Here is a 57,671-nt window from a genome sequence, read left to right on the forward strand (position 1 = left end):
GCATGATGGCCTTTTTTAATGCTCGGATTACAGAATGTCTTTCGAGGGATCTACTTAAATCCCAGCCAACAATACTTCTTGAAAATAGATCTATAAAAACGGTCAAATAATACCAATGACGGCCAACTTTTAAATAAGTGATATCGCTCACCCATACGGTGTTTGGTATTTTAACATCAAATTTTCTATTGAGTAGGTTCGGTGCCACAGGTTCATTGTGTTTGGAATCAGTAGTGACAACCCACTTTTTTAATGTTTTGCATTTCAGACCCATTTTCCGCATCAAACGAGCAACTCTGTTTTCACTGACATTACAAAAATCTGGATCGTCATGGAGATCAGCAGTGATCATCGGACTACCGGCCATGCCGTTATGCTCTGAGAACAATTTAAAAATACATTGCTTTAACCGATCATTCTGACGAGACCTTGCTGATGGTATTCTGTTCCGCCACTGGTAAAAACCGCTCATTGAAATTTGTAATATCTGGCACATCTTCGTCATCGTAAACTCAGAGCGGTGATCTCTAATGAATTGATACTTCATTTCGATGTCCTGCTGAAGATGGCCATTGCTTTTTTTAATATGTCGCGCTCCATTTCAGTATCTCGGAGTTTCTTCTTTAATTCTCGAATTTGTTTCTGATCTGGGGTTAACGCCTCAACTCCATTACCGGGAAATACATATTGTCCATTTGCACTGTGATATTCGCGACGCCAACGATATAGGAGATCTTTACCAATACCTAAATTTTCGGCAACTTCAACAACTGATCGTCCAGGTTCAGCGCATAATAAAACAGCATTCCTTTTGAATTCTTGATCAAATTTTCTTCTGGGATTTGAGTTCATGTTTTGTCCTCCTTAATTTGCATTATAGAGGCTTAACTCAGTGTACACAATATCGGGGGAGGATCACTTTGGAATTAATCGAACTTATTCACAAATAAATCACTGAATTTAAGTTTAACTTTCCTTTCGAGAAGTCCCCTTCCAAATCTTTGATTCAGAAGGGGGCCATTCCCCCAATCCAACACCCCAAAAAATAAAAAGGCCCGAGTCAAGGGCATCGCAAGTGCCGGAACCAAAAAAACGGATGACCCCGCCCCCCAAAAAAACTCTCTCGGAATTTCTTTTGGACGGATCTATCTAAAAACAGGCGGTGGATTCAGGGATAGAAAAGCCCTTGACAATCAGTCTGAATTTAGTATCATATTCAGACTGGAGGTGATAAAATGAATATTACAAATGATATAAAACCGGTTACATACTTAAAATCAAAAGCTGCAGATTTATTAAATCAAATAAATGAAACTCATCGTCCTGTTATCATTACCCAAAACGGTGAGCCGCGCGCTGTTCTTCAAGATCCGGAAAGCTACGAGAATATGCGTAATGCAATCGGAATCCTTAAGGCTCTCTCCCAGGGTGAATCAGATATTAAAAATGAAAAAATCAAATCTCAAAAGGAGGTCTTCAGCGAAATAGAAAGCTCACTGAAAGGTAAGCTTAAATGAATCAAATTTATGATATTGAATGGGCGCATATTGCTGAGAACGATTTAAAAGAAATAATTGATCATATCGCCATTGACAGCCCGGCAAATGCGTTAAAAGTTTTAGAAAAGATAAAAGACAGAACATCAAGTCTTTATACTATGCCGGAAAGATGCCGAATAGTTCCAGAGCTTAAGGAACAAGGTATTACGCAGTACAGAGAATTAATTGCTTCCCCATGGAGAATTATGTTTAGAATAGCAAAAATGAAAGTTTACGTTTTATCTGTTTTAGATTCCAGACGAAACATTGAAGATATTTTACTAAAAAGACTTATTAATATGAATCTGAACAGGGATATCATTTAACACCTCTAAACTGTTTTGGGATTGACGGCAGCAATGAAACACAAAATCACCTGTAGAAAAAAAGACCCGTTGGGTGCCATGATGCTGGACTACTTAAATGGCAGTCGGCAGGCATGTGTTGAAGTCGAATCCACAACACTTGACATGTGGAAGATGAGCGGAGAGGTCATGTTCAGAACGTTTAAAAACATGAATCGAATTGAACGCAAAGCCTTAAGCCTGTGCCGGGGCAAAACACTGGACATTGGTGCGGGAAGCGGGTGTCACAGTCTTTATCTGCAAAAAAAAGGCCGGACGGTTGATGCCCTTGACATGTCCCCGGGCTGTATTGAAGTCATGAAAAAAAGGAACCTGCCCAATGTCATCCACGGCAATCTTTTTTCAGTGAAAAACAAACAATATGATACCCTGCTGATGCTGATGAACGGCCTTGGGATTTGCGGATCACTTGATGGATTGAACCTGTTCCTGCAATTTATCAAACCCATTCTTGCCCAAAACGGCCAGGTCATTGCCGATTCCACGGATCTTGCATCACTTTATGAGCCTGAAACCCTGTCCCTGCCGGATGAGGCCTATTATGGAGAAACCGAATTTATCATGACCTATAAAGATATTGTAGGAGATCCCTTTGAATGGCTTTATGTTGATTTTAACACCCTGCAATATTATGCGGATTTTCATGGGTTTGCCTGTGAAAAAATTTTGTCGGATAAAACCGGCAGATACCTGGCCAGGATATTTTGGCAGACAAGACAATAACCTGCTTGACCGCCAGGGGGATAATAGTTTGTTTACCCTTCAAGGGAGATCAATTTTGAATGTTGAATAAAAAAAGCATCAAACCCTTTTTCCAATCATTGTTCTACTCTATTCCCTATCAAGTTAAAACCCTGTTTTCTAAAATCGGTTCCAAGCTGATCATTCTCATTTTAGCCGTGTTTATCCTGTCCATGGGCGTACTTGTTTTTCTGGCAACAAATCTTGTTACCGAATTCGGGGAATATGCCGCCTCTGTCAATGAAAAGAACATCAACGAAAAAACCACTTTGCTGTTATCCAGGATAATGGATGAACAGGCCATGAGACATGAGAACACTTTTAACAAAGTGGCGCTGTCATCTGCTGTCATTGCACAGCAGGCAGGTATTCTGTTTGATCAAAAACAAGGATTTGCCAATCAAAAAAACATCCGGCATCATCTGTCTTTTTATCCTGAAAAAAATTTCTTTTCAAATTCAGCCGCTGAAACCATTGAAATCCTTTATTGGGGAGACACAACCATATCCCGGGAGATTGCGAAAGAACTGGATGTGCTGTCAAACATTGGTCCGCTTCTGGTCAAGGTCAAGGAAAATAGTCCTGAATCCGTGGCCATCTATATGGTTGCTGAATCCAGCTTTACCTTTTATTATCCGAATTTTCACTTTATTAAAAAATTAAAACCGGCACAGGAATATGAACTCAAAAACGCCATCTGGTATCAAATGGCAAAGCCGGAAAACAACCCGGACCGTAAAACCATATGGACACAGATATACCAGGACGAGGCAGGCCAGGGGTTTATGACAACAGCTGTCACGCCGATCTATTCCAAAAATGGAGATTTCCTGGGTGTTGCCGGTATAGATATTACCCTGGATACGATTATCAAGGAAATCCTTGAAAAAAATACCCTGGCCCAAGAACAGGGCAAGATGAGCACGATGTTTTCATTTATTGTTGATACCCAGGGCAGTATTGTGGCCTTTCCCACAGATCATCTTGAACTATTCGGACTCAGCCGGAAAGAAAAAAGCGTGGCGTACGGAGATGTTCTTGAACAAAACCTCATGAATTCAAAATATGATCAGGTAAGGGCCATTAAAGATCTCATTACATCGACAAATAAACAGACCAGCAGGATTGATCTCAACAATACTCCCATCCTGATCTCGTCCCAGATCATGCCCTCAACCGGATGGCACCTTTGCATTGTAATACCGGAATCTTTTATACTTTCATCTGTAAACCAAACCCGCAATGCCATTGATTCAGTTGTCAAAAAAATGAATTACCGATTTAAATGGGTGACCCTTGCCTTTCTGGTGATCTGTGTGATCATTATTGTTCTTTTTTTAAGCCGACAGCTGATCATTCCTCTGAACAGACTTGTTTTTGGTGCCATACGGGTAAAAGGGGGCGATTTAACGGTTCATCTGGAACTGACAAGAAAAGATGAGATGGGACTTTTAACCCAGACCTTCAATACCATGGTTGCAGAACTTCACAAGTCAAGTCTTAGGGAAAAAGAGCATACCAAAACCCTTGAACAGAAAGTAAAAGAAAGAACCTGGGAGATCTTCCAAAAAAGCAAAGAACAGTCCCATACCCTTGCATTGCTTGAAAAAGAATCCCGGGACCGAAATAAAATTCAAAAAGACCTTTTGGAATCCCAGGCAAAATACCGTGATATTTTTGAAAACTCGGTGGAAGGAATATTTCAGTCCACACCTGACAATAAACTGTTAAGCGCCAATCCGGCCATGGCCAGAATTCATGGGTATGACTCTCCCCGGGAAATGCTTTCGCTGGTGGATAATATTGAGCTGCTTTATGTCTATCCTGAAGAACGCAGAAAATTTGTCCGGATGCTTGAAAAAAACAGAACCGTATCCGGATTTGAGGTACAAATTTTCAAAAAAGGCACCAGCATCATCTGGACCTCCCTGAGTGGCCGGGCGGTCATGGACCCAAACGGCAAGCTTCTTTACATCCTGGGTTCATGTGAAGATATAACCAAACGAAAACAGGCGGAAGATACCGTTAAAAAAGCATCTGAAATCGCAGAACAGGCCAACCGTGCCAAAAGCCGGTTTCTTGCAACCATGAGCCATGAAATCCGAACCCCCATGAATGCGGTGATCGGCATGACGGAAATGGTATTAAAAACGACCTTGAACAAAGAGCAGAAAAAATATCTTGAAGTGGTGTATCAATCATCAGAACATTTACTTGCGCTGATTGATGATATTCTGGATATCTCTGCCATTGAGGCAAAAAAAATTGATCTTGAAAACCGTCCTTTTGATCTTGATAAGCTGATCAAGGATGTGGTGAGCATGTTTTCAAACAAAGCAGACCAGCAGAATATAAAACTATCATACAGCATCCAGGAGGTGCCGGTTTATTTAAACGGTGATGCTGCAAGGCTGCGTCAGATCCTGGTTAACCTGATCAATAATGCCGTTAAATTCACCCCAAAAGGAACCATACAAATCAAGGCCGCCTATGACCGGGATGCTGAAAACACCTCTTCTGATCCTTTGAATCCGGAAAAAATAAAGCTCCTTTTTTCCATAAAAGATACGGGTATTGGAATTCCGGAAGACAAGTTTGACCATATTTTTAAAGATTTCATCCAATTGGAAAGCTCCCTGTCCAGAACGTATGGCGGTACAGGACTGGGACTTGCCATCTGCAAAAAACTGGTGATCCTGATGGGCGGAGATATCTGGGTGGAAAGTGAATTGTCCAAAGGAACCACCTTCTTTTTTACCATCAGGCTGAACCTTGCAACACCGGAGGAGATAAAAGCGCTTGAATATCCGGCATCAAGCGATTCCGTACCCCAGGCAAATCAGATAAATCAGGCAAACCGGATCAGCCATAACTCCCTTAAAAAATGTCATATCCTTCTTGCCGAAGATTTTGAGATCAACCAGGAAGTGATTACGCCGATTCTTGAAAAACACGGGTTCCTTGTGACCATTGTTATCAATGGAGAACAAGCGCTTCAGGCGGTTCAGGAAAAATCCTTTGACCTTATTCTCATGGATGTTCAAATGCCGGTAATGGATGGTCTTGAGGCCACATTAAAGATTCGAAACCTTAAAGACCCGTTAAAGGCATCCATCCCCATTATAGCACTGACGGCCCATGCTTTAAAAGGAGACAGGGAACGGTTTCTCAAGGCCGGTATGGATGAATATCTTTCAAAGCCTGTCCACAGCAATGAATTGATACGAGTCATTTCAAAACTGCTGGATCAGCAGGAAAAAGCCGTTGTCAAACACCCGGCCGCCCCTGAAAAACGAATAGACCTGGACTATGCGTTGACACTGGTAGGCAATGACACCGATCTTTTGTTAACCAGTTGCAAAGCCATTGTAAAATACCTGCCCCTGAAAATGACGGAACTGAATCAAGCGGTTTCAAAAAAAGAGTATCAAAGGATCACACGCCTGGCCCATTCCATTAAAAGCGCTGCCAAAAGCGTTGGGAACCGGAAATTAACAAGAATAGCCTTTGCCATGGAACAGTCCGGCAATGAAAACAAGGCGCAACGGGCTGTAAAAATAATGCCTTTTTTTAATCTTCATGTGCAAAAAATGCTGAATGAACTGGAAGACTATATTCTCAGTGCTGATCCTGATATTCCCCTGTCATAAAAAAAATACCTGTCAGAATTTCATAAGGGTTTCAATTTTTTCTGGTGTTTTTCCAGCAAATGATACAACCCGGATCTTGACACCCCGGAAAGATGACAAGCCCTTTCAATATTGCCTTTGGACAGTTTGATCAGAGAATCAAGGTATTGAGACTCATTGAGGTGCCGGAACTCTTTCAGACAGGGAAACTTGACATCCTCCATCTCAAGATTTTCCTGCCCCCCCCGGCCCAGGCTCTTGTTTGCGGCCATTTTTTTTTGACGACAATAAATTCTCACTTCCACCGGCAGATGATGGGGATTAAGCTTATGTTCATTCATGGCATTGGCAATGGACGAATGCAGAACACTGATCAATTCACGGATGTTTCCTTTCCAGTCGTACAGGATAAGGGTCTCTACAAAATCCCTGGAAACATCCTTGGTATGGATTCCGAACTGATCACAGATTTTTGCAATATAATGCCGGGTCAATAATTTGATGTCATCCAGCCGCTCCCGTAAAGGAGGCAGATGGATATGGTAGGTCACAAGCCGGTAATAAAGGTCTTTTCTGAAACGCCCCTCTTCCACCATTTTTCTTAAATCCCGGTTGGTGGCGGATATCAACCGGAAATCACACTCCACTTCGGTTTTCAATCCAAGGGGACGATATTTTTTATTCTGCAATACCCTTAAAATTGATTTCTGGGCAGGTCCGGAAAGATCGCCAACCTCATCCAGAAAAAGGGTTCCTTTGTCCGCCTGCTTTACCAAGCCGTCACTGTGGGTGACCGCCCCTGTAAACGCGCCTTTTAAATGGCCGAACAAAAGACTTTCAACCAGATTGTCCGGAAGGTTTGTGCAATCCACCGTAACAAAATTTGCCGCTGCCCGTTTACTGTTCTCATGCACGGCTTTTGCAATCAGGTCCTTGCCGGTACCGGTTTCCCCTGTAATAAAAAGATTGCCTTCGGTTTTTATGACCTTTGCAACAACATCCATGCATTTTTTTAATTTTACATTCTCACCAATGATAAAATCCGTGTTCAGGCGATCCTGAGCATCAAAGACAATTTTATTTTTCCTGAACTGCAGGGCCCGTTTGAGGGTTAACTTGATGTCATCATATGAAGGCGGTTTTTCCAGATAATCCCAGGCACCGTTATTCAGGGCCATTTCAGCGCCTGAAATCTCGGATTTCCCTGTTATAATGATGATTTCAGGAGATGAGGGCGCATCAATAAAATTGTTAATCCCCTCAAGTCCGTTGGCATCCGGTAAAATAACATCCAGAAAAACAACATCCACATAAAATTCCTGTGCAAGGCCAAGCCCGTCGGAAAAATTTTGCGCCACCCGGCATTGGTGACCCAATTTTTTCATGTAACTGACAAAAGGGGCACAAAAAATCGGATCATCGTCAACGATTAAAACACTGGCCATATTGAACCCTTTCTTTGAAAAAATATTTTTCTTCGGAACCGGCCCTATTTATACACAGAATCTTCTATTTATCAAGCATGTTGGCTGAGTCCATTTTTTTGGACGCCCCTCTCAGTTAAACGAGATTGGAATTAACGAACTCCCAATTGACAAGATTGTTAAAAAAGACATCAAGATAGCCGCCTCGGTCGTTTTGATAGTCAAGGTAGTATGCATGCTCCCATACATCCACCGTCAACAGGGGCTTAAAACCATGAGCTATGGGGGTGTCGGCATTTGAAGTTTTCATAATCTCCAACGTGTTGTCTTTCATAACCAGCCATGCCCAGCCGCTGCCGAACTGCGTCAGTCCGGCATTCTTCAACTGTTCGATAAAATTTTCATATCCTCCGAAATCGGCATTGATCTTCGCTGCGATGTCGCCTGTGGGTAATCCCCCGCAATTCGGTTTCATTGATTTCCAGTAAAATGTATGGTTCCAAACCTGAGCCGCGTTGTTGAATATTCCGATTGTGTCAGCATTATTTACGGTCTTTTTGATAATATCCGCCAACGTCTCTTTTTTCAGATCGGTTTCCTCGATCAGCTTATTCAGGTTGCTAACATAAGCGTTATGGTGTTTCCCATAATGAAAGCTCAAGGTCTTCGCGCTGATATGGGGTTCCAAAGCATATTTTTCGTAAGGAAGATCAGGTAGGATAATAGTCATTTTTTTCTCCTTTTTTTAAAAATTTGGTTTATTTGCACCGGTTTAATCAACGGCGCGACTTTTTGCTTCCTCTAAATTAGCATTGTCAGGCAAGTTTCCATGATCGACAAATATCAATTTGTTCGTTTCAAATCCCGATGCTGCTGCTTTTTCAATGAGCTTATTTTTTAAATCTGAATTTATTTCCGGCCCTCTGGCCAGAATCCATAAATAAGATTTATCAGGGCCGCATACGATTGAATATTGGTAATTCTCATGATCAAGGCCAAAAACGATATAAGAACCATAAAAGGGACCAAAAAAAGAAACTTTCAGGTGACCCTGATCAGATCCTTTTACAAAATAAGCTTTCCCTTCAACCTCTTTCCAGGCGTTTTCTTTAACCGAGTAACCGCGATTTAATACCCTGACACCACCATCATTGCGCAAACTGTAATCTGCTGTTATTCGTGTCAATCCCCGTTCAAATGAATGATCCAGCCGCGCAATTTCGTACCACTTGCCCAGATATTTTTCCAACTCGAAATTATCAACGGGTTTAATATTTTCAGGTATTCCAACACACCCCATCAGAAATAACGCCAATATTATTGATAGTTTTTTCATCTCTGTTTTTCCCCGCAAAACCTAACCCATAAAACATCCGACTTACTCTTTTTTAGTGACCATCATTGTTGTTTGATATTCTATCACCTGCTGATCACGCTGATTATAAGCCCTGTTTTGGTAAACAAACAAGAACCTTTCCGGATTTTTGGTCGGACGAAGCTCAATGACCTCTGCTTCAGCTCTCAAGGTGTCCCCAAACATCACAGGAGACGTGATCTTCATATTGTCCACACCAATATAAGCATAAATTTCATATCCGTCCCCGGCCAGAAGCCCGGCAATATTATCTGCATTATGAATCAGGCCGTCAGCCACGGTAAAGATGATGGGGCCAGCCAGTGAGCGTTCCTTGAACCAGGTTCCCCCGGCATATTCCGAATTGCTGTGAACCGACATATTAAACCAGTTGAGCTGATGCAGGATGGAAAAATCCCCCTTATCAAGCGTCCTGTTTACGCGACACGAAATTTTAGTGCCTGCTACTATCTTACCCATAAGCCACTCCTCTTTTTTTATATATTTTTTTTTATTCCTCGACATTTTTATCATGCGTTTACGTCGATCACAATATGGCCTGTAATATTACCCGCCAGGATTTCTTTGGCATACCGGGGTACATCTTCAAGGGGAATTACCTTATTGATACTTGCCAGGGCTGCATCGGAGATATCGGTTACCAACCTCTCCCAGGCGGCTATTCTCCTCGGAGTCGGGCACCACACCGAATCCACCCCTCGCAGACTCACCCCCCTCAAGATAAAGGGCATTACGGTAGCCGGCAGATCAGACCCGCCTGCCAGCCCGCAGGCGGCCACACACCCGCCGTATTTCATTTCAGACAATAACCTGGCGAGTACCTTGCTGCCGACATTGTCAACGGCACCGGCCCATTTCTGGGTTTCAAGCGGTGATGGCATCATGGTCCATTCTTCACCCCCGGCTATTTCTTTAGCCCCGATCTGTCTTAAGTAATCGTGTATGGATGCCTGCCTTGATCTTGTGAGCGCAGTAACTTCATACCCCAGTTTGGCAAGAATGGCCACTGCGTTGCTGCCCACGCCGCCGGTAGCACCGGTAACAATTACCGGACCGCTGCCCGGTGTCACCCCGGCTTCTTCCAAGGTCATGACCATGAGCATGGCTGTGTAACCGGCAGTCCCTATGGACATGGCCTTCCTGGTGTCCATGCCTTGGGGAAGGGGAATCAAAAAATCGGATTTGATTCTGGCCATCTGAGCGTAACCGCCCCAGTATCTTTCCCCCACGCTCCAGCCATTCAGGATTACCTGGTCGCCAGGGTTGAAATCAGGAGAGTTTGATTCAACCACTGTTCCTGCCAGGTCAACGCCCGGCACCATTGGGAAAAAACGAAATATTTTGTTGCGGTTTGCAAATCCCAGCCCCTCTTTATAATTTAGGGTGGAATAATCTACCTGAATCAGCACATCTTCTTCAGGCAAATCAGCAACATTCAGCTGCTTCACCGTGGCAACCAGTTCACTTGGTTCACTTTCCGCCTTGTCTACAACAAGAGCCTTAAAGGTATCTTTATTTACCATTCTGAATACTCCTTATTCTACGATTTTATTCATAGCATTTTTTTGCTGTTTGCTTTTATCATCTTTTAAAGGTATTTTCGAACCGTAAATCCGCCAGCCTAAGTATGACTGAGAATACAATCATAGATTCATTTCAAATAATTTTATGACCAAAACGAGTCTGTGGAAACACATTCCTGGCGATCAAATTTATTATTTCAAAATAATTTCCTTGGGTAGCTCACTATCTCTAAGTTTGGCCCACCCAATTTAGATATCGGGGTTACCATTTTAAGCCGGAACACCCCATAAAATAAGGCTTTTCTGGAAGGCCCTGTTTCTGAGGCTTACGCGATGGAAGACTCTCATCAATCGGTTCAAACTGTCCCGCTTTATGTCGGTAGCCGATATCGGTTTTAATCACCACTCTCAGTTAAACGAGATTGGAATTGACGAACTCCCAATTGACAAGATTGTTAAAAAAGACATCAAGGTAGCCGGCTCGGTCGTTTTGATAGTCAAGGTAGTATGCATGTTCCCATACATCCACCGTCAACAGGGGCTTAAAACCGTGAGCTATGGGGGTGTCGGCATTTGAAGTTTTCATAATCTCCAACGTGTTGTTTTTCATAACCAGCCATGCCCAGCCGCTGCCGAACTGAGTCAATCCGGCATTCTTCAACTGTTCGATGAAATTGTCATATCCTCCGAAATCGGCATTGATCTTGTCTGCAATGTCGCCTGGAGCATGAACTATGATGTTATCTCAAAGAAATTTTAGATCGGCGCGCCTACATTTGAAAGACGGCTCAACGCAGCCGTAAAGGTTCAAGAGGCTGGATATCCGATACGAATCAGGCTTGACCCAATTGTTCCGATTGATGACTGGGAAAAAGCATATGCAAAAACCATTAAATCGATCTTTGACAAAGTTTCGCCTGAACGTATGACTCTTGGAACCCTTCGATTTGAAAGAGGGTTTTACAATATGCGGAATAGTATTTTCACCTCTGGTCCAACCCTGCCTGAAATATTGGATCAAATGGAACAGATGTTTGAACCCAAATTATTTGAAGGATCGAAAAGGCCTCTCACGTATGGCATCTGCAAAAGCCCAAAAGACTAAAGGGAATACCGACAAGACGTCTGCCAAAGCACCTGATATTAAGAAAGAGTACCAATGCCATAAAATCTGACGGTATTCTTTTTTTACCCTCTATAAAATATAACGTCCTCGGATTCTGAGTCACATTGGAAATTGGAAACCGGCTGCATTTCATGGTGGAGTCGGTGAAAGCCCGGTTTGAAGACCAGCACCAGTCAGTTTTGACGTAAAGCCGTATCCGCGCCGGTTTCAATACAGCAGGTTGGGCAGAAACAAAATGATCTGTGGAAACAGGATCAGAATGATGATGCCCACAATCAATGCGGCCATAAAAGGAATCACGCCCATGAAGATTGTCTGCAGCGGAATGGTTTGCCGGAACACGGTCTGTGCCACGCCATAAACCACGTACACGTTGATGCCGATAGGCGGGGTGATTACCCCCATCTGGGTGATCATGACAATCATCACCCCGAACCAGACGGGATCATACCCCAACTGCTGGACCACGGGATAGAAAATGGGCACGGTCAGGGTGACTAATGCCAGGGCATCGATAAAACAGCCGCCGATGAGATAGATGATCAGAATCACGCTCATGACCAGCACAGAGGGAATGTCCAGACCGGCCACCCATCCGGCGATTTCAAAGGGGATTCGTGTCACGGCCAGAAATTTGCTCAGGATCACGGCCCCCACGATCAGCATCATGACCATGCAGGAGGTGCGAAGGGCCTCCAGAACGGAATTTACAAATCCCTGCCAGGTGAGCTGCCGTCTGACCAAAGCGATCAGCAGAACACCGAAGGCACCTATGGCTGCGGCTTCCGTGGGTGTGAACAAGCCTATGAAAATTCCCACAATCACCAAGGCAAAGACCGCCAGAGTTTCACCTAAACCCATAAGGGCTTTCAGCTTTTCCGTCCATGAAAAGGATTCACCCGGGGGGCCCTGTTCCGGGGAAATGGTGCATCGGATATAAATGCACAAAATGAACAGCAGCGTGATCAGCAAGGCCGGAAAAATGCCGGCCACAAACAGCGCCCCGATGGACTGCTGGGTTAAAATGCCGTATATGATCAGCACCACGGACGGGGGCATGATCATGCCGATGCTGCCTCCAGAGGCCACGGAACCGGTGGCCAGTTCATCGTCATAATTGTACCGCTTCATTTCCGGCAGCCCGATGGTGGCCATGGTGGCGGCAGTGGCCGGGCTGGATCCGCACACGGCTCCGAATGCGGTACACGCGGCCACCGTGGCCATGGCCAGGCCACCTCTGATATTGCCTAGAAATTTATATCCGGCGTCATACAGCCGTTTGCTGATACCTGAATTGAATCCCAGCTGGCCCATGAAAATGAACAAAGGAATGGTGGACAGGTCATAGGAAGCCAGGGTTTCATACACTTCTAGAGACAGCAGGGCCAGGCCGGCTTCGATATTGATGACATAGGAGAATCCCACATATCCCACCAGGGCCATGACAAATGCCACGGGCATTTGTGTCAGAAACAGTGCCAGCATGAAAACAATGCCGATAATACCGATGAGTGTCGGGCTCATTTTGAATCTCCTTTTCGCAGTTCCACAATATCAAGACAAATGGTTTCCAGAATGGTGATGGAAAAAAGCAGTAACCCGAAACCCAGGATATAAGCGATATAATAGGTGGGGAATTTCAAGCTCATGGATACTTCCCCCATCTGTCTGAGTTCCGCCGCATGCAGAAACATCTGCCATGTGATCAGTCCGAACAGAAACAGTGTTAAAGTCCGTGTGATCAGCCTGACCCAGATTTGGGTTTTTCGGGAAAAGGTCTGCATCAGAATTTCAACGCCCACATGGCCGCCTATTTTGTATGTATAGGGCAGGACCCCTGCCACGATGATGGTTGCCAGAAACCCGACGATTTCAACCGATCCGAATATCGGGTGTTTGAAAAACCGTCCGATGACATCCACCACAGTCAACAGCATCATGCCGACCAAGGCGATGCCGCCGATAAGTTTCATGGCGTTGGATAGTTTGTTCAGTGCCAGAGCAATCTGTCTCATTAAAACTCCTGTATATTGTAAGATACGGGTTATGGCTGCTGCAGACGGGCTTGGATGAAATCCACAACCACTTTGCCGTCAATGCCTCTTTTTGCCACGGATTGAATATAATTTTCTAACAGGACCGATGATTTTTCAGCCCAGCGTTTTGATTCCTCATTGGTCTGGGAAATCACGGTGCCGCCTTTGGACAGAAAAAACGCCATGCCTTTCTTGTCCGCCTCATCCCAGACCTGTCCGTGTTTCAGTGCGTATTTTTTGTTGATGCGTGTGAAAATTTCCTGCTGTTTCGGGGTCAATTGATGCCATCTTTTCTGGTTCATGAACACGGCAAAGGTGGTGGTATATCCGCTGGAAAAGTTCTGGACCATATATTTGGCCACTTCTCCCAGTTTCCAGCCGTTGTTGGCTTCGACGGGATGGGCTGACCCGTCCACCACGCCTCGTTGGAGCATCTGATAGGTTTCCGCCATGGACTGGCCCACAGGCGTCCCGCCCAGGGCGGCGATGACTTCCCCGCTGGTGCCGGTTCCCCGGATTTTCAGGCCTTTGAGATCCGCAAGGCTATGGATGGGTTTGTTCCGGGTATGAATAACACCGGGTCCGTGGGCATGCAGATACATTACTTCGGTATTGTGCAGCTCTTCCGGATCGAACCGTTCCAGCACCTGGTTGGCCACGGCCGTAGCCTGGACCCCGGAGGTGTATCCCATGGGCAGGTCAATGGCTTCCAGCACCGGAAACCGGCCCCGGGAATAGGCGATGGCCGTCATGCCGATGTCCGCCACCCCTTTTGCCACGGCAATATAAGTCTGCTGGGGCCGGGTCAGGGTAGAGGCCGGAAAATAGTTGAATACAATCTCGCCGTGGGTCTGTTCTTCAATTTCTTTGCACCAGCGTTCCGCCAGTTTACTGTGAACATGGGTGGGCGGAAAAAAGTTGGAATAGGTCAGCCGCATCTGAGCCCCGGCCGGTTGGATCAGAAAAAAAGTGGCACAGAAAACCAGAAACAATGGAACCGATCGTAAGCGCATTCAAAAAACCTCCTCAAGTCAGGCGGCCGTCTGAACCAGGGTCATTTTCATATGGCCGACTCCTGCTGTTTACATGCCGTCATTTTAGTATCACAATGCAACTATATTGTAGCATTGATTGGGGATTTATAACGAATGAACCTGCCGTTTGTCAAGAAAAATTCTGATTTTTTTCGCAAAATTTTCTAACGGTTTCGTTGACAAATCAACATTTATTTGATTGGGGCATTATATGGGATCGCTCATTCGAAACCTTTGCACGAGTCATCTATTCTTCCTCATATTCCCAATTTGGATATTGTTCATGACCCACATTCCACACCCATAACAGGCAAAATAGGCCAAATTATTTTTCAAGGCAATCGTTTGATTGGTGATTTATTTTCTGAATGCAATTTGACCTAGATTTTTCTAGTTTATTGCGTTATGCTCACCTCAATGAAAATTCATTCGAGGTGAGCATGAAACAGCAGATTCACGGATTCACGGTTCAGCATTTACCGATCATTACAGCATATGCAAAGAAAATTGGCGTAAGGGATGTCATCAATTCCTTTGGACGCCCTATGGAGATCTTCATGGGCTACAGATGGGTTAACCATTTGGCAAATGCACCGTTGTTTGTTTAAATCGAATTTTTTATTGTTTCAAGATATCTGTCACATTTCAAAATCTAATTTGACGCGATGGATATAAAAACCTATAATTTTTTAATATCCAACATAAAACACGGATGAGGATGATGATTAATAAAAAACACATTATAACCCTGTTAAAAGAATATAAAAAGAAACAAGCCAAAAAATTCGGGGTTACTAAAATGGGCATTTTTGGATCATACTTTGAATCCTGTTTTAGTATTTGAAAACCAAAATATATGATATTTATTAGTATTGCAATACGACTGTTTGCCCACCATTTTTTTATTATTTGCTTTTATCATCTTTCAATAGTTTTTTCATTTCACGGTCAAAATCAGAGATATATTTTTTATCCTTTGCTTTTCTGTATTTCTCATATTCAACTTTTGCTTTTTCAACAGCCTTTTCATGGCTGACTTTTCCGGCATTGGTTAGAAGCTCTTTTTCACTGATTCGCAAAAAATCATCCAGTTTTTGAATCCAGTCGTGCATTTTCATTAATCTGCCGGTTGTTGCCTGGAGTTCAGCAAAATCAAGGTACATGGAGACGATGAGATTGAGCTGCTTCAGTTCATCTTCTGAAAGATAATTTTTCGCGATTGTAATATCTCTTGTGGTTATATATTTGCCTTGAAAATTGGTAAGCCCTAAAAATGGTTTGTCTGCATCTACTCTTTGGCTTATCATCTCTGCGGCTGTTTGGCCGTGGATGGCATAGTGCATTTTATTTTGGACGGTTGCAAAGAATTCCCTGGTTATAGCGGCATCATTTTTATAATCAATGCTGGTTGCATAAATATCGGTTACTTTCTGGTAAAAATTTCTTTCACTGCTCCTGATGTCCCGGATTCTTTGAAGAAGTTCTTCAAAATATCTTGATCTTGCCCCTTCCTGTTTCAAGCGGTCATCATCCATTGTAAAACCTTTTACAATGTATTCATGAATCCGTTTAGTCGCCCACTGTCGAAATTTTGTACCTTGAGGAGATTTTACACGATAACCAACTGAAATTATAACATCCAGATTGTAATATTTGACCCGTTTGCTTTGCGTTTTACCCTCAATTGCACCGTGTTTTGTGGTATGTCGGAAAAGCCGACACACCTCTTTTTCGTTTAGCTCCCCCTCTTTAAAAACATTCCCGATATGTTCGGTTATAGTTGTTCTTCCTTTTCCAAACAGCATTGCCATTTGCTCTTGACTCAGCCAAACGGTTTCATCTTCCAATTGCACTTGAAGTTTAGTTGTACCATCCGAATCGGTATAAATGATTATTTCTGAGTTATGTTCCATTTTATTCCCCCTCCAAAATCGGCTTTAATATTTCAGGGAATTTTTCAAAAAAACGGTTCATTCGTTTGACTGTTTCACTATCCGGATCATTCCAACGGTTATGGAGTTCTGTTATTACCTGTTCTTTTTGATTGCCGAGGTCTGCTTTTAATGATTCCAATATTGAATTTTCTTCGTCACCTGCGATATCTTCGACAATCTTTTCAACACGATCTGTCAGGAGATACATTAAAGGTATTTTCGACCCGTAACTTATACCTGTGCCGAAAAGCCGATTTTGACTGCTTTGCAAGCTTAAAAACTGTTTTAACTTTTCCAGTTGATTATTAAATTTTTCCATAAATATCTCTTTTTAGATTGCCAGCGTTCGGTTAATCAGTTCAGGAATTGGAATATCAGTATTTTCAAATTTTTCGCTTTAACGCGGTGCTGATCGGTGTGCGGTGACCGGTCCAGCTCTTAGTTCCGGCGTAAGGCGCCGGGGATAGGGGGCTGGATGAAGTCAGCACTGCGTTCCTGGCGAAGCAGCCGCCAGGAACAAACAAAATCACCGGTTCGACCGGTGTATTTTTGTTGTTGGAGTTCGGTAAGGTGTCCCCCGAATTCCACATCCCGTAGAACTAATCAACCGAATTCTTCCCGAAGTTCATCAATTAATAACTCACAACCTTCTCCCGCTCTTTTCAAGTACCCGGCGTGAAGTATGCCTGAGTCCAAATGTCCTATTTCGCAGGCTTTGGATTCAGCCATCTCCATAAGTTTGTTTTCAAGATTTTCGAACTGGGCTCTTTTCAATTGTTTAATAGTTGTTCGAACAATGTGTGTTAATTTTTTTCTCCATCGATCTTCTAATCCAATGAGTTCATTGAAATTTTGAAGTCGTGTTTTTTCGGTGGGATCATCTGAATCAAGAAAAGGAAATATCTTTTGTCCACGATTTTCAAATCGAACTGTGTACCCTTTTGCAGATCGATAATAGGGGTGATACCAATTCAAAAACTGCTCTACTTGAGCAAAATCCAGTGGTGCTTTTTCACCTTTTCTTGCCCTTGAGTTGCAGGTTTTACAGATAGGCACTAAATTCCCAATATGTAGCGAAAGATCTGGGAATTCCTTTTTTGAATAAAAATGATCCACATCTGGATCACCCAAACTCCCATCACATAAAACGCAAACTCCAATTTCATTATCTTCAAAAAATGCATCTACAAAATATTTTCTATTAAACACAATTTCTTGGTTAACCGGATATCCATTATAAAATACAGGATCATAAAAAATTGAAAAAAAACCCCGATAAGATTTCTGAATAGTTTCATTCTTAACTTCATCAATTTTTCTAAGCAAATGAACAGCGTCAGCAGTCAAGTCATCAAAACTTTTTTCAATTGCTTGATTGTTGATGAAAATTTCAAAAATCAATTTTTTTTCATCAATTGTTGCATCGGCAATAATTTGTAAATGCTGGAGAAATGTTTTTTTGGGATTGTTAATTTTATCCTTTCGATTGCATAAACTTCGGAACCATTTTTCATTCGGTTCTGTCAATTGATTTGCCAAATATTCTATTGAGACTTGATTCTTTGAAACCTCTTCTGCACAGACCTTAGAAAGCAAATCATTTTGAAGTTGTCTTACCCAATTAAAATAATTTGAGCAGACCTGTTCAATTTTATAGAGCATTTAGTTTTCTCCAAATGGTTCTGAGTTCAGAGCGATGCAATCCAGGGCCTATTCGTTTGATAATCTTTTCTAATTCTTCCTTTTGGTCTGGAGTCCATTCTTTTTTTAATTGTTCATTTAGCCACTCCAAAGATCGCTTACCAATGCTATCGTCGGCATCAAAAATATTAATCATGATTTCGCTTGGATCTGCACCAAAGGTCGTTGATGTTATATTGCTGACATATGCGTTGCCATCCTCTTTTTTCAACAATTTTATTTCATCGTCAAAAACATCGGTCAAAGCAATACTTGAATGGGTGGAGATAATCACCTCATTTGTCTGATTCCCAAGGACTTCGTCAATAATAGATACAATCTCGCGTTTCCAAACATCATTAAAGTGACTTTCGGGTTCATCTAACAATAGGAGTGCATCATCTCTACCCTGCATCAGATAAAAGAGGGCCATTCGTCCTAAATAGACTTGTTCCCCATCTGAAAGTTCATCAAACAAAAGAATATCATCAGTGTGAGTGCTTTTAAGTGCAATCTGAACATCCTCAATAATGCCTTGCTGGTATAGACTCAAAAGCTGCTTAAAATGATCATAGGGTTGTCCTTTTTTCCCTCCCAGGAATTGTAAAAGCCCATCACCCACATACTCAAACGCATCCGTAGAGCCAAAATGAAGTTTCATGGCCTCATCATTGAGAGAACGTGCAAAATCGGCTGTATTTTTTGATTTCAAATCAAAAAATATTCGCCTTTTGGAACTGGGTTCTGGCTCTTTAATTGCGTCACTGGCAAAACCCAACATGGCTTGAAACAGGGAACTTTTAAAACTCCTTTCCATTTCAGACCAATCATCTGGGTTAAAATCTGCAGTGAATGAAATACAAACCGGCCACAGCCAACCAACCTGATGAAACAATCTTGGCAGACCCGGTTCTTTTTCTCGATCTGTTATCAACGTATTGTGACGAAGAATTTTATCTACAAAATTTTCATATTTGCGTAGTTCTTCCATGGATAAAGGCAATGAGACAGCAATGAGTGCGAATTTCAAAAGCAGCGGTGTAATAAATAAGCAGATTTCCTGATCGCTTTCCCTGCTGCTGAATTCTTCTTGGATTTTTTTTATTTCATGGATAGCATCCTGTTTTTCCTGTATTCCAGTTTGTCCTAAAAAATCAATTTCTTTTTGAAGCGTCCAACCAAAAGGGCGTTCTTGGCTTGTATCATAATCAGCAGCTTGGGACACAATATCCATACGGGAGTTGGAAGCTGAAGGTTCCAAGTAAAAGATGGACTCCCAAGGTGCTGTATGTCCAGAAGTATAGGCTAAAATCGTTCTTGGAAGCCCAACCCTTTTTCCGGGCCAATTACCATCTTTAATCAGTGGTTCCCAGTGCCCGTCGTCATGTATAGCTTTAGTGACTTCTGCCTGCCAATCACCAGTCCTGAATTCCGGAGGAAAAAGAATCCGGCTTGAGTTAGATTGCCACCATCCAGGACTACCCTGATCTCCGGGATTATCAAATAGTAGTGTTCTGGCCTGCTTCCCTTTGCCCAGCTCATAAATAAGGGTCACGGGAAAATTGGGTTTTTGCTGTCTTGCAAGACACAGGAATGTTTCTAATATGGCCTGCAAAAGATGCGTTTTACCGGAGCCATTGACACCCACAACAAACCGTATCGCACACTCACGGTGTAGCGGGGACTCAGCACTGAAAGAAATATCAATATCATTTAATGGTGGATAATTTTTAAGTGATAGATACCGTAATCGCATACCATCAACCTTTCGCCAAGTAATGTCTGTCTGCTACCTGACACAACTCTTCTTCACGAAACCCTCTAAATCCGGTGACATACTCGCCTTCGTGATTGTTTAGGCTAATTTTGGCAATAAGACCAAGACCTGCCAGTTGATTCAATGCCCGAAGAATTTTATCATCTGCATCTTCTAAATGTTCTATCGGGAAGGATTGCTCACGAAAAGATTCAAGGTCTTCCGAAGGGATCAAAGTGCCCTTCCATTCCCTTAAAGCTTTATATACAAAGCCTTGAAAGTCGCTTAATTGATCCATTAGCCAATGGCGCTTTTTCCGGGATAACCAGGGTCGTTCTTCAGGAATAGACAATTCTTTTGTAATTATCTTTTTTGAAATACCAAGCGCCTCATCTCTTTGTTCAGCAGCAGATCTTAATTCAGCTTGATTGTTTGAACGCCAATTACGTGTTAGCTCTCCTGAAAAAGCATGATGCAGCATTGTCTTTTTCAACAAATCAAATATGCTTATATTTTTTAAGGTTTTTGCTCTAATCTTTCTTATCTCATCAATTGCATTTGCAAATCGAATTTGCAATTTCATATCTGGTTTTGGCAACGCTAAACTTCCCAATTCAGTAGCATTAATATTTGCCATATTACCGGCCTGTTTAGCCATGTTGAATAATTTTTTCTTTCCATATTCACTATTTAATAGAGCCCAAACATATTCGGGAAGTAACCCCTCTTTTAAGCGCACCCGAATCAGATAAGACGCAAAAGAAAAATTTTTATAGTCTTTTTCTAAAAGACATGTTTTCCCAACCAATTCTTTTGAGTTTGTACGATTAAATAGAAGATCTCCTTTTTTTAAATTGTAGGGTTTGTTTTCATCTTCAGGTTTGTCGAAATATTTTAATTTTTCAATGTCTATCCATCCGTCCAAGGTTATATTACTCATACGAAATACAGGAATATCCCCATATTCAGCCACACTATCTGAACTCCCATATTGTGTTTCTTTGATATATTGACCGAGCCGGACTTCATTTTTAATACCATCATGGTTGAAATAATTACCGAAAAAGTTCCAAAATAAACTGGCTGTGATTTTTTTAAGAGACGTGTTTCTGTCATTTTTTAATTTTACAAACGCATCTACTTGTTTGCTTAAACCTACAATTTTTTCTTGTTCCAGAAGAGGCGGAAGCGGTATCTTTATAGTAGCTAATGTGGATTTCGAAATTTCTTTGAATGTAGTTCCCCAGGCCCTACTAATTAAAAACTTCTTTATTGCATTCAACCATATAGCTAAAAATTCATTACTCAATAGTTCTGAGTTGCAAATAAAATTTGCGAAACCTTGATTAGTGGCCATAGGTTTTAATGCTATAACTGCATTACCAATAGTAGCTCGACTGGTCATCAAGACTGCTCCAGCTGGGAGTAATTTAGCCGACGAATTCTTCAAACCTTCTTCAGAAATGTTTTCAGCAGAGTTTTCTATAAAGAGTCCTTCTATATTTGTTACATCAGTGGGTGTGACCCATGGGATATTTCCTATAAAATATTTCTTTTTAGAACGGCTTGGTGTTCCTCCGCCTACAATTTTACAAACTTCACTCAAAGCCACTTCTTTCCATAATCGTGGATACTCAATCAGTGGCATTATCGTGCCTCCACTATATCTAACAATGTATCAAGCCCCTCAATAATCTGTTGCTCCCTTTTCTTTAGTTCGGAAATCATTTCAGCAACGCTTTTATCACTTTTAATTGTTTCAAATGAAAATGGTTTGTACTGGCCTGCCGAAAGCTTCCAATTGTGGGCTTCAATGCAGTCAGGATCAAGTAAAGCCTCCTTTAATTTCCCCTTTTTGTCATACAGCTCAAGACTCTCAACATATTCCGGCCGAATCTTGTTATTCTCATCGTGACTTCCTTTTAGTTGACCGTCTTCACTTTCCCATTCATCGTTCTGCGCATATACCCGAACCGGAGCTGACCAGCATTTTGTTTCCTTTATTCCATCTTCGTTTTTTTGAACATCTATTGTACGAAGCATGACATCATAACCGTCCAGCTTGGCAAATTCCTTTGCGATTGTTTTAATTTGCTTTTTAAACTCATCTTCTGAAGATTTGGAAGGGGAAGACTTTTTACCCTTGATAATTTCCTGCAAGTTTAGTTCTGTCTCAGTCTCCAGTGTTTCTTTGAACATATTCTGGTATAATTGCCAGCCAAGCACTTCTTCCTGATCAAACAGATTTTTTATCCCTTTTGCAAAACATAGGGACCGAACTTTTTTGGCCCCCATATTAAGGGCTTTTTTTGCTTCCTTTTTTTTGTCAGCCACGTTTTTTGATGACATTTTCTCAGATATATCAGGAGTGGCAGACTTTAAAATATTTCCTACCAATTTTTTAATTAGCTTGGCTTGAGTCGCTTCAATAAGCTCACGAGCCTGAACAGGGTCAACCGGCAACCCAAACAATTCATGAATTCCGGCCACCCTATCTTTCCAATGCTGGAGTTCTTTTACATCTGCAAACACTGACATGGCTTGTTTATCAACAAATCGCCACCGTTCAGTGAAATATTGCGGCTGGAAATAAACCAGCTCATCAAAATTATTCTCATAGCGGTTTTTGAATTTTTTTATGACATCCCATAGATCATTGTTTTGCCCTTTTCGCTCATTTCGTTTAGCATCTAAGGTGTATGCTTCTTCTTCTACCTCATAAAACCAGACATTTTGGGTACGAGGAGGATTATTCGTGTTCCACTCTCTGGCATGCGCTTTAGCGGTTTCTTTTTGAAATACTAAAATAGAAGTTTTTACCCCGGTATAGGGTTGAAATGCACCGGCAGGAAGGGAAATAACGACTTCAACCAGATGCTCCGTTAGCAATTCACGGCGTAAGCTGGCATGGGCATCGGTATTCCCAAACAGAACACCTTCAGGGACTATAACAGTACAACGGCCTCCTACTTTGAGAAGATCTAACATCAACCAAACAAAAAGGAGTTCGCTTTTATTGGTGATGGCTAAAGAGGCCTTTTTCCCACTAGCCCCGGCTGCAGGGAATAAAGTACGCTCTAAATCTTCTTTATCCACTGAACCTGTAAACGGCGGATTGGCCAGGACACAGTCATAAGTTTCCGAGGCGATTAGATGTTTTGTTTTATCATCTTCTTTACGTTTTCCCAGGCTGTCCCGCTGGTGTATTTGAGGATTAGTGACCCCATGCAAAATCATATTCATCCAGCCGATACGCACCATGGTGCGGTCATTGTCGATACCCACATAATTTAATCCATTGAAAACCTCATCAAAGTCTTCAACCAGGCCGGCACCATCCGCCCTGTGGGGTGTTCCATCCCATTCGATTTTTAATGATTCTTCGGCGGTGTTATTTTTTAAGATATGATTCATGGCAGAAAACAAGAATCCACCAGTACCCGCAGCTGGATCAATTATCCTCATTCCCGGTTGTGGATCAAGGATTTCCACCAATGTTCGGATGATATGGCGGGGGGTTCTAAACTGACCGTTTTTACCGGCTGAAGATATTTCAGACAAGAGATACTCAAAAGTATCGCCCATAATATCATCACTGACACTTGATGCTTCTACATGGCCAAAGAGTTCATCAATCAATTTGACGGCATCTGCGAGAATGGCCCCTTTTCCAGGATCAAGCTGGAAATAGGCATCACTCATCCGACCACCTATAGTGGAAAGGTCAGATCCGTTTGTGTCTGCTTTTTCCATGATACTCTCCAACTGCCTGAGCCAAGGGAAAACCACATCAATGAGATGCTGAATATCATTGGATTGCTGCTTGATATAACTCCAGCGACACTCATCCCCTTTTTCATAATATTGGGGATCGTATATTGAATTCTTATTTTTAATAATCCGTTCTTCATCCAAGCCTTCCAACCTTTTTAGGAAAAGAAGATAGGTTATCTGCTCTATGGCTACCAGCGGGTTTGTAATCCCGGCTGTCCAAAATTTATTCCATAGCTTGTCTACTTTTTGTTTCAAATGTGGTGCGAGCATTTTTTCCTTTATCTAAATTATAAATATTTAATTTTTTTATGCGGCCTCTTCAGCCAGATGGTTTGCAAAATTGATAATTTCTTCTATTTCTTTTGGAGCAAATAGATTTTCAACTTGTCCTACTCTTGAAAGGGGTGGTTTGTATAACAATTCTTTTGATATCTTTGCATGCCGTAAAACTGCAGCACGGATGGCGCGTAGAAAATTTATCTGACTCGCACTCATAAATCCATGTGCGTGAATGAATTGTTCAAACGCTTGTTTGATCTGTTCTTCTCTGTCCGGGAGTTTTGAAATGTTTAAAATGTGTTTCATAAAATCCGGCAAATTCAATGTCGGCTGCTGATAGACTTCACGAAGGACATCTTCCGTAACAAAAAGGTCGATCTGATTAAGCGCTTCTGAGAGCATCAGAATATCTTCATCATTAAGTTGAGCCCCTTTTTTAAGTTTAATAAGAGCCGGTTGCTTATCAGCTATGTTTTTTATATGTGCTTCAACTTTTTCACGATAACTTTCAACAAAAGCACCTTCTCCTGAAGGGCCATATACAATCCAACGCCGGGTTGCAATATAATCGGATAAATTTAGTTCAATCATCTCTGCTTGTTGTGACTGTCGGAAACGCATGAGGGGGGCGAATACATCTTGCAACTCCTGCAGTCGTTGAAGATCAAGATTATCCCAGAAACCGGGAGTTAGTATCCAGGCTCGTTTTTCAGCTACAGCAGCCACCTCTCGAACATTTTCTGCAAGATTGCGTATGGAATCCTTTATTTTTTCAGAAAGCGCGGCTATTTTCTTAGTTTCACCATTCAGGTAGGCTACTGTTGTACGCTCTACCACAACACGGAACTGAATTTGAATAAATGAGTCGGCCCAATAATATCTCAATAGTGGCGCTATTGTTTGTGAAAGGTGTTGATCATTTTTTAAACTCGGTGAATACCAGGAATGAATCAACTCCTGTATTTCTTCCATATGCGGTCTGATATTTACATTTTCCATGGGCAAGGCCATTAACATTTTTTGCAAATCAGAAATGGTGTAGCTGTCATCCTCTTGTTTGCTCAAAAGAAGGGATCGTTTTTCAAGTCTTAATCGGAAAAGACTAACAGGTAAAGGTTCTGACGGGTGCTCTGTTTCTCCTTCTGGATTTAGTTGAAAATAATTAAAATTATTCCAGCAATCGATAATGAGAAAATTTGTTTTCTCTTTTCCGGTCAATGGATTTGTATACCTTCGTGTGCCACGGCCAATCATTTGCCAAAATTTAACCCGGCTAAACACAGGTTTTGCAAAAAGCAAAGTTTGGATTGTCGGTATATCAATCCCTGTATCAAGCATATCTATTGAAATTGCCACTCTGGGCATATCCTTAAATTTAAAATCATCAAGCGTATTTTCGGCCCTTTCCATATGGCTGTCTATAATTTCAGCCATACCTTTCCGTTGATATTCCGGGTACAATCGGTTGAAGCTTTCATACAGTCTTTTAGCGTGTGCATGACTTACAGCAAAAATAATTGCTTTATGTGGGAGGCCGAGAGAGTCTTTGCGGCATTTCTCCATGAATTCACGGACAATTGAGTTGATTGTTCCTGTATTGGTAACCTTTTTTTCTAAATCTGTTCCCTCAAAATTCAGTTCTTCCAGATCAAGCCCTTGTGTTTGCATTTGTTCCTGAATTTGAGTCGGGAGCTGGCCTGCTTTAATCCCTTTGACTTGAAAATTTGTCTGAGCCTGTAAAACTCTGTAACTTGCAAGATGTTCATCTAAGACTGCTTGTTCGAAGGAATAGTTAAATGTTGGTATGCCATCATCGCATTCAAACAATTGAAATGTATTGTGATCAATGAAATCCGTTGGCGTTGCGGTAAGACCTATTTGGAGGCTATCAAACCAATCAAAAATTGCTTTGTATCGATTATAAATCGAACGGTGGCTTTCATCTGCAACAATGACGTCATAATATCCAACAGATAGTTGTTCATAGACTTGCATCATACTGGGATAGGTTGATAGTTGTATCCTTGCTGCGGTTGGAATTTCCCCTCCCTCTACTCGGGCAATGCTCTCATTGGGCAAATGCTCTTTAAAGCTCCCAAGCGCCTGTCGAACTAACTCCCTTCTATCTGCAAGGAAAAGAACACGTTGGATACGTTTTGCCCTTAAAAGTATATCTATAACACTTATAATTGTACGTGTTTTCCCCGTACCAGTTGCCATCACAAGTAAAAATTTTCTATGGCTTTTCTCTACAGCCTCAGTAATCCTGCGAATGGCTTCCGTCTGATAATCACGCCCGGCAATGTCAGGGTTGGGGGCTATCTGAACAAGTGATTTCGAATAGTTTCTTTGGTGGACAAGGCGTTCTAAATCTTCTCTGTTATAAAACCCACTAATTTTTCGAGGTGGATAGTTTGGGCGATCCCAAAACTGTATTTCTTTACCATTTGTGAGAAAAATAAAAGGCTCAAATCCAAATTTTGCCTTTATTTGATCAGCATAATCTGCAGCCTGTCTTTTACCCGATAGCTCATCCCGGCTTGTTTTTTTCGCTTCTACAACAGCAATAGGTTTTCTGGTTCTATCAAGCAAAACATAATCAACAAATTCGCCTTTGATCTTATAGGGTGTACGATCTTCTCGAATCTCATGACCAGATCCCGTATAAAATTCTTCAATCAGAGTGTAGGAATCCATACTCCAACCGGCTTTGGCAAGTTGGATATCAATCAAATCCTGACGTGCCTGACTCTCTGTTAAAGACAAAAAACAATATTCCTTTAAAAGGTTAACCTAAATAAAAGCAACAATTTCCAGATTATAAAGCGTATTCAAACAATATCCCACGATATTGCAATCAGCTGATTAGGACTTGTATAAACAAATAAAATAATTGTAAAGAATAAATGTCCGTTTTTTTTGCTCAAGCGCTATCCGAAATAGAATAAATCCCTTTCCATTATTAAAAGCTTCTTTGAAGGCACCCGATGAAGCTTGATGCCTACCGTACCGTACTGATTTTAATCTTGGAAAAAGTCGGGATTTTTCTTTCCGAATTTCTTCAAGGTTTTGAGCCATTAATACCTTGGACGTTTTTGCGGACAATGCTTTTATAAATCAAAAAGATGAACCCTGTCCAAATTTTTGGACACCTCTTTGATTCAGCTTGAATTGCCTGTGTTTCGATGTGTTGCCGGGAATATCCGGCAACACATTTTTTTGTCTGTTTTTTTTAAAGGGGACTTAAAAATCCAAAAATATGGACTTTTCCCGCATCCTGTTCAAGAAACACAATTAAAACCCTTTGAATTTTATAGAAACAAGTCTTAACCGAATTTTGCACAAACAAAATCACATGATCTATTTTCCATATTTTCAGCAACTTGCCAAAAAGTCTTCCACCTCCTGCATCATCTATTTCATCAAGATGGCATACAACTTGTAATTACCCTTTTTCAGGCATGCTCAATAAAGATCTGGATCGGGTCTTTGATAAACTTTAATACGTTTTAATCTTAAGGAGAAAGGATTCATGAGAAAATTAATTCGATTAAGTACGATGTTCATCCTGCTGGGTATTTATCCACTTGCAGGATCTACCGTCTATGGAGATGTCTTATTTGGGGACACTTCCATGGTCAGGCAAAAATGTGCCGCCTGCCATAAGCCGGATACCAAAGGCCGCCTTGAAGTGATTGAAGAGACAAGAAAATCGACGGAAGAATGGAAAGTCGTGGTCGACCGGATGATCCGCCTGAACAGTGCGCCCCTGGAAGACGAAGAGTTCTACCCCGTCATAAAGGAGTTGAGTAAAACCCTTTGCCTTACCCCGGAAGAATCCGATGCCGTTGCGTATTTAAACAGTGATGAGAACAGCCAATACCGGGAAATTCCGAAAAATGACCTGGAAACAAGGATTTATACGGCCTGTGTCAGATGCCATACCTTTGGCAAGATCGCATCCCACAAAATGACAAAAGATCAATGGAATGAAAACAGGAACCTTCATCTTGGATACTATCCTACCGTCATTCCCCAGATGCGTGAAATGGACTGGTACAAGGAATCCGAAGCGCTGAATGAACCCCTGTCCAAATTATTTGCCTTTGACACCCCGGAGTATAAAAAATGGCTTAAAAACAGAAAAGACCAGGATCTGACAGGGCAGTGGAATGTGGCGGGATATCAGCCCGGTATGGGATATTATCAAGGAGTTTATACCATTGAGCCCAACCCGGCCAAGGGTGAAGACGAATATTTCATTGAAAAAAAGATTCAATACAAAAGCGGCCTCAATATTTCCACAAAGGGTGAAGGCACCCTTTTCAGTGAGTATCATTTAAGATATGCACTGGCGCCTACGCCTCTTACCGGAAGAGTCGAAGGCGTGTTTGATCTTAATGCCGACACAATGGGATTTAAGGGAAAATGGTGGACGGTTGTTCAGGATTCAAATGCCTATGGCAATGAAGCATTTTATAAAGCCGACAGTGCGCCAAAAATTATAGCTGCATTCCCACAGTCATTAAGGGTGCTTCCCGGCACGGAACAGACATTGACACTGGTGGGGGTTGGGCTTTCTGAAAATATTTCAAAAACCGACGTTCGATTTTCAGATCCCAACATCACCGTAACAAGCCTCGTAAAAACAAATTCTTCGGAACTGGTCTGCAATGTCATTGTGGCAGCCGGTGCCGCCACCGGCCTGGCCGATGTAAGCGTTAAAAAATTGAATTTCAAGGGTCTCAAGATTTTTGACAAGATAGATGCCATCAGCGTATCGCCCAAAATCGGACGGGCACGGGTCAGCAGCGGTGCCGCATATCCTCCCCAGGGCGTTCAGTTTGTTGCCAGGGGAATCAATTTTGGTGCGGATGGGAAACAAGGAACCTCGGATGACCTGGTTCTGGACCCTGTAACCGCCCGATGGGAACTGGAAGAAGAAAAAACCCGTGAAGACGATGATGATATGGCATATCTGAATGTACCGTTAATCAACGGACTTTACACCCCGACAACAACCTATGGTCCCATAAAGACAAGAAAACAGAACAGAGAAGGTGTTGGCCTCATTGCCGTAAATGCAATGTTTGAAGACCAGGGCAGACAACTTACGGACAGGGTCCGCCTTGCCGTGACGGTCCCGGATTATATAACTCACTTGAAATAGGATACGTCATGGAAATGATGAAAATTGCCGACCATAAAAGATTTCAGGCCAATGGGAATGAGTTTGTTTTTATGACACAGACCGGTTCCATATTTGAAATTGAAACCGGATCTGAAACACAGGCCGTTCTTAATCATGACATCAGTCAGCGCACGTTCACAAAACAAGACGTTTATTCCATTTTAAAAGGAACCCGGAGCGATAAAGACAGCTTATGGAACGATCTTGCAAAGAACCGGGTTCTGGCGCCACAAGAACTGCCTGAAAACAAACCCTTGCAACATTTTCCTGAGATTCCCTTAAAAACACTGGTGCTTCATGTGACGGAAGCCTGCAACCTGGGATGCCATTATTGCTATCACAATCCCGAAAACACAAACAAATCATTGGGTTTGAACAAAACACCGGATTTGTCAATGGAGTTTAAGGTGGCAAAAAAAGCAGTTGATTTTTTATTTGAGCATTCAAGGGGACTTGAGGAGCTTGTTCTGGTCTTTTTCGGGGGAGAACCCCTGCTCAATTTAAACCTCATTTCCAAAACCGTCACCTATGCAAATGAAAAAGCACGGGAAAACGCTAAAACCATCGAATATGCCATGACAACCAATGGCACGCTTTTAACGGATAAAGCCATACACTTCCTGAATGAAAACAAAATCGGCACCACGGTCAGCCTGGATGGGCTTGAAGCGGTGCATGATCGTTTCAGGCAGTTTCCTGACGGTTCTCCCTCCTATAAAGTCATCCTGCCGAAAATAAAAAAATTTCTCGGCAAAGAAAACCCGAAACCTGTGGTGGCCAGGGTAACGCTGGCAAAAGACGCAAAGGATATTTCAAGAACCCTTTACCATCTTCTGGGTCTTGGATTTTCAGAAGTCGGGTTTGCACCGGTCACGACCATGGATACGGATTTTCAACTGGATGCCCACCAGATGACGTCCTTACTTGAACAATTTGTACACCTGTCCGAGACATTCATAAACCTTGCCCTGAAAGATGAATTCCTGGGGTTCACCAATCTGGTTGACCTGCTGGTAACACTGCATGAGGGGGAAGTAAAACAATACCCTTGCGGCGCAGGTATCGGCATGTTTTCAGTTGATCCCAAAGGCGGTCTTTTCCTGTGCCAGAGACTGACCCATGATGATTCCGCCCGGATGGGGGATATCTTTGACGGCCTTGACCGGGAAAAGCTTGGAACATTCAGGCTGGACGCGGGACTGGACAAAAAAAGCGACTGCAAAGGATGCTGGGCCGCCTCCATCTGTGCAGGGGGGTGTTACCACGAGGCAAAAATCAGGGAAGGTGATCTATTGTTGCCCAATCTGCATTATTGTCAATGGATTAAAACCTGGATTGCCACAGGGCTGAATGTGTATGGCAGATTGATGAAACAAGCCCCCTCTTTTCTGGATAAACTTTCCATGCTCAGAGGGCATGAACCCTTGTTTAACCCGCTGGTTTGATCGGGTAAAAAGAACGGATAAACTCTTAACGGTTTGCAGGAGCAATTTAATGAAAAAACGATTAACGTGTTTATGCAGCATTTTATTTTTTATGGTAATCAGTACCATCTGTCAGGCAGATGTATTAGACCCTCTGGACAATAGTTCCGCGCCCGTGGGCACCAAAGTCCTTATCAACTATTTTGGCTATCAGCATCTGCCGGAATATGAAACCGAAGACGGCACCACAGTGGATATCGGCGTCGATGTTGCCTATGCCGCATTCAGACCCGTTTATTTTGCGGGAAAAGTATGGGGAAAAACCTGGGGGGTCAATGCCGTTGTCCCGTTTCTGGATATTGCCACCGATGGTGCAGACACTGCAACGGGTGTGGGAGATTTAGTGGTCGGCCCGTTTATCTTCCTGTATGAAAATTTCGAAGACCAGCTGTTTCTCTCTTTCTGGGAATTTGCCTATACCCCTACCGGTTCCGATGACGTCAGCAATGATTCCTGGTGGTTTCAACACCAGGTCGCCTTTGGCTGGTATCCCGGCCCATATTCCCTGGATGTCTGCTTAAATTACTGGCAAAAAGACGAGGATGCTGCTGGTGCCGATGTCTCGGATGCGATTGAGCTTGAGGCGGCGGTTGCCTATGCGGTTACGGAAAAGTTTCGTGTCGGGGTTCAGGCTGCCTGGTGGAAAGATTTTGACGATATTGAATCCGAGGGCGTCTCCCTTGACGGCACCCAGGGAGAAAATTTAAAACTGGGCTTTAACCTGGGCTACGCACTGCAGGAAAATCTCATGGTCAATTTGCGCTACATGCATGACGTAGAGTCTGAAGCTTTCACAAAAGGCTCCTGGACATATCTGCGGCTTGTTTACATTTTTTAATCCTGTCTCTTCGCAGAAAACTTTTTAACAAAAGCCAGGATTTAATAAGGAGAAATAAATGAAAAAAAAAGATCTCAAACCCATTAATAAAAAAGCAAAAAAAATTGAACATGAGGTCAAAGGCATGGCCGATGACAATATCATGACAGGTATGCCCATCGGATGCACCACGATTTTTGATACGGGCTGGGAAACAAACCCGCGTGCGGAAACCCCCATGAGCAACTGCCTGTCCAGCGCAAGAGACTTTACTGCCTGCTCCGGGTCCTGCTGGTGGCCGGCCCAGACACCTGACAGCGTCACCAATTTTCCTGATTTCCAGAATCAATGCCAGGCCATTGAGAAGGATTGGAGAAATTTGAATTTTGTGATCAAACGATAAAAAGGAGATACCACCAATGAGGCCGAATAAAAGCAAGATTGCACTGATATCCATCATCACCTTTATCCTGATGACCTTGGTTTCCCAGGGGGCCTGGGCAAAGGATTTTATTTATGCACCCATTTCAAATGGCCTGCAGATTATTGATTGTGACACCGACACCATCATCAAAACCATACCGTACAATGACACGATTCTTTCAGCAGCGTTTTCTCCGGACGGCAAACGATACTATTTGAATGCCGTACAGTCTGTATATGTCATTGACACGGCCACTGACAAATTGATAGACACCCTTTCTTTTTCCTCGGAATTGAGCAAGGTGTCCGTATTCGGGATAACGGTTTCCAATGACGGAAAAAAGCTCTACATGTGCTGTTCCATTACAAAGAAAAAACAGAATATTCCCAAGCTCAATGTTCTGCCGCCCCAGCTTGTGGCGTATGATATTGCCGGCAGAAAAATGGTAAAAAATTATCCTATCCCTGCCAGTTTCTCTTCACCCATCACCCTTATCAATGACCCGGACCATCTGGTTCTGGTAGGTCTGGATATCCTCAAAATCAACCTTAAAACCGGCAAAACAGAACAGATGATGGGGCTTTTAAACACTAAAAAACCCGAGGACATGAGAAATTCCCTGGTGGTCTGGCAGCCCGGCAGCCCCGGAGATCATGGCATTTTTGTAAACCCCTATTATGACGCACAGGGACTGGGGTACTTTATCATTGATAAAAATACCGGCAAATTGAGTCTTCTTCGGGGAAAAGATGTCTGGTTTGCCTACTCCAGCATATTGTCGCCGGATAAAAAATTCATCTATGCGGTTATGGATGAGCTGATAAAAGTGGATATGGCAACCGGCGAGACCGTCAAGGCCGTACCTTTGAAAACAGGCACCAATTACACGGTTGCCCTGACATCGGACGGCAAAAAGATTTATGTCGGTCCTGCCGGGCCGGATATCAGTGTGTATGATACAAAAACACTTGAACTGTTAAGCGTCATTCCGCTCATGGCAGACGGAGAGTATATGACCTGCTTCAACAAAAAATAGCGCATTTTAACACGGCACCAAGCCCTGTGATGCAAGATCAGCTTGAAGAACATTCCGGGAACCGTTCATGGATAATGGATAATAAACAAACGGTTTCCTGGAATGTCCCGGCCTGCAAAAGAGCATTAAAATACCGACGCATTAACGGCCATGGCAGATTGAGCTGCCACAACAAAAAATGAAAGAGTTTTGATTACAACTGGTTATAAGTTCTTTCATATAAACCGTGACAAGGCACTCTAAAAAGATTGGAATAAGACTATGAATATTATCAAACACTTAAAACAAAGCAAAAAAATAATCCTGATCATACTGCTGGCGACGATTCCTGTTGTCGGGTTCGGTGCCCACGAATTGTCCGTTGTGTATTTTCAGGATAAAACCTGTGTGGTCTGTCATGAAATGAAAGCGCCCATTGAAAACTGGAAAGCATCCGGCACGGCTAAAAATCATGGAAATTGTGCAGGATGCCATTTTGACAAAGGATTCAAGGGATGGATGGACATGAATAAATCCGCACTCAGGCTGTCTGTGGAACATTTCAAAAGAGATCCCAATGAGCCCATTAAACCCAAGGAAGAGCCGTTGTTCCTGGACGAAGGAAAGGAACCAGGATATTGGAGCCATGTGCCCAACAGCCGATGTTTCAGCTGCAAGAATGTGGAAAACCATAAAGAAAGCGATCAGGTCAGAATCCACAACAAACTGATCAAGAACGTTGCCTCCCAACCCTGCAAGGACTGCCATAACCATGAGATGAGAAAAGGGCAGAAGTTTTTTGAAAAAGTAAGCGCCCGGGAAAACCAGGCCGGTTGATTCAAGAGAAAAAAGGGGGTGAGCATGAAAGTGGCATGGCACATGACAAGGAACAGTGTAAAGGATTTTCCCCATGGTTTTATGCAGGAACTTAACACCATTTACGCAGAAACAAGTTCGGAAGACCTTTATTGGGATGAGGCCCGGTCCTCTTTAGACCGTATTTATGTGGGAGATGAATTTTGCCCGACCCGGTTGCCGACCCCGCAGGAACTGTCTTGTTTGTGCGGGTTTACAGAACAAAAAAATCTATCTCTCACCCTTTTAACACCGGTTCTGACAGACCAGGGGATTGAACACTGCACGCCGTTGTTTGACAGATTAAACCAATGGAACCCAGAAGCCGAGGTGGTGGTCAATGATTTAGGGGTGTTGTTTTTCCTGAAAAAACAATATCCAAATTTTCAACTCTCCATGGGCAGACTTTTCAACAGGGGATTTAAAGATCCCCGGCTCAAAGATAAAGATTTTGCAGCTTCAGAAGAAATGGGAGGACTTTTAAACGACTGCTCATTTCGCCACGAAAACCTTCAGGTTCTGGCGGAAAATCTTGGCGTTCACCGGCTTGAACAGGATCTTCTGCCCTATGCAGACCCTGGATTTGTCACCCCGTCCAGACTCAAGACAGCGGTATATTTTCCTTTTGGATATGTCACCACGGGCAGGGTCTGTTTTACCGCCGGGTTGAACCAGACCCCCGGCAATCGGTTCAGACTCGCGGGCAAATGTTCGTCTCCATGCGCCACGCAAAGTCTTTTACTGAAACATTCAAATCTTGCCTTTAAACTGTTTCAGAACGGCAATACCATCTTTTATCAGTACACCCCTGCCATGCTCAGGTCTTTGTTTGAAAATGCCCGGCACCATGGATTACGTCTGGTTTATCAGGGAGGACTTCTATGAAAATTATCACGCCCATAAGCAATGTCTCAGAACTTGACATGCTCCTGCACAACGGCGCGGACGAGCTGTATTGCGGCCTTCGGACTCCTGAATGGGATGAGATCTTCGGGAAGGGGTTATGGATGAACCGCAGGAGTCCCCAACAGGCAAATCTATCGTCATGGGAAGACCTGGAAAAAATCACAACCGCAGCTCACAACAAATCCGTCAAGGTAAGCATCACCTTGAATGCCTCCTTTTACCCTGAAAAAGGCATTGCCTGTATTTTAAACCTGTGTGATCAAATTGTGAACCAGGCTTGTGTGGATGCCTTGATTGTATCGGATTTAAATCTTTTGATAGCGCTTTCAAAAGAAAAACTGCCGGTCCGGATTCATCTGTCCAGCCTGGGAAGTTGCTTTAATTCTCATTCAATCGACTTTTACCGTTCTCTTGGCGTCGACAGGATCATCCTGCCGCGCCAGTTAACACTGCCGGAAATCAAATCCATTGTTCAAGCAAATGCGGATAAAATGGAATTTGAAGTGTTTGCCTTAAATGACGGGTGCTATTTTGAAGAAGGGTTCTGCCAGACCAGTCATACATTGGGTGCGTTCTGCCTTACGGACTGGGAAATCGAAGCCTCCAGCTCTTTAAAAACCGGTCCCTTAAAAGTTGGCTCCTTAAAAACCGGCCCCTTAAAAAAAAACCGGTCTTTTTCCAAAAACCTGGACGACTGCATGACGCATTACAAAGAATTTCTCTGGTTTCAGAACAACTGCGGATCAAGCTTTCAAAAAGACGGTCTTCCCAATGGCCCCTGCAGTCTTTGCGGATTCGGTCATTTCAGGGACTGGGGAGTGACGGCTGTAAAAATCGTGGGGAGGGAAGCCTCGTTTCATAGAAAGATGGGAAGCCTGCAGATGGTCAAGGCTGTGCGGGATAAAACCAGGAATCATACCCAAAACAACAGGATAAAAGATTATGCAAGAGATCTGCGCCAAACCCCTGAATACTGCGACAGTGGATACATGTGCTACTTTAGAGAAGCCTGAGCAAGAAAAACCATTTTTCAGCCAGATCAGATATCTGGGGGCCTATCTTGCCCCTCACAAACAGGTGTTGATTTTTTCCCTTTTCTTGAGCACCATCAGTACCGTGCTGGGGATGGTACAGCCCTATTTTGCCAAGATTCTCATTGACCGGGTCTTTCTTGGCAACCAGCCGCAATTTTTATTTTCCATCCTGGCTGCCCTGATTGCCCTTCTCATCATCAGCTTCGGGATCAGGGTGGGTAACGGCTATATCTATACAAGATATTCTGCGAAAATTCTTTTTTTAATGAGAGAAGACCTGTTTGATCATCTTCAAAAAATATCCCTGACGTTTTTCTCTAAAAAAAAATTAGGGGATATCTATTCAAGGATTGCATCGGATATGGCAGACATCCAGGCCCTGGTCACGGACATCCTTCCCCGGTATGTGTTTGACTTTTTAACCTGCCTGATTTCAGGCGTCATCCTGTTCAGCCTGAACTGGAAAATGGCCTTGATGAGCCTGGTGTTTCTGCCCTTTGCCGTGATCATTGTGCAAAAGCTTAAACCCAGACTGTTCAGCCTTTCCAATGATGTTGCCAAAAGCAATGCCGATATTGCTCATTTCTTGTTTGAGTCTCTTTCCAACACCGCTGTCATACGGGCGTTCGGTGCGGAAAAAACAGAATCGGACAAATTAAAGGACAAGCAGTCGGCTGTCCTGACATTCCTTTTAAAATACCAGGTCCTTGGTGCTGTATCCGGTTCCGTGTCCACGGCCTTCGGTATTGTGAACTCCCTGATTGTTTTTGGATACGGGGGATGGCAGGTCCTGGAGGGTCAGCTGACCGTTGGCAGCCTGGTGGCGTTTTCAGTTTACCAGGGACGGGTCTTTGGTCCATTGCAGGGGCTTTTAGACGGTGTTCTGTCGTTGCAAAAATCCAAGGTCGCCATCAAAAGGGTCAGAGAAATTTTGGACATCCCCCCCTGTTTTGATGACACCGGCGACACCATACTGACCAAAGCCCAGATGAAACAGGATATCTGTGTGAATGGGGTCGGTTTTTCCTATGACAAGAACACCCGGATTTTGAACAACACCTCCTTTACACTTCCTTCAGGAAAAACCACAGCACTGGTGGGGCCAAGCGGTGTCGGCAAAACCACTCTGTGCCACCTTTTATTAAGGCTGTTCAATCCTGACGCCGGAACCATCACCTGGGCCGGGCAGGATTTTAAAACCTTTGATAAAACCTGGTTTAGAAAACAAGTTGCCATGGTGTCCCAGGAAACCTTTCTGTTCCACGCCTCCATACTTGAAAACATCCGGTTTTTCAAACCAGAAGCCTCCCAAGAAGAGATTGAAAAAGCAGCAGAAGCAGCCCAGATAGACGATTTTATTCAATCGCTGCCCCGGGGATATGACACCCTGATCGGGGACAGGGGCACACGGCTTTCAGGCGGCCAGAAGCAGCGGCTCAGTATTGCCAGGGCCATACTGCTCAACCCAAAGGTGTTAATCATGGATGAAGCCACTGCCTTTCTGGATGTAAAGGTGGAAAACCAAATAAAACAGACGCTCAAGGAATTGATGAAAGACAAAACCATCCTTCTGGTGAGCCATCGGGCATCTTCCATTGAAAACGCCCATAAAATCATTATCCTGGATGAAAACGGCATTTCATACCAGGGACCTGCAAAGGAGTTGACCCATGAATCCTGATATCGCGATTATTGACAGCGGCGTCAACCCTCACCATTTCCATGTGCAGACCGTTTCCGGCGGACACGGGTATGGGGTCGATTCAAAGGGGCAAATTGAAAAAACCCGTGATTTTAAGGACGAAATCGGTCATGGCACGGCAATTTGCGGCATTATCCGGCAAAAGGCCCCTTTTGCAGACCTGTATGCCATTAAAATTTTTCACCGCGATCTTACCGCATCAGCCTCAAGTTTGATTGAGGCCCTGAAATGGGCCATAGACAAACCGTTTAAGATCATCCACCTGAGTCTGGGTGTGGAAAACGAAGCGCTTGCTCAGAATTTAAAGCCCTTGTGCCAAAAAGCCCATGATAGGAATATACTTATTCTGGCTTCGGCAAGGGGACCTGAGGACAGAATATTTCCCGCGTTTTTTCAAACCGTTATTGGTGTGTATTGGAACCATGACTGCGACAAAGACCAGATGGTATTTCATCCTGAATCAAAAATTGAATTTGGTGCCCATGGCCTGCCAAGAGCAATACCCGGGATGCCCCAGGAACAAAACTTTCGGGGCAACAGCTTTGCCGTAGCCCATGTTACGGCAAAAGCAGCGCAATTGATGAAACATCACCCTGATAAAAATATTTTCCAGATAAAAAAACAACTGGCAGCGGCTGCCGAAACCATTTAATCAACTTATTCTCAAATAAAGGGGAACAGATATGAAATTTATTAATGTCAACATGACCGAAAAATCCATCAATTTGAATGACGTTCCACAGCAATACCTGGGGCTTGGCGGCAGAGGACTTACCTCAACAATGATAAATGCGGAGGTTCCACCAACATGTGATCCCCTTGGGCCCGACAACAAACTGATCATTGCACCCGGTGTCTTGAGCGGAACCAGTCTGGTCAATACCAGCCGGGTGTCCATTGGCGCGAAAAGCCCTTTGACAGGCGGCATAAAGGAAAGCAACGCCGGAGGCACCACCGGCGCTGCCCTGGGACATCTGGGCATTACAGCCATTATCATTGAGGGCCAGGCAAATGATGACGAATTGTATATTTTAAGAATTGACCACCAGGGAACGGCAAGTCTCATCCCGGCAAATGAATATAAAGGGATGAGAACCTATCCCCTCACACAAACCCTGCTTAAAACCTACGGGGAAAAATCCTCGATTCTGGTCATTGGCCCGGCAGGTGAATACCAATTGACATCCGCCTCCATCCAGGCCTCGGATGTGGATGGCCGCCCCTGCCGGGCAGCCGGTCGTGGCGGGATGGGAGCGGGGATGGGGGCAAAAAGATTAAAGGCGATTGTCATTGACAGCCAGGGAAAAAAAACCGATGCCATTGCCGACCCCCAGGCTTTTAAAGAAGCGGCAAAAGCCTTTGCCCGGGCTGTCAAAGCCCACCCCTTGACCGGGCAGATGCTGCCTGCCCTGGGAACAGCCGGTCTGGTAGCCCCTGTCAATTCCATGGGGGCTTTCCCCAGTCTCAATGCCACAACAGGCGTGATGGAAGGCTGGGAAAAAATCAGTGGGGAAGCACTTGCCGAACTGAATAAAAAAAGAGGTGGTAACAATACCCATTTAGGGTGTTCGCAATGCATTATCCGGTGTTCAAATGAATTTGTAGATAAAAAGGGAGAGTTTGTCACCTCTTCCCTTGAATATGAAACCATCTGGTCAATGGGTGGAATGACCGGCATTGACGATCTGGATATCATTGCCCGGCTGGACAGGCTTTGTGATGATATGGGGGTTGATACCATGAACACGGGGGTGGGCATAGGCGTTGCCATGGATGCCGGAAAAATAAAGTTTGGCGATGGAGAAGCCGCCATTGACATAGTCGAACAGATCGGCCTGGGTACGGAACTGGGAAAAATACTGGGAAACGGCCCGGATGCCGTGGGCAAACATTTCAATCACCACAGGGTGCCCACCGTCAAGGGCCAAAGCATTGCCGCCTATGACCCCCGGGGCATGCAGGGAAATGCGGTTACCTATGCCACCTCCCCCATGGGAGCGGATCATACTGCCGGGAATGTCGTGGGAGAATATATGGCCGGGAACCTTGATCCCTTGAAACCCGAAGGCCAGATCGAAGCATCCAGGAACACGCAGATTGCCATGGCAGCGTTGGATTGTACAGGCCTGTGCCTGCTGGCAAGCTTTGCCTTGACCACACCGGAGGGAGCAGAGGCGTTTTTAAATGTCATGAATGCCAAATTCGGCGCCCAGCTCGACCCGGACGATATCCCGGCCCTTGGCGTCAGGGTGTTAAAACAAGAATTGGAATTTAACCATAAGGCCGGATTAACCAGTGAGGATGACCGATTACCTGAATTCTTTTATAAAGAACCGCTTTTACCGCACAATAAAGTCGTTTTAATCAGTCCTGAAGAGATGGACACGGCTTTAAATTTTTAACTGGATGATATCAATTGAAGATCAGGATTAAATTATTCGGCACCCTGGGTCAAAATTTTCCGGGGTATGATTCTTTAAAGAGTATGGATGTGAATATTCCGGATGATGCAAGGGTTAACGACCTACTTGCTCATCTGGGTATTCCGGATACAAGCAACTATCTTGTCATCATGAACAAAACAATTGCCAAATCAACAGACCGGTTGATCCATGGGGCAACCCTGCATATTTTTCAGGCCATGGCCGGCGGATAATGCTTATACCAATCCTCTTCATCCGAATTCCCATAAAACATCCGAACTTACTCTTTTTTAGTGACCATCATTGTTGTTTGATATTCTATCACCTGCTGATCACGCTGGTTGCAAGCCCTGTTTTTGTAAACAAACAAGAACCTTTCCGGATTTTTGGTCGGACGAAGCTCAACGACCTCTGCTTCAGCCCTCAGGGTGTCCCCAAACATCACAGGAGAGGTGATCTTCATATTGTTCACACCAATATAAGCATAAATTTCATATCCGTCCCCGGCCAGAAATTCGGCAATATTATCTGCATTATGAATCAGGCCGTCAGCCACGGTAAAGATTATAGGGCCTGCCAGTGAGCGTTCTTTGAACCAGGTTCCCCCGGCATATTCCGAATTGCTGTGAACCGACATATTAAACCAGTTGAGCTGATGCAGGATGGAAAAATCCCCCTTATCAAGCGTCCTGTTTACGCGACACAAAATTTTAGTGCCTGCTTCTATCTTACCCATAAGCCACCCCTCTTTTTTTATATGTTTTCTGATACATCTTTTATTCCTCAACATTTTTATCATGCGTTTACGTCGATCACAATATGGCCTGTAATATTACCCGCCAGGATTTCTTTAGCATACCTGGGTACATCTTCAAGTGGAATTGTTTTGTTGATATTTGCCAGGGCTTCATCGGAAATATCAGTTACCAGCCTCTCCCAGGCGGCTATCCTCCTCGGAGTCGGGCACCACACAGAATCCACCCCTCTCAGACTCACCCCCCTCAGGATAAAGGGCATTACGGTAGCCGGCAGATCAGATCCGCCTGCCAGCCCGCAGGCAGCCACACACCCACCGTATTTCATTTCAGACAATACCCTGGCAAGTACCTTGCTGCCGACATTGTCAACCGCACCAGCCCATTTCTGAGTTTCAAGCGGTGACGGCATCATGGTCCATTCTTCACCTCCGGCTATCTCTTTAGCCCCTATCCGTCTTAAGTAATCGTGTAAGGAATTTGATTCCAGCAGGTTAAAAGTTCTTGCGATACTACCATTGCAGTCATCAAATGAAAAAAGGATCAGTCTTATAAATTATTGTTTCTTGTAAGAATACCCGGTATGGTTATGCCGATATTCTTGCTTATTATTTTTTTAGACGTATTTGATTACAAAGAATCAATAACGGTCATGGCAGAACACTCTGCCACAACAAAAAAATGAAAGACATTTGATTTCAGCAGGTTAAAAGTTCTTTCATATAAAAACATTAATTAAAGGAGACTCGAGTATGGAAAACAATGAAAATCAGGCCGGAGACTCAAAAATTGAGACTCTGTTTAAGCCGAAATTCAAACAACCCAAGTTTGACATAAAGCTCAAACTTTCCTGGAAAATCAGAGGACTTCTGTTGTTGCTTGTAATCATTGTTGTTGCATACAGCTCATTGCTGGAATATGTAAAGCCCAATGAATTCGGTATCAAAGTTGTTAAAATCGGAATTGGCCGGGGGGTTCAAAAGAAAGTATATGAAACCGGATTACATCTTGTGCTGCCCTTTGGCATGCAACAGATGCATAAGCTGCCCAGGGATATTCAGGTCCTTGAGTTGACCAATTATGAAAGTACAGCATCACAATACGCAAGAATAAAACCAGCGGCACATATACAAACCTCGGACGGATTTTTTGTAGTTGTGGATGTCTCCATCATTTATCGAATTGTTGATCCCTATAAAGTATTCACCATTATTGGCCCTGGAAAGCTTTTCGAGGATAATGGTATCATCCCAAAAGCCGAGCCTACTTTGAAAGACTCTCTGGGTCAGCTGACCACGGAAGATTTTTTTAACAGCCCCAAGAGAGTTGAAAAAAGTAATATGGCCAAAAGAAAACTGAACGAGGAGCTTGAGTCAAAAGGGATACATGTTGACCATGTTCTTGTCAGATATTTTAAATACAGTGATGAAATTCAAAAAAATATTGAAGAAAAAAAGTTAAAAGACCAGCTGGTCTTTAAAAATCAGGCCGAAGCAAGGGCTGCAGTTGAAAATGCCAAACTGACCAGGATTGTTCAGGAAGGAAAGGTTATCGTCATTGTTGAGCTTGAAAAAGGAAAGGCTTATGTAACCAGAAAAAAGGCAGAAAAAGATCTTTATTATAGAAAAAAAGTTGCCCAAGCCGATCTTCTTGTAAAACTTGCTGATGCAGAAAAAATACGGCTTAAGAATGATGCGTTAAAAGGAAAAGGGGCCGAACGGATGGTGGGGCTTAAAATGGCTGAAGTTCTAAAAGGTCTTGACGTGATTATATTGCCAAGTGACGGCTCCGGGGGTGTTAACCCTCTTGATCTTAACAAATCTCTTGAACTTTTTGATGTTAGAAAAGGAGACAAATAATGAAAAAACTTATTTTTATTATTATTTTCAGTTTAACCTGTTTGATTACTTTTTCAGGTTGTATCCCTCATTCAACAGACAGCACTGAGGTCGGTATCAGAACAAAAAAGTTTTCATTCTTTGGAAAAAAAGGGGTTGAAGAAAAATATTATGCACCTGGCTCCACTTATTTTTTTCTTCCGTTCATTAACGACTGGCATACATTTGATACAAAACTCCAGAACCTTGAAATGACATTCAATACAAAAAGCGGGGACAGAAAGTCCCGGGATGATCTTTTATTTAAAACCATAGATGGCAATGATATCAGCCTTGATGTTATTATTGCATATAAAATTGATCCTTCAAAAGCACCCTATATTTTGCAAAATGTTGCTGTGGATGACGCAAGTCTCAGGAATAAAATTGTACGCACAATAGCAAGAAGCAAGCCCAGAGATATTTTTGGCGAGCTTACCACAGAAGAATTTTATGTGGCTTCAAAAAGGGATTCACAAGCCCATAAAGCAAAAGAAGTTCTCAAGGAAATGTTGAATCCTTTAGGTATCACAGTGGAAAGAGTTCTCACAAAGGATTATCGATTTAATTCTAAATACCAGCAGGCAATTGAGGATAAAAAAGTAGCAGACCAGTTGGTGGAAAAAAACAAATCTGCCCAGCATGCTTCTCTTGAGGAGTACAAAAGAAAACTTGAAGAAGCCAAGGGTGAAGTAAACGGTATGATTGCTGATGTAGATGGTGTGTATCAAAAGGCAAAAATAGAAGCAGATGTTTATTACGAAAGACAAAAACTTCTTGCAGAAGCAATCATGGCAGAAGGTATTGCTGAAGCCAAGGGTATCATGGAGATGAATAAAGCCATGGAAAGCACCGGGGGTGAAGCTCTTGTGAAATTGGCAATTGCCGAAGCACTGCAAGGTAAAAAAATTGTACTTTTACCGGTTTCCGAAGGCGGCATGAATCTTAAAACAACAAATATCAATCAATTGATTGATACAATGGGTATAAAGAAGTTAAGTGAACGATAAATTCATGATAAAATAAATTCAAAGGCCAGTGGATAATTTCCACCGGCCTTTGGTAATTCTTGTCAGTCATAAGTTTTCTTAAAATGAAACACCAGGTCTGAGCCTGGCAGTTACATTGAAGATGGCCTTGTCTACATACAATCTCTATCAGGATGTATCAAGATAATTTGTTTAATGGTTTCAATGCAATATAATACTTATCCAACCAAACCAGTGCCAAAAAAATTCTTGACATAATCTTAGGCTCATGAGATAAAATGAACATTCGTTCTAATGAAAAAGGAGATCCCATGGAATCGAAAAAAGAAAAAAGAACCCGCCAAAACAAAGATATTCGCTCCCTGATCCTGGATACGGCACTGGACCTTTTTTCTATCCGTGGCTATTTTTCCACATCAGTACACAATATCCAGAAGCAGGCCGGGGTCAGCATCGGCTCCATCTATCACCACTTCAAAAACAAGGAGGCCATTGCCAAGGCACTGTACGATGATCTGGTGGGACAGATGGGCCAGGCCATGACAGAGATTATGGCCTCCGAGGAAACTACTGAAAACCGCTTGAAGGCCGTATGCGCTCACCTGTTTGAACTGACAGAGACCTCACCGAACGTGATGCAGTATATCCTGTATGCCCGTCACCGGGAGTTTATGCCTGATGAAATTCCCATCTGCTCTTCCCGCCCTTTTGCAACCATCAGGGAGATGGTTCGGGAAGGAATAGAAAAGGGTGAGGTGAGACAAATGGATCTCACTGTGGCAAGCGCATCTCTTATGGGCGGTGCCATACGATTGATCTATCTCAGGCTGGACGGTGTACTGGAAAAACCGGTAACCTTCTATCTTGATGAAATCTGGGAATGCTGCTGGAAAAGCGTCGCCCCTTAGAACGTTATGCTTTGCCAATTTTTCATTTAAGATAAGACCGGGAATGATCGGTAACATAAGAATTTTTTTCCATTTTTATGAAACAAAATAGAACGAACATTCGTTTTGAAACTCAACAACCCAAGGAGAAAATCATGAAAAAAAGTGACATTATTATTATTGGAGGCGGTGCCGCTGGTATCGTCGCTATTAATACCATCCATGCCCTGAATTCAAACCTTTCGCTCACCCTGATCAAGGATGAAGAGGTGCTTGTCAATCGATGCTCCATCCCTTACGGGATTGGCGGAGAAAAAGAAATTGAAAACTATGTGGTCCCCAATAGCAGCATCACCAGTACTGGAGCTGATCTTGTCATTGGACGGGTAAAAGAAATCGACAAAGAAAAAAAAGAGGTGATGCTCCAAACAGATGAAATATACGGCTACAAACAGCTGCTGCTGGCAACCGGTTCTCGTCCCCTGCTTCCCCAGTTGCCCGGCATTGAATCGGAAAAGATCCTGGTGGTACGCTCTCTTGGCGATTTGGAGCGCCTCCGTGCTTCAGTCCGGTCCAGCCGCAAAGTATTGATTGTGGGCGGGGGGTATGTGGGAGTAGAACTGGCCACAGAACTTCAGCAGCTGGGACTGACCGTTTCCCTTGTGGAGATGCAGAAAAGAATCCTCCTGGGTACCACTGAGCCGGAGTTTATCGATGACGTGGAACAGATACTTGACCGCAAAGGCATCCGGGTGATGACCGGACGTAAGGTAACGGCATTCGAACATGATACACAGAAGATGGTAACTGCCAGACTTGACGACGGAACGTTGATTGAAGCCGACTTTGTGGTCATTTCTGCCGGGGTTGTGCCCAATATGGAACTTGCTCAGCAGGCAGGTATCGAAACCTCCCCCTTGGGAATAATAACAGATACCGCCCTTCGAACCAGCGACAAGTATATTTTTGCCGCTGGTGACTGCGCGCAAAAGCATGCTTTTGGCACTGGCAAACCCACACGGGGAGACTTTGGAACCAACGCGGTCTTCATGGGCAAGGTGGCTGGGCAGAATCTCGCCGGGATGGAAACTTCCTTTATGGGAATCATCAACGCCAATGTCTCGTCAATCTACGATACCAGTTTCGGATCGGCAGGCCTCACCGAGGAAGGAGCCCGGAAAGCTGGACTTGATGTGATTGTGGGGCTTTCCGAAACCCTCGACAGATACCCCATGATTGATGGGGCCGCTGCGTTTCGAACCAAATTGATCTTTGACCGCACCAGCCGTGTCCTGATCGGGGGAAGCGTCATAAAAAAAGGCAAGGGCGTGGCCCCGCACATTGACCTGATTTCCCTTGCCATCCAGAAAAAAATCACCATAGAGGAATTTCTCTGCCACCAGTACGCCACCCATCCTCAGCTGGCGGTGGTTCCAACGGAAAACAGCTGCCTGACTGCTGCCATGAATGCCATGGCAAGTATGGCAAGCAGGTAACAAAAAAGTGCCGGGTTCATAGCGCATATTTCCGGACATATCATGAACCCGGCACTATTTCTCTTTCTAATTGACCGGTGTAATACCGGCTTATTCCAAGGTCATGAAGCCAAATTCAGCACCCAGCTCAGCCCGGATGATATCCTGGCCCCCGGCTTGGCATCAGGGTTCTACCGCTTTGTCAAAAGCAATGGTTTTTTCTTGTGTAAGAAGCACATCTTTCATGCTGAAGATGAACATTCTGCATGCCTGAGTAAAAAGGCGATTTACAAGAAACAGGGTGGACAGGTCAAGATTTTCCTCTTTATTATCCGATGAAGTCTGGACAATTTGCTGAATAAATAATTTATCCGCCTGTTCCACATGGGCAAATGCCTTAATAATCGTGGCATACTGTAATTGCTCATCATTTACTAAAAGCGCCTCATTGATCTCATGATACAAGGTGATCAGTCGCTTTCTAAATCGGTCATACTGGCGGTTTAAAAATGCTGAATCAGATGATTCAAATTCATCAAAATCCGGTCGAATACCCTTGAAATTTTTTGCCCTTTTCAAAAGGCAGCGGCTCCTCAAAAACAAGTGTTTTATCAATATGAAGGGATCTTAAAGTATATAACTGGCATTCCTGCAGCAAATGAATAATTTCATTTTTCAATGCTACAACAGCTGCTTCAATCTCTTCTGCCGGAGTATCTGTGATATGAACACACAACTGGGTCTTTCTCTCGGGAAATAATTTAACAAGAAAATTAGTCATAACTTTGACAATCGGCAAAAATATAACCACCCCAGTGATGTTGAAAATGGTATGAAACAATGCCAGGCCCACAGGGCCATTGACTGTGACATCAATAAATATTTTCACTATCATAACCATTACAGGCAGTGCGGCAAAAGCAGTGATACCGGTCACAAGGTTGAAAGCCAGATGGCTGCCAGCCACTCGTTTTTTAGGAGGTGACCCGCCGATAGCACCAAGAAGAACAGTGGCGGTTGTGCCGATATTGGCACCGATAACCATGGCTGCTGCCATTTCAAATGTCATCAACTGGCTGTTTAAAGCGGCAAGTGTAATGGCTATGGTTGCAGCACTTGCCTGCATAAGCGCTGTAATTACAGTTCCGATAAGCAGGCACATCCACAGGGCCAGGTTCTGAAATTGACCTGGATTAAAATTTTGTGAAAAACTCTCCACACTGGTTTTCATATAATCCAGACCAAGGAACAAAAATCCAAAACCAATCAACAGCCGGTTAATATGATAAAAACGGGTTCCAGGTTTGAACAAAATTAATCCGGCCGCACCCGTACCAATAAACGGAAGAGCAAATGTTTCTATTTTGATTTTAAATCCCAGGGTGGCTACAATCCATGCTGTAAGTGTTGTACCGATATTGGAACCGAGGATCACTCCGATGGCATTTTCCATACTCATTATACCTGCACCCACAAAAGCAAGTACCATAAGTGACACAGCAGAACTACTCTGTAATAAAGCCGTGACAAGTGTTCCGTTTGCAATGGCTTTTAGCCGGGTGTTGGTATAATCACGGATAATTCGTCGAAAAGCTTTTCCAGAAAGATCTTTTACTGAATTTTCAAGCAATTGCATACCAAACAGGAATCAAACAATAAACCTATACACTATTTTTTCAAGTAATATTTTGCACGTTTTAAATGATCTTACATTTCAAATTTCATTTTGTTTTGAGTCAAGGCCCTATCCTGTCAGGGGGCCTATGTCCAGAATGCCAATATGGTCTGTGCCAAAGAAGATGCAGTCAAAACCGAGGCAGCTTTATGCTGCCTGGCTTCACCCCCCCATTGACAAGGGAGATATCTTCATAGGCGATCAAAGGATTACCAGTTTGCGGCCCACAAGCGGAATATTGGCATGGTTTCCATATTTTTTGATACCGGTCTTGAAAATATGCTCAGAGACCGGCAGATCAACTGGACAGCAGCAGTTGCCTATTCATCCACAATCTTGATGCCTTCCAGTTTCCAGGCGTTGGTCCCCACAGGCCTTGCCCAGGTCCATTCCTCTTGGAATTTTACAGGCTGGGTCATACTGCCATCCACTATGTCCCCTGTTGACTCATCCACGGTGTAATCGAGCAGATTTGCAAGAAAAAGTACGGTTACAAAATCTTTAGTTCCGTTGTTGCCTGCATCAACTATGTCTACCGTCCTGATGGCAATATTTTCCAGCTTGTTGATAATGCCTTTTTCACGCATTTGTGCAAACTGCACCTCGTACTCCGAGGCAAGTTGGGAGCCCAGCAGATCCCGATAAGAATCCAGGTCCCGGCGCATCCAGCCTGCCTGCACCTGAAAGAACACGTCCGAGGCAATCGACAGAAACTCCGAGGCGTTAAAATTTTCATCTGTCTGACTGATCTCGTTAAGACCTTCTTCCACGGTCTGGGCTGCCCCCTGCCCTGTCATTGTCTGGCCGGAAGGCCCACTCTGCCCGGCAGCGGAAAAACCGTTGAATTGTTCATGTGCTGCCTTCTGTCTGGATTTGGCAAATCGTCGAAACAGAAAAAATCCCACACCTGCAAACAACAGGATCGGCAAAAGTCCCATGCCTTGGCCACCGCCTCCAAACATGGAACCAAAAAGCAGTCCGCCAATGGCACCGCCCAGGAGACCGCCAACAAGTCCGCTGGCAAATCCACCGCTTTTCTTCGGCTGAGCCGGTGCAGCCTTCTGAACAGGCGAAGTTCTGGGGGCGGATCTAAACGACGTGCCGCCTGCCCTGGAACGGGCATCTGCCGTATCTGCAATCCAGCCGGCATCCATCAAAAAAAGTGCGAGCAACACAACAAATACAGGGGTAATTTTTTTACATACAGTCAACATTTTTCTCATCCATTACAATTAGGTTAATTTTTATTTTCCATACCTCAAGTTCAACCGGCACATCATGGTTTTGCCGGCCAAATAGCCAACAAAGATAACAAGTTATTGGACCGTTGTCATTCAAAATCGAACAATCCTGATACATAGGGGGCACAATGTCCTGGATATTCCCATACTGATTTTCTATTGACTCAGATCCGAAAGAATCGAAACCCTTTTCTGTCGGGCAAAAAACGGGATGGAGCGTCATTAAACTTGATATTTCTTGAAATTCTCAGCCTGTTCAAAGATTTTTTTGTACACCTCATCCCGATCCACTGGCGGATAGCCGGATTCGGCCAGCAAAATGATAAGGTCTGCTTTGAGTTCAGCCTTGATGTCTACTCGTTGGCTCCAGTCGGTGTATCTGGCCTTGTCGTCAACTATGACTTTCACTTTTTTTGCAAGATCAAGGAGCTTGTTTTCAGGGTATTGAAAATCGTATTTGATAGTGAGGGTTTTAAGGATGTCGTAGAAGCTTTTTTCTTTGAAATCAATGCCCAGTTCGGCAAAAGATTCTTTTTCCTTTTTTATGGCATGGTACAGGTCGATAATCTCATCGGTAAAATCTTCCAGCACCTTGCTCTCAAGTGTGTCCTGCTCGCTGCGGTCATTGTATTTGTCCACCAGGGCTTTGAACTGTTTGGAAAAATCGACGCCCTTGAGCTTGTTGACCTTCTTGAAAGCTTCAATCGCCTTGGCCAGTAACTGCTGGAGCAGTTTGATCCGGGTGTTCGGCAGCTTGATCTTTTCGATTTTCGCCATGTAATCCGGGTCGAAAATATCCACCTCGGCAATATCCCCCTGCCCAATCTTTAAGATCTCTTCGACCCCGTCACTTTGCAAGGCCTTGGCAATCATTTGCTGCACCCTGGCATTCATTTGAGCAAGATCCGGAGCATCGCCTCTGGTGAGTTTGAATATTATGGATCGAACCGCCAGGTAGAAATGGACATGATCCCGCTCTTCCTGCACAAACTCATCACACCCGACACAGATGTCATAGGCGGCTTTCATTCGTTTGGCCAGAAACATGAAGCGCTTCTCAAGATCACCGGTAATCTGGACATATTCCGCAGCCATGTTGAGGCAGTGCAGCTGCTCCATGGGCTGACCAAAAAAATACAGGGTGGAATCAAACTTGTGAAAGATCGCACGCATCAAGTCCAGATGGTCCCTGACCACCACAATGGATTGCTTCACATCCTCAAAATTTGCGGTGTCTGCTTTGGCGTAATGAGCCAGGGCCAGGTTCATCTGCTTCTTGATACCGATATAATCGATGATCAGCCCTTTTTCTTTTTGCAGGCACTTCCGGTTCACACGGGAAATGGTCTGGATCAGGTTGTGCCGTTTGACCGGCTTGTCAATATACATGCTGTCGAGGAAGGGCACATCAAAGCCGGTGAGCCACATATCCACCACAACGGCGATTTTAAAATTGGATTCAGGTGTTTTGAACTGTTTGGCTAATTTTTCCCGGTATTCTTTGGTTCCCAGCATGTCGTATAAAGCAGGTTCATCATCCTGGCCACGGGTCATCACCAGCTTGATCCGTTCCATGGGCATGATCTGCTTTTTTTCCTGTTCGGTTAGTTTCTCACCATCAGCGCATATCTTTACTTGTGCCCATTCGGGACGCAGAGCAATCACTTCTTTGTAAAAATCATAGGCGATTGGACGGCTGCTGCTGACGAACATGGCTTTACCTGCGATTGTGGCACCTTCGTTGATGCGTGCCTCATAATGGTCGACAAAATCTGCGGCCAAAGCCTTCAGGCGGTCAGGATCTCCTAAAATGGCGGTCATTTGCAGGTTGGCCCGTTTGCTGCTCTCGATCGCGTAGTCGTTGGCCCCGTTATCCGCGCATTGGGCATAGTAGTCTTCAATCTGGGCAAGTTTGCCGTTGTCGAGCAGCACCCTTGCTGCCCGGCCTTCGTAAACAATGCGCACCGTGATCTCATCGGCCACCGATTCCGTCATGGTGTAGGCGTCCACCACCTCGCCGAAGACATCCAGGGTCGCATCAATGGGTGTGCCGGTGAAGCCCACATAGGTCGCGTTCGGCAGTGAGTCGTGCAGATACTTGGCAAAACCGAATGTCCGCACTACACCCTCTTTTGTGATTTTTACTTTCTGGTCCAGGTTCACCTGACTACGGTGGGCTTCATCCGAGATGCAAATCACGTTGTTGCGCTTTGTCAAAAGCTCCGTGTCCTGGGTAAACTTATGAATCGTGGTCAGAAAAACCCCGCCGCTGTTACGCCCCTTCAACAACTCCCGCAGCTGTGTCCGGCTCTCCACACTGATTACCGACTCATCCCCGATGTAGCCCTTGCCATCGGTAAAGAGGCCCGAGAGCTGGTCATCCAGATCCGTGCGGTCCGTGATCAACACAATGGTCGGACTCGACAGCGCCACGCTCTTCATCAGCAACCGCGTCAGAAACAACATGGTAAAGCTCTTTCCGCAACCCGTTGCCCCAAAATAAGTGCCGCCCTTGCCGTCGCCTTCAGGCCGCATGTGTTGCAAAATGTTTCGATACAGCTTTGTTGCCGCGTAGTATTGCGGATACCGGCAAAGAATTTTCTTCTCCTGCCGGGAAGTGTCGGGCAGATAGATAAAGTTGCGGATCACATCACACAGCCGGGTTGGATGAAACAAACCCCTGATCATGGAATAGAGCGAGTCGATCCCGTCTTTTTCGATCAGATCGTTGCCGTCGGTCTTGCGCCAGGCGTAGAAAAATTCATAGCCTGCAAAAAAAGATCCTGCCTTGTTGTTCACCCCGTCACTGATCACGCAAAACGCATTGTATTTAAACAGCTCCGGGATATCGCTTTTGTAACGCACCGTCAGCTGGACAAAGGCATCATGAATGGTCGTCTCCTCACGGATGGCGCTCTTGAATTCAAACACCACCAGCGGCAGCCCATTGATGTAGAGAATCCCATCCGGTATCCGCTTTTCATAACCAATGATCTCCATCTGATTCACCATCTTGAAGATGTTGCCACCGGTCTGGTAAACCGCCACCTCCTCCGCCACAATCAGCGGCACTTCGCCCGCCTTTGGTTCCCGAAACGCGGCCAGTTCCGAATAATCGATCAACTGCACATAGAGGTCTTTTTGGTCCCGGTCTTCGCGCTTGAGCAAAAATCCGTCCGAAACCAGCTTCATGATCGCCTTGTTGCTCTCGTAGAGATCCGCCGCCGAGTAGATTTCCAATTGCCGAATCACCGACTCGATTTCAAGCGTCGTGATGCCGTCCGCCGCATACTGCCTGGCCAGAAACGCCCGCAGATCGGCCTTGATCAACACCTCCTGGGGCTGACGATCAATTGCACCACCCGGCACATGGGGATAACCTTCCGCTTTAAGGAGTTCTATGATGGCCGCTTCCAGTTGGGCTTCGGTAAATTTCATGCTATTGCCCCTTTTCTTCCAGACGTTCGAAATCAGCTTCAATTTCTTCAATAGTAGGCAAGCTGCCTTTCAGATTTTCCGGCAGATTTTCAGTCAGGGTAAACTCACTGACACCCATGGGTTTGTTGATATCCCTCAATGCAAATTCCGTTTCAATGCTGTTCTTGTCCCGACAAAGAAGTATCCCGATTGTTGGCTGATCTGTTTCTGATTTGAGCAAACTGTCCACTGCTGAAAGATAAAAATTGAGCTTGCCGGCATATTCAGGAATGAATTTTGTGTTTTTTAATTCAACAACGACATAACATTTTAATTTTATATGGTAAAACAGCAGATCCAGATAGTAGTCACTGTCTCCAACTTCCAGGTGATACTGCCGCCCCACAAAAGCAAATCCTTTTCCCAATTCCAGCAAAAATTTTGTGATGTGGGTGATCAGCTGGTTTTCAATATCCCGTTCATTATAAGGTTTTGTAAAGGCAAGAAAGTCAAAGCTGTACGGGTCTTTGATGGTTTGCCGGGCCAGATCCGACTGTGGTTCCGGCAGAGTTGTTTTAAAATTGGTAATTGCCTTACCCTGCCGGGAGTAAAGATTTGACTTGATCTGCAATGCCAGAACATCCCGACTCCAACCGTTTTCAATGGTTTCGTGGATGTAGAAGAGGGTTTCTTGATGATCTTTAAGTTTATCCAGGATAATTTTGATATGACTCCATGGTAAATGCCCACAGATCAGGTGTATAACTGGAGGAATTTTTTGTGCCCCGGTTTGAGGCACTGTTTCATTTTCCAATTGTCCCTCCTTTCGGGGGACAATTACTTTTGCGTCTGAAAATGTGGAAAAATAATCATAAAATTTCCTGGTGTAATAGAGGTTTGTACGCGAAAAACCCTGAACACCGGGAAATTCCGATGACAAGTCCTTTGATAACTGATCAATTACCTTGTTTCCCCAGATATTTCCCTGAAGCTTTCCGGAGATGGATTTTCCCAGATCCCAATAAAACAAAATCAATTCCCGACTGGCCGCAAGAGCAGCACGAACCTGCGTTCGTTTGATTTTTTCCTTAATTTCCTGTAGCCAACGGGTGTATGCAGGCGTTGTGCTGAGTTGTGTCATGCCAGCACCTCCTCGGTTAATTTTTTAGCTTCGGGGATGCGCAACTCTCCAGAAATCAATTTTGGGAGGAGGGTGTCACGGAGTCTGGTAAGGGTATGGCTCTCCTTTGATTGTTCAGTGACTTTTTGGAACATGGGTTGTGTTATTTCTGAGAATTTCTTCAGCACGACAAGATCAGTAGTGCATGCTACATAAAAACTATCGAAGCATGCGTTTTGAACTCGCTGTCTTCCTGATGACCCAACCATGCTTTGTATACAATGAAGGCGGAAATTTTCTTCCCGGGATAGACATGCAACATAGGGAAGACTCAGGTCTCCTTTCCCTCTTAGAACAATAAATTCAGTAGAACCGAACCCAACACTACTTGGGCTTGGAAGAAAATCAACTATTCCTGTTTTACCATTCTCTAAGCACGGGGTGATTCTTGCTAAAAGCACATCGTCGTTATGAAATTTTGCACCACCAGAATATGCCTTTTTAATAACACCTTTAATGGAATAGCCGTCCGTTGGCAGAGCCTTCATGTCTGCAAAGGGTGCAACGGTTCCTTTGCTTAGTTTAACTGAAGGATTGATTTGAATGGCTTGGTTTAAGGTCATAGCTGCCCACCCCTCTGGAATCCAGCCCATTTCTTCGGTGAGTTGAAAGGCGGCGGGGAATTGCTTGGCGGCTTCACGATTGGCGGTGCCATCGGCAAGGGCTTTGCGGCGGACATCCGCATGCTCGGAGAGTTCTTCAGGGATCGGATTCCCGGCGGAAAGGGCATTGTCGATCACCGGGTCAAAGTCCACAAACCAGCTTTTGAAGAGCGCCTGCGCCATCCCTTCCAGGGTCGCGTTCATCCGCCGATTCAACTCAATCTTGTCATCCAATGATCCCAGGATGTGAGCGATGGCTTTTTGCTCGGGGAGTGGCGGGAGGGTGAAACTAAACTTCCTCATCATCTTAAGAGAAACGTTCTTAATCGTGGTTCCCGTCGAGTATGATTCAAGATATTGCCGAAAGGCCGAGCTTGAGAGAACGTAACGAACAAAGCACCTGCTCACATTTTCATTCAAATTGAAGTAACAGGCACTTTTACCGAGGATAACAGGCTCATTATTGTAGTAGGCTACGTTGCCTATTGTTCCATTGATTGAAACAAGAAGAGTTCTATTATTTAGGGTCTTCTTGTGCTTTTCGTACTCAGAAAATGAAACTCGTTTAGTATCTTTCTTTAGTACGATGTTACCATCATCGAGGTTGTTTCCGTTTATGAAATAGTAATTGCCATCTTCGGAATATTTTGGGGTCCCATGCAGTCCATCGCCAAGTTTAGAGACAATATTTTGGAGCTGGACTTCTTTCCATTCACTCGCCATAACCCAACCCCTCCAAATTCTTCCGAATCACCTCATCCAGCTTTGCCGATTCTTCCATATGCTTGTACAACATCCGACTCATCTCAGTCATCTTGGTCTCAAAGGGAATACCGTCTAACATAACGTGGCAGCGTCTATTCATGATCTGAATCTCCACTTAATTCCGCCTCTATCTCTTGAATGGAAGGCAGGCTTGATTTCAGATTATCAGGCAAAGCCTGTGTCAACTGATATTCTGAAACGCCCATGGGTTTATGGATGTCACTCAAGGCATATTCAACCACAAGTCTATCCTTGTTCTTGCACAGCAAAATGCCTATGGTAGGGTTATCTTCGTCTTTTCGTAGTTTTTCATCAACCGCTTTGATGTAAAAATTGAGTTTCCCCGCATGTTCCGGCTCAAAATCCACTGTTTTCAGTTCAATGACCACATGGCAGTGAAGTCTTGTGTGGTAAAACAGAAGATCAAGGAAGAAGTCCCGCTCGCCTACCTGAACCGGGACCTGTTTCCCCATATAGGCAAAACCGGCTCCCAGCTCCAACAGAAACTTTGTGACATGCTGTATCAGGTTCTGTTCAAGCTCCCGTTCGTTATAATTCTCTGTCAGCGTCAGAAAATCGAAATTGTATGGATCTTTGATAATCTGTTGGGCAAGATCAGATTGGGACGTCGGAAGTGCCTTGCTGAAATTGGTCATGGCTTTTCCCTGTCTTTCATAAAGACCGCTTTCAATCTGGTGGGTCAAAACGCTCCGGCTCCAGTTGTTTTCGATGGTTTTCTCTATGTAAAAAAAGGCTTTTGGGGTTGTTTTGCATTTGCTTACAATCACCACATGATGCCACCATGGAATATTGAACAATTGCGTAGCAGGCTGCTTCGCAAATTCAAGATCCGTATTGTAAAAAAGATACCATCTTCGGATCTGTTCCAGATTTCTTTTGGAAAACCCTTTCATATCTGTAAATTCAGCCATCAAATCTTGACTGAGTCGTTTAAGAAACCCGCTACCCCACTTGGCACCTTTCTGTTTTTCAACGATATCCGCCCCAAGCCCCCAGTAAAACTCCAGTAATGCCGTGTTCACCGCTACGGCTGCTTTGAGTTGAGATTGCCGAACCTTTTTTTTAAGCTCTTTCAGCCACTCCAGGTAATCACTGTCCTGTGTAAGCTCACTCCCCATAACCCAACCCCTCCAGATTCTTTCGAATCACCTCATCAAGCTTTGCAGACTCTTTCATCTGTGCGTAAAGTGTCCGGCTCATCTCAGTCATCTTGGTTTCAAAAGGGATACCGTCATCTTCGAGAGGCGCAGCACCGACGTAACGCCCGGGTGTGAGCACATAGTCGTGCTTCCGCATAGATTTGAGGGTAACGGATTTGCAATAGCCAGCCTGGTCTTCATAGACGCCGTCTTTTGCCTTATTCTGCCCGTCAGGCTCACCCCGCCAGGTGTGGTAGGTTTTGGAAATGGCCGCAATGTCTTCAGGCAAAAGTTCTTTTTGGGTGCGGTTGATCATCGAGCCGATCTTGCGGGCATCGATAAAGAGGGTCTCGCCCTCACGGTTGCGGTATCCGCGCTCGCTGTCGGCCTTTTTATTCTTGGTGAGGAACCAGAGGCAGACGGGAATCTGGGTGGTAAAAAAAAGCTGGCCGGGCAGCGCAATCATGCAGTCCACCAGATCGTTTTCCACCAGTTTCTGGCGGATCGCGCCTTCACCCTTGGTGTTGGTGGACATGGAACCGTTGGCCAGCACAAAACCGGCCACACCGTGTTCGGAGAGCTTGGAGACCATATGAAGAATCCAGGCATAGTTGGCATTGCCGGTGGGCGGGGTCTCAAAGCCGTCCCAGCGCGAGTCGTTGACCAGCTCGTCAGCGGCCCGCCACGCCTTCATGTTAAAGGGCGGATTGGCCATGATGTAATCGGCCTTCAAGTCGGGGTGCTGATCTTTAAAAAAGGTATCAGCCGGGACTTCACCGAGATTGGCCGAAAGCCCGCGCACCGCCAGGTTCATCTTGGCCAGCTTGTAGGTGGTGGCGGTGAACTCCTGCCCGTACACCGATATGTCCCTGGTATTGCCGTGGTGGCTCTGCACAAACTTGAGCGACTGCACAAACATGCCGCCCGAACCGCAGCATGGGTCGTAGATCTTGCCCTTGTAGGGTTCGATCATTTCCGCGATCAGGTTGACCACGCACTTGGGCGTATAGAACTCGCCCCCCAGCTTGCCCTCGGAGGCGGCAAACTTGCCGAGGAAATATTCATACACCCGGCCCACCACGTCCTCTTCCTTGTCCGCCACCGTGTCGATGTTGTTGATGGCATCAATCAGGGCCGAAAGCTTGCTGCCATCCAGCCCCAGGCGGGAGAAATAGTTGTCCGGCAAGGCACCCTTGAGCGAGGCATTGCTCTTTTCCACCGCGGTCAGGGCCGAGTCGATCCTGACGGCAATGTCTCCCTGCTTGGCGTGTTGCTGGATATGGCTCCAGCGAGAAGTCTCGGGCAGGTAGAAAATATTCTTCATGGTGTAAAACTCCACCATATCGGCGTATTGCTCTTTACCCTCGGCAATCAGCTGTGCCCGGCGCTCCTCAAATTTGTCTGAAACAAACTTGAGGAAGATCAAACTCAGCACAACGTGCTTGTATTCTGAAGACTCGACGCTGCCCCGCAGCCTGTTTGCGGAATCCCACAGGGACTCTTCAAAGCCTTTATTGTTTTTCGGTACTGCTTTTTTCCCAGCCATTATTTTTCCTTGAAATTGCAAACTTTAGGTTGAAGCA

The 57,671-nt window shown here is 44.2% G+C and carries 48 protein-coding genes and 2 pseudogenes; 22 read left to right on the forward strand and 28 right to left on the reverse strand.

Translation table 11 applies throughout. From position 1 onward, the window contains the following. Nucleotides 1-852 (reverse strand): annotated as a pseudogene (locus BLT94_RS22365) (IS3 family transposase); the annotation flags it as partial. A 383-nt stretch (nt 853-1,235) separates the two neighbouring features. Here BLT94_RS22365 and BLT94_RS13630 point away from each other — a divergent pair. The 4 genes from BLT94_RS13630 to BLT94_RS13645 are packed head-to-tail and all read left to right on the forward strand — an operon-like array spanning nt 1,236 to nt 6,294. Continuing rightward, on the forward strand, nt 1,236-1,517 hold the full coding sequence (locus BLT94_RS13630; RefSeq protein WP_092235154.1) for a type II toxin-antitoxin system Phd/YefM family antitoxin: 282 nt from the start codon (nt 1,236-1,238) through the stop codon (nt 1,515-1,517). After that, nucleotides 1,514-1,864: a type II toxin-antitoxin system RelE/ParE family toxin gene (locus BLT94_RS13635; protein WP_092235157.1), complete on the forward strand. Its 351-nt coding sequence runs from the start codon at nt 1,514-1,516 to the stop codon at nt 1,862-1,864. Before BLT94_RS13630 ends, BLT94_RS13635 begins: the two co-directional genes overlap by 4 nt. 33 nt (nt 1,865-1,897) lie before the next feature. Then, a complete protein-coding gene (locus BLT94_RS13640; protein WP_092235161.1) occupies nt 1,898-2,626 on the forward strand; it encodes a class I SAM-dependent methyltransferase in 729 nt (242 codons plus the stop codon). Between the two features lie 59 nt (nt 2,627-2,685). Further along, complete coding sequence (locus BLT94_RS13645) at nt 2,686-6,294, forward strand: ATP-binding protein (RefSeq protein WP_092235164.1); 3,609 nt, start codon at nt 2,686-2,688, stop codon at nt 6,292-6,294. A 20-nt stretch (nt 6,295-6,314) separates the two neighbouring features. On the opposite strand, the gene BLT94_RS13650 is transcribed toward BLT94_RS13645, so the two are convergent. The 6 genes from BLT94_RS13650 to BLT94_RS13675 all read right to left on the reverse strand — a co-directional run bounded on the left by BLT94_RS13650 (nt 6,315) and on the right by BLT94_RS13675 (nt 11,334). Next, nucleotides 6,315-7,718 carry a sigma-54-dependent transcriptional regulator gene (locus BLT94_RS13650; RefSeq protein WP_092235168.1) on the reverse strand — a complete coding sequence of 468 codons (1,404 nt, stop codon included), beginning with the start codon at nt 7,716-7,718 and terminating at the stop codon, nt 6,315-6,317. Between the two features lie 115 nt (nt 7,719-7,833). Further along, nucleotides 7,834-8,427 (reverse strand): superoxide dismutase, encoded by a 594-nt coding sequence (locus BLT94_RS13655; RefSeq protein ID WP_092235170.1) that lies wholly within the window; start codon nt 8,425-8,427, stop codon nt 7,834-7,836. Between the two features lie 42 nt (nt 8,428-8,469). Continuing rightward, entirely contained in the window at nt 8,470-9,033 is a 564-nt protein-coding gene (locus BLT94_RS13660) for a lipocalin family protein (RefSeq protein ID WP_092235172.1), read from the reverse strand. 42 nt (nt 9,034-9,075) lie between these two features. Continuing rightward, nucleotides 9,076-9,531, reverse strand: coding sequence for a hotdog family protein (locus BLT94_RS13665; protein WP_092235175.1), 456 nt, complete (start codon nt 9,529-9,531; stop codon nt 9,076-9,078). Between the two features lie 50 nt (nt 9,532-9,581). Beyond that, the gene (locus BLT94_RS13670) at nt 9,582-10,595 is read right to left on the reverse strand and encodes an MDR family oxidoreductase (RefSeq protein ID WP_092235177.1); all 1,014 of its coding nucleotides are present in this window, start codon (nt 10,593-10,595) and stop codon (nt 9,582-9,584) included. A 412-nt stretch (nt 10,596-11,007) separates the two neighbouring features. Next, complete coding sequence (locus tag BLT94_RS13675) at nt 11,008-11,334, reverse strand: superoxide dismutase (protein ID WP_322787290.1); 327 nt, start codon at nt 11,332-11,334, stop codon at nt 11,008-11,010. A gap of 21 nt (nt 11,335-11,355) precedes the next feature. Between BLT94_RS13675 and BLT94_RS22665 the strand changes: the two genes are divergently transcribed. Then, a complete protein-coding gene (locus tag BLT94_RS22665; protein WP_407641563.1) occupies nt 11,356-11,700 on the forward strand; it encodes a spore photoproduct lyase family protein in 345 nt (114 codons plus the stop codon). A gap of 228 nt (nt 11,701-11,928) precedes the next feature. Here the strand turns inward: BLT94_RS22665 and BLT94_RS13680 are convergent, their stop codons facing one another. Genes BLT94_RS13680 through BLT94_RS13690 form a run of 3 tightly spaced genes read right to left on the reverse strand, consistent with a single transcriptional unit; the run spans nt 11,929 to nt 14,770 of the window. Further along, complete coding sequence (locus tag BLT94_RS13680; RefSeq protein WP_092235183.1) at nt 11,929-13,245, reverse strand: TRAP transporter large permease; 1,317 nt, start codon at nt 13,243-13,245, stop codon at nt 11,929-11,931. Beyond that, nucleotides 13,242-13,736: a TRAP transporter small permease gene (locus BLT94_RS13685; protein WP_014956177.1), complete on the reverse strand. Its 495-nt coding sequence runs from the start codon at nt 13,734-13,736 to the stop codon at nt 13,242-13,244. The genes BLT94_RS13680 and BLT94_RS13685 overlap by 4 nt, the downstream gene beginning before the upstream one ends. A 29-nt stretch (nt 13,737-13,765) precedes the next feature. Continuing rightward, nucleotides 13,766-14,770 carry a TRAP transporter substrate-binding protein gene (locus BLT94_RS13690; protein WP_014956176.1) on the reverse strand — a complete coding sequence of 335 codons (1,005 nt, stop codon included), beginning with the start codon at nt 14,768-14,770 and terminating at the stop codon, nt 13,766-13,768. 461 nt (nt 14,771-15,231) lie between these two features. On the opposite strand from BLT94_RS13690, the gene BLT94_RS22050 reads away from it, so the two are divergent. Beyond that, on the forward strand, nt 15,232-15,399 hold the full coding sequence (locus tag BLT94_RS22050; RefSeq protein ID WP_158406056.1) for a hypothetical protein: 168 nt from the start codon (nt 15,232-15,234) through the stop codon (nt 15,397-15,399). A 297-nt stretch (nt 15,400-15,696) separates the two neighbouring features. Here the strand turns inward: BLT94_RS22050 and BLT94_RS13700 are convergent, their stop codons facing one another. The 8 genes and pseudogenes from BLT94_RS13700 to BLT94_RS13730 all read right to left on the reverse strand — a co-directional run bounded on the left by BLT94_RS13700 (nt 15,697) and on the right by BLT94_RS13730 (nt 26,980). Continuing rightward, complete coding sequence (locus BLT94_RS13700) at nt 15,697-16,704, reverse strand: virulence RhuM family protein (protein WP_092235187.1); 1,008 nt, start codon at nt 16,702-16,704, stop codon at nt 15,697-15,699. 1 nt (nt 16,705) lies between these two features. Further along, nucleotides 16,706-17,044, reverse strand: coding sequence for a hypothetical protein (locus BLT94_RS13705; protein WP_092235190.1), 339 nt, complete (start codon nt 17,042-17,044; stop codon nt 16,706-16,708). A 284-nt stretch (nt 17,045-17,328) separates the two neighbouring features. Beyond that, a complete protein-coding gene (locus tag BLT94_RS13710) occupies nt 17,329-18,387 on the reverse strand; it encodes a hypothetical protein (protein WP_092235193.1) in 1,059 nt (352 codons plus the stop codon). Further along, the gene (locus BLT94_RS13715; protein WP_245743125.1) at nt 18,377-19,960 is read right to left on the reverse strand and encodes an AAA family ATPase; all 1,584 of its coding nucleotides are present in this window, start codon (nt 19,958-19,960) and stop codon (nt 18,377-18,379) included. Before BLT94_RS13715 ends, BLT94_RS13710 begins: the two co-directional genes overlap by 11 nt. A gap of 15 nt (nt 19,961-19,975) precedes the next feature. Beyond that, nucleotides 19,976-20,161 (reverse strand): annotated as a pseudogene (locus tag BLT94_RS22670) (AAA family ATPase); the annotation flags it as partial. Between the two features lie 4 nt (nt 20,162-20,165). Continuing rightward, nucleotides 20,166-21,809 (reverse strand): restriction endonuclease subunit S, encoded by a 1,644-nt coding sequence (locus BLT94_RS13720; RefSeq protein ID WP_092235199.1) that lies wholly within the window; start codon nt 21,807-21,809, stop codon nt 20,166-20,168. Further along, nucleotides 21,809-24,205, reverse strand: coding sequence for a type I restriction-modification system subunit M (locus tag BLT94_RS13725; protein WP_092235201.1), 2,397 nt, complete (start codon nt 24,203-24,205; stop codon nt 21,809-21,811). The genes BLT94_RS13720 and BLT94_RS13725 overlap by 1 nt, the downstream gene beginning before the upstream one ends. Before the next feature lie 36 nt (nt 24,206-24,241). Then, complete coding sequence (locus tag BLT94_RS13730) at nt 24,242-26,980, reverse strand: type I restriction endonuclease subunit R (RefSeq protein ID WP_092235204.1); 2,739 nt, start codon at nt 26,978-26,980, stop codon at nt 24,242-24,244. A 766-nt stretch (nt 26,981-27,746) separates the two neighbouring features. Here BLT94_RS13730 and peaA point away from each other — a divergent pair. The 12 genes from peaA to BLT94_RS13795 all read left to right on the forward strand — a co-directional run bounded on the left by peaA (nt 27,747) and on the right by BLT94_RS13795 (nt 40,298). Then, on the forward strand, nt 27,747-29,384 hold the full coding sequence (gene peaA, locus BLT94_RS13740; RefSeq protein WP_092235210.1) for a quinohemoprotein amine dehydrogenase subunit alpha: 1,638 nt from the start codon (nt 27,747-27,749) through the stop codon (nt 29,382-29,384). Nucleotides 29,385-29,392: 8 nt separating this feature from the next. Then, entirely contained in the window at nt 29,393-30,850 is a 1,458-nt protein-coding gene (locus BLT94_RS13745) for a radical SAM/SPASM domain-containing protein (protein ID WP_092235213.1), read from the forward strand. Between the two features lie 49 nt (nt 30,851-30,899). After that, nucleotides 30,900-31,727 (forward strand): transporter, encoded by an 828-nt coding sequence (locus BLT94_RS13750; protein WP_175530359.1) that lies wholly within the window; start codon nt 30,900-30,902, stop codon nt 31,725-31,727. Nucleotides 31,728-31,785: 58 nt separating this feature from the next. Further along, complete coding sequence (gene qhpC / locus BLT94_RS13755) at nt 31,786-32,109, forward strand: quinohemoprotein amine dehydrogenase subunit gamma (protein ID WP_014956164.1); 324 nt, start codon at nt 31,786-31,788, stop codon at nt 32,107-32,109. Between the two features lie 16 nt (nt 32,110-32,125). Then, on the forward strand, nt 32,126-33,166 hold the full coding sequence (locus BLT94_RS13760; RefSeq protein WP_092235218.1) for a hypothetical protein: 1,041 nt from the start codon (nt 32,126-32,128) through the stop codon (nt 33,164-33,166). Between the two features lie 261 nt (nt 33,167-33,427). Further along, nucleotides 33,428-33,982 (forward strand): NapC/NirT family cytochrome c, encoded by a 555-nt coding sequence (locus BLT94_RS13765; protein WP_092235221.1) that lies wholly within the window; start codon nt 33,428-33,430, stop codon nt 33,980-33,982. Between the two features lie 24 nt (nt 33,983-34,006). After that, on the forward strand, nt 34,007-34,885 hold the full coding sequence (locus tag BLT94_RS13770; RefSeq protein WP_092235223.1) for a hypothetical protein: 879 nt from the start codon (nt 34,007-34,009) through the stop codon (nt 34,883-34,885). Then, on the forward strand, nt 34,882-35,919 hold the full coding sequence (locus BLT94_RS13775) for a U32 family peptidase (RefSeq protein ID WP_092235225.1): 1,038 nt from the start codon (nt 34,882-34,884) through the stop codon (nt 35,917-35,919). The genes BLT94_RS13770 and BLT94_RS13775 overlap by 4 nt, the downstream gene beginning before the upstream one ends. Then, nucleotides 35,849-37,621, forward strand: a complete 1,773-nt coding sequence (locus BLT94_RS13780; RefSeq protein WP_092235228.1) for an ABC transporter ATP-binding protein — start codon at nt 35,849-35,851, stop codon at nt 37,619-37,621. The genes BLT94_RS13775 and BLT94_RS13780 overlap by 71 nt, the downstream gene beginning before the upstream one ends. Next, nucleotides 37,611-38,294 (forward strand): S8 family serine peptidase, encoded by a 684-nt coding sequence (locus BLT94_RS13785; RefSeq protein WP_092235231.1) that lies wholly within the window; start codon nt 37,611-37,613, stop codon nt 38,292-38,294. Before BLT94_RS13780 ends, BLT94_RS13785 begins: the two co-directional genes overlap by 11 nt. 31 nt (nt 38,295-38,325) lie before the next feature. Further along, a complete protein-coding gene (locus tag BLT94_RS13790; RefSeq protein ID WP_092235234.1) occupies nt 38,326-40,044 on the forward strand; it encodes an aldehyde ferredoxin oxidoreductase C-terminal domain-containing protein in 1,719 nt (572 codons plus the stop codon). Nucleotides 40,045-40,058: 14 nt separating this feature from the next. Then, nucleotides 40,059-40,298, forward strand: coding sequence for a MoaD/ThiS family protein (locus BLT94_RS13795; RefSeq protein WP_092235236.1), 240 nt, complete (start codon nt 40,059-40,061; stop codon nt 40,296-40,298). Between the two features lie 47 nt (nt 40,299-40,345). On the opposite strand, the gene BLT94_RS13800 is transcribed toward BLT94_RS13795, so the two are convergent. After that, nucleotides 40,346-40,801, reverse strand: a complete 456-nt coding sequence (locus BLT94_RS13800; protein ID WP_092235600.1) for a hotdog family protein — start codon at nt 40,799-40,801, stop codon at nt 40,346-40,348. Between the two features lie 59 nt (nt 40,802-40,860). Then, entirely contained in the window at nt 40,861-41,235 is a 375-nt protein-coding gene (locus BLT94_RS13805; RefSeq protein ID WP_245743126.1) for an MDR/zinc-dependent alcohol dehydrogenase-like family protein, read from the reverse strand. A gap of 337 nt (nt 41,236-41,572) precedes the next feature. Between BLT94_RS13805 and BLT94_RS13810 the strand changes: the two genes are divergently transcribed. The 4 genes from BLT94_RS13810 to BLT94_RS13825 all read left to right on the forward strand — a co-directional run bounded on the left by BLT94_RS13810 (nt 41,573) and on the right by BLT94_RS13825 (nt 46,069). Next, complete coding sequence (locus BLT94_RS13810; protein WP_092235238.1) at nt 41,573-42,679, forward strand: SPFH domain-containing protein; 1,107 nt, start codon at nt 41,573-41,575, stop codon at nt 42,677-42,679. After that, nucleotides 42,679-43,707 (forward strand): SPFH domain-containing protein, encoded by a 1,029-nt coding sequence (locus BLT94_RS13815; protein WP_092235241.1) that lies wholly within the window; start codon nt 42,679-42,681, stop codon nt 43,705-43,707. The genes BLT94_RS13810 and BLT94_RS13815 overlap by 1 nt, the downstream gene beginning before the upstream one ends. 290 nt (nt 43,708-43,997) lie before the next feature. Then, nucleotides 43,998-44,594, forward strand: a complete 597-nt coding sequence (locus BLT94_RS13820) for a TetR/AcrR family transcriptional regulator (protein ID WP_245743127.1) — start codon at nt 43,998-44,000, stop codon at nt 44,592-44,594. A 134-nt stretch (nt 44,595-44,728) separates the two neighbouring features. After that, complete coding sequence (locus tag BLT94_RS13825; RefSeq protein ID WP_092235246.1) at nt 44,729-46,069, forward strand: FAD-dependent oxidoreductase; 1,341 nt, start codon at nt 44,729-44,731, stop codon at nt 46,067-46,069. A gap of 162 nt (nt 46,070-46,231) precedes the next feature. Here BLT94_RS13825 and BLT94_RS22370 read toward each other — a convergent pair whose 3' ends face one another. The 8 genes from BLT94_RS22370 to BLT94_RS13870 form a co-directional block, all read right to left on the reverse strand. Then, nucleotides 46,232-46,627 (reverse strand): hypothetical protein, encoded by a 396-nt coding sequence (locus BLT94_RS22370; RefSeq protein ID WP_245743128.1) that lies wholly within the window; start codon nt 46,625-46,627, stop codon nt 46,232-46,234. Continuing rightward, nucleotides 46,584-47,678, reverse strand: a complete 1,095-nt coding sequence (locus tag BLT94_RS13830; RefSeq protein WP_245743129.1) for a Na/Pi cotransporter family protein — start codon at nt 47,676-47,678, stop codon at nt 46,584-46,586. The genes BLT94_RS22370 and BLT94_RS13830 overlap by 44 nt, the downstream gene beginning before the upstream one ends. Nucleotides 47,679-48,043: 365 nt before the next feature. Next, the gene (locus BLT94_RS13840) at nt 48,044-48,937 is read right to left on the reverse strand and encodes a Tim44 domain-containing protein (RefSeq protein ID WP_245743130.1); all 894 of its coding nucleotides are present in this window, start codon (nt 48,935-48,937) and stop codon (nt 48,044-48,046) included. 249 nt (nt 48,938-49,186) lie between these two features. Continuing rightward, nucleotides 49,187-52,402, reverse strand: a complete 3,216-nt coding sequence (locus tag BLT94_RS13850) for a type I restriction endonuclease subunit R (RefSeq protein WP_092235254.1) — start codon at nt 52,400-52,402, stop codon at nt 49,187-49,189. Between the two features lies 1 nt (nt 52,403). Further along, entirely contained in the window at nt 52,404-53,522 is a 1,119-nt protein-coding gene (locus BLT94_RS13855; RefSeq protein WP_092235255.1) for a PDDEXK nuclease domain-containing protein, read from the reverse strand. Beyond that, nucleotides 53,519-54,886 (reverse strand): restriction endonuclease subunit S, encoded by a 1,368-nt coding sequence (locus BLT94_RS13860; protein WP_092235258.1) that lies wholly within the window; start codon nt 54,884-54,886, stop codon nt 53,519-53,521. The genes BLT94_RS13855 and BLT94_RS13860 overlap by 4 nt, the downstream gene beginning before the upstream one ends. Before the next feature lie 134 nt (nt 54,887-55,020). Next, nucleotides 55,021-56,067, reverse strand: coding sequence for a PDDEXK nuclease domain-containing protein (locus tag BLT94_RS13865; RefSeq protein WP_092235261.1), 1,047 nt, complete (start codon nt 56,065-56,067; stop codon nt 55,021-55,023). Next, nucleotides 56,057-57,634 carry a type I restriction-modification system subunit M gene (locus tag BLT94_RS13870; protein ID WP_092235264.1) on the reverse strand — a complete coding sequence of 526 codons (1,578 nt, stop codon included), beginning with the start codon at nt 57,632-57,634 and terminating at the stop codon, nt 56,057-56,059. Before BLT94_RS13870 ends, BLT94_RS13865 begins: the two co-directional genes overlap by 11 nt. Nucleotides 57,635-57,671: the final 37 nt, after the last annotated feature.

The sequence above is a fragment of the Desulfobacula phenolica genome, assembly GCF_900105645.1.
Classification (GTDB): domain Bacteria; phylum Desulfobacterota; class Desulfobacteria; order Desulfobacterales; family Desulfobacteraceae; genus Desulfobacula; species Desulfobacula toluolica.

Excerpts from the sequence above, each read along its gene's own strand:
- BLT94_RS13630 (WP_092235154.1), top strand. The coding sequence starts at position 1,236 with ATGAATATTACAAATGATATAAAACCGGTTACATACTTAAAATCAAAA.
- BLT94_RS13635 (WP_092235157.1), top strand. The coding sequence starts at position 1,514 with ATGAATCAAATTTATGATATTGAATGGGCGCATATTGCTGAGAACGAT.
- BLT94_RS13640 (WP_092235161.1), top strand. The coding sequence starts at position 1,898 with ATGAAACACAAAATCACCTGTAGAAAAAAAGACCCGTTGGGTGCCATG.
- BLT94_RS13645 (WP_092235164.1), top strand. The coding sequence starts at position 2,686 with ATGTTGAATAAAAAAAGCATCAAACCCTTTTTCCAATCATTGTTCTAC.
- BLT94_RS13650 (WP_092235168.1), bottom strand. The coding sequence starts at position 7,718 with ATGGCCAGTGTTTTAATCGTTGACGATGATCCGATTTTTTGTGCCCCT.
- BLT94_RS13655 (WP_092235170.1), bottom strand. The coding sequence starts at position 8,427 with ATGACTATTATCCTACCTGATCTTCCTTACGAAAAATATGCTTTGGAA.
- BLT94_RS13660 (WP_092235172.1), bottom strand. The coding sequence starts at position 9,033 with ATGAAAAAACTATCAATAATATTGGCGTTATTTCTGATGGGGTGTGTT.
- BLT94_RS13665 (WP_092235175.1), bottom strand. The coding sequence starts at position 9,531 with ATGGGTAAGATAGTAGCAGGCACTAAAATTTCGTGTCGCGTAAACAGG.
- BLT94_RS13670 (WP_092235177.1), bottom strand. The coding sequence starts at position 10,595 with ATGGTAAATAAAGATACCTTTAAGGCTCTTGTTGTAGACAAGGCGGAA.
- BLT94_RS13680 (WP_092235183.1), bottom strand. The coding sequence starts at position 13,245 with ATGAGCCCGACACTCATCGGTATTATCGGCATTGTTTTCATGCTGGCA.
- BLT94_RS13685 (WP_014956177.1), bottom strand. The coding sequence starts at position 13,736 with ATGAGACAGATTGCTCTGGCACTGAACAAACTATCCAACGCCATGAAA.
- BLT94_RS13690 (WP_014956176.1), bottom strand. The coding sequence starts at position 14,770 with ATGCGCTTACGATCGGTTCCATTGTTTCTGGTTTTCTGTGCCACTTTT.
- BLT94_RS22050 (WP_158406056.1), top strand. The coding sequence starts at position 15,232 with ATGAAACAGCAGATTCACGGATTCACGGTTCAGCATTTACCGATCATT.
- BLT94_RS13700 (WP_092235187.1), bottom strand. The coding sequence starts at position 16,704 with ATGGAACATAACTCAGAAATAATCATTTATACCGATTCGGATGGTACA.
- BLT94_RS13705 (WP_092235190.1), bottom strand. The coding sequence starts at position 17,044 with ATGGAAAAATTTAATAATCAACTGGAAAAGTTAAAACAGTTTTTAAGC.
- BLT94_RS13710 (WP_092235193.1), bottom strand. The coding sequence starts at position 18,387 with ATGCTCTATAAAATTGAACAGGTCTGCTCAAATTATTTTAATTGGGTA.
- BLT94_RS13720 (WP_092235199.1), bottom strand. The coding sequence starts at position 21,809 with ATGCCACTGATTGAGTATCCACGATTATGGAAAGAAGTGGCTTTGAGT.
- BLT94_RS13725 (WP_092235201.1), bottom strand. The coding sequence starts at position 24,205 with ATGCTCGCACCACATTTGAAACAAAAAGTAGACAAGCTATGGAATAAA.
- peaA (WP_092235210.1), top strand. The coding sequence starts at position 27,747 with ATGAGAAAATTAATTCGATTAAGTACGATGTTCATCCTGCTGGGTATT.
- BLT94_RS13745 (WP_092235213.1), top strand. The coding sequence starts at position 29,393 with ATGGAAATGATGAAAATTGCCGACCATAAAAGATTTCAGGCCAATGGG.
- BLT94_RS13750 (WP_175530359.1), top strand. The coding sequence starts at position 30,900 with ATGAAAAAACGATTAACGTGTTTATGCAGCATTTTATTTTTTATGGTA.
- qhpC (WP_014956164.1), top strand. The coding sequence starts at position 31,786 with ATGAAAAAAAAAGATCTCAAACCCATTAATAAAAAAGCAAAAAAAATT.
- BLT94_RS13760 (WP_092235218.1), top strand. The coding sequence starts at position 32,126 with ATGAGGCCGAATAAAAGCAAGATTGCACTGATATCCATCATCACCTTT.
- BLT94_RS13765 (WP_092235221.1), top strand. The coding sequence starts at position 33,428 with ATGAATATTATCAAACACTTAAAACAAAGCAAAAAAATAATCCTGATC.
- BLT94_RS13770 (WP_092235223.1), top strand. The coding sequence starts at position 34,007 with ATGAAAGTGGCATGGCACATGACAAGGAACAGTGTAAAGGATTTTCCC.
- BLT94_RS13775 (WP_092235225.1), top strand. The coding sequence starts at position 34,882 with ATGAAAATTATCACGCCCATAAGCAATGTCTCAGAACTTGACATGCTC.
- BLT94_RS13780 (WP_092235228.1), top strand. The coding sequence starts at position 35,849 with ATGCAAGAGATCTGCGCCAAACCCCTGAATACTGCGACAGTGGATACA.
- BLT94_RS13785 (WP_092235231.1), top strand. The coding sequence starts at position 37,611 with ATGAATCCTGATATCGCGATTATTGACAGCGGCGTCAACCCTCACCAT.
- BLT94_RS13790 (WP_092235234.1), top strand. The coding sequence starts at position 38,326 with ATGAAATTTATTAATGTCAACATGACCGAAAAATCCATCAATTTGAAT.
- BLT94_RS13800 (WP_092235600.1), bottom strand. The coding sequence starts at position 40,801 with ATGGGTAAGATAGAAGCAGGCACTAAAATTTTGTGTCGCGTAAACAGG.
- BLT94_RS13805 (WP_245743126.1), bottom strand. The coding sequence starts at position 41,235 with ATGATGCCGTCACCGCTTGAAACTCAGAAATGGGCTGGTGCGGTTGAC.
- BLT94_RS13810 (WP_092235238.1), top strand. The coding sequence starts at position 41,573 with ATGGAAAACAATGAAAATCAGGCCGGAGACTCAAAAATTGAGACTCTG.
- BLT94_RS13815 (WP_092235241.1), top strand. The coding sequence starts at position 42,679 with ATGAAAAAACTTATTTTTATTATTATTTTCAGTTTAACCTGTTTGATT.
- BLT94_RS13820 (WP_245743127.1), top strand. The coding sequence starts at position 43,998 with ATGGAATCGAAAAAAGAAAAAAGAACCCGCCAAAACAAAGATATTCGC.
- BLT94_RS13825 (WP_092235246.1), top strand. The coding sequence starts at position 44,729 with ATGAAAAAAAGTGACATTATTATTATTGGAGGCGGTGCCGCTGGTATC.
- BLT94_RS13840 (WP_245743130.1), bottom strand. The coding sequence starts at position 48,937 with ATGTTGACTGTATGTAAAAAAATTACCCCTGTATTTGTTGTGTTGCTC.
- BLT94_RS13850 (WP_092235254.1), bottom strand. The coding sequence starts at position 52,402 with ATGAAATTTACCGAAGCCCAACTGGAAGCGGCCATCATAGAACTCCTT.
- BLT94_RS13855 (WP_092235255.1), bottom strand. The coding sequence starts at position 53,522 with ATGACACAACTCAGCACAACGCCTGCATACACCCGTTGGCTACAGGAA.
- BLT94_RS13860 (WP_092235258.1), bottom strand. The coding sequence starts at position 54,886 with ATGGCGAGTGAATGGAAAGAAGTCCAGCTCCAAAATATTGTCTCTAAA.
- BLT94_RS13865 (WP_092235261.1), bottom strand. The coding sequence starts at position 56,067 with ATGGGGAGTGAGCTTACACAGGACAGTGATTACCTGGAGTGGCTGAAA.
- BLT94_RS13870 (WP_092235264.1), bottom strand. The coding sequence starts at position 57,634 with ATGGCTGGGAAAAAAGCAGTACCGAAAAACAATAAAGGCTTTGAAGAG.